Source organism: bacterium, assembly GCA_021372615.1.
Taxonomy (GTDB): domain Bacteria; phylum Armatimonadota; class Zipacnadia; order Zipacnadales; family UBA11051; genus JAJFUB01.
Genome location: JAJFUB010000067.1, coordinates 1 through 49,664, shown reverse-complemented (window position 1 = coordinate 49,664; position 49,664 = coordinate 1). Strand labels below are relative to the sequence as shown.

The window sequence follows — 49,664 nt, the reverse complement described above, 5'->3', positions numbered from 1 at the left end:
ACACGACGCGGCACCCACGCCTCAGCAGGTCGCCCGTTGGTCGTTAGCTGTTAGTCGCGACCCTCAACCCTCGCCTCAGTTCTCCTTGAGCAGCTTGTAGATCAGGAAGCCGTACTTGACCTCGTAGCTCTGGCGGTTGAGCACCTCCAGCTTCATGAGGGCCTCACGCATCTCCAGGATCCCCGCCTTGTCGGCCTCCCGGTTGATCGCCTCGAAGCGCTGCCAGTCGGCCAGCAGGGCCTGGGCCTGCGCGCCATACTTGGCGTCCTGCGCCGCCGCCACCAGACCCTCACGGTACTCGCCGAAGCTCTTGACGGCCTGCGCGACTTGCTTGAGCAGCGTGCCACGGTATTCCTGGTTGAGCTTCTCGGTGAGCGCCGTGGTCTGGGCGGAGGTCAGCGTGCCGCCCTCGAAGACGAGGGTGGCGAAGTTCTCGGGCTCGAAGAAGCGGGACTGTAGCGGGGCCCAGCAGGTGAACTTGTCGCCGCCTGACTTGGTGGTGAAGATGTTGCGGCAGATGTCCGCGGTCCACTTGTCGCCCGCCTTGGCGGTGGCGTTGACGATAGCCCACGGAATGAGCGTCTCGAGGCTGTAGGAGGAGTCGCCGATCTTGGCGGCGGCCTTCATCTTCGTGATGTCCGGGTGCCCCTCGAAGCCGCCCTTGGCCCCACCGGCGGTGATGGCGAACTGGTAGGTGTCGGCGTTGCGCTTGGGCTGAATGAAGATCTCGATGCTGTCTTCGGCCCAGGTGTCCCCGCCGTCAAAGGCCTGTGGCTTGAGCAGCTTCGCATCCGGCTCCTCACAGACCACGGCGATGAACAGGCCGGCGTCAGTCCAGCATAGCTGCGCGGCCGTCTGCTTGGCGTAGGTGTAGCCATTGCCCAGCACCGAGAAGCCGGTGACCGAGGGAATGGTCTGCCAGGCGGGATCCCCCGCGACGTCGCCGTCCACGACCGGGGCCGTGGCGGGGCGGTGGCAGGGGTAGGTGGGCGGCGCGGCCCAGAGGCACGCCGGGATGAGCAGACAGGCGATCAGTGCGAGGCGGGTGGTCATGATGTCCTCCATGTTCCGGGGGCGGCATGCGGGCCCACCCCCGGGCCTTCGGCCGACCCCTCCCCACAGGGGAGGGGTTACTCTCCTGACACACTAGTGGGTACCACGAGGCTCCGTGGTACCCGACCAGCTACTGCAGAGACCTCCCCTCCCCTGCGGGGAGGGGTGCCCGCGCAGCGGGCGGGGTGGGCGCAGCTACTTCGCCGCGACCTTGACCGTCCCACTCCCTGTCACCCCGGTTGCCACATCCCGCGCCACGATCTTCCACGCGCCGGGGGCGTCATCCAGTGCCAGCGTGAGGCGGCCCTGCGCGCCGGCGGCCTGGGTCATCAGGTTCCGCGCGTACCACGGGCGTTCCTTGCCGTCGGGGCCGAAAACCTGCATCCGCACGACATGGTCGCCCAGGCGGCCCTTGGCTTGCAGCGCCACCTGGCACGTCAGCGCCTGCCCGGCCGTGGCCTGCGCCGGGGCGGTCACCCGGAGGCCCTCCACCCGGTACGGCAGCAGCGCGTACAGGTGCGCCAGGCCCGGCGTGAGCTTCGTCCTGAGGTTCTGTACCTCACCCAGGTACTTCCCGGCGCGCACGTCGTACAGGTGCGCCTTGCGGCCGAAGTCCACCGTGACAGCACGCGGCTGCAGGGCCGGTGCGGTCTTGTTGGTGTACGCGAGCGTGTCGAAGGGCAGGGACTGGACGATGCCGATGTATTCGGCGCCGCCGCGGCGGAAGCGCGATACTTCGACATGCGGCGCGTCTGGCAGTACCCGCACGACCGGCTCGATGCCCGCGGTCTTCAGCACCCCGGCCAGGAAGGCCCGGTAGCCCGCGCCCTCGTTCCAGCCCGCGAACTCCTGCCCCTCGACCTTCGGCAGCTTGCTGTAGCCCTGCAGCGACAGGTTCAGCAGGAGGGCCTTGCCCTTCCCGCTGGCGTGGGCGACCAGGACCGGCGCGCTGCCGACTTGCGCGAGGGCTTTCCCGGCCGCGGCCTTCAGCGACCCGTCCACCAGCACATTGTCCGCCTTCAGTCCGGCGCCGGAGGTCTCCGGGGCGCCGGCGAAGTCCAGGCTGCCCGTGGCCTTGGCGAACGCGGCGGTCTGTGACACGCCGAACAACTCGTCCAGCGCGGGCGTCGCGTACGGCTTGCCATGCTCGTCAGTCACGCCCGGGCGCAGGTCGGCGATGACCGTGCCCCCGTTGGCGGCGAACTGCTTGATGGCGGCCACTTCGGCTGCCGACAGCGCTTGCGCCGAGGGCAGCAGCAGGACCTTGAACTGGTCGTTGGTGAGCTTGCCCTGACGTACCTCGGCATACGACAGCACCTTGGCCTCCAGGCCACAGTCGTGCAGCATCATGACCATGCTGCTCAGAGTGGTGTCTATGTCCGGGAAGCCCGCGGTGGCAGTGGCCAGGTGGACGCTGGAGTCCGACCACAGCAGGGCGATGCCATCATGCTGGCGCTCGGCGTTCATCAGCAGCTTGCCGGGCCCCTGCTTGATCTCGCCCACTTCCTCGCAGGCCGCCTTGAAGAAGGGGTACAACGACGTGTCCCAGGCCATCACCGACCCGGCGTTGCCATAGCCGCACCAGACCCAGAAGCTGTTGGCGCCCTTGAAGAGCGTGCGCCACGGGAACCAGCGCATGAACGGCTCGTTGCGGTTGCCCGCATAGCCGCCGAACCAGCCGGCGCCCAGCAGCGTGTCGGGGGTGGAGAAGTCGCGCACGGCCAGCGACAGGAAGTCCCGGTAGTAGATGTTGTTGAGGCTCATCGCCCGGGCCAGTTGCCAGTAGTCATCGGCCTGCCAACTGGTCGCGACGGTGTCGGAGCCCTCGTAGCCCACCCGGGCGTGGGGCACGGTCTGCTTGATGACCTCGCGCGAGAAGTCGTGGATGCCCGCCCAGACGCTCTCCATGTGCAGGCGATGGTCCACCCAGGGCACGAGGTTGCCGGTCTTCTGCGCCTCCTCGAGCGTCTGCGGCTTCACGTCGGACCAGTTCGCGAACCGACTGCCCCATGCGGCGTTGAGCTTGTCCAGGCTGCCGTACGTCTCGCGCGCCCAGCGCTGGAAGTCGGCCACGCAGGTATCCGAGAAGCACAGGTCCCACCGCCCGGCGACGAAGTGGTTCTCATCGCCCAGGGTGAAGTCGGAGGTCGAGTACTGCAGGCCCCGCACCGCGCACTTGGTCAGCGTCTCGGTCACTTTCTGGCGGTACTCGGGGTTGGTCAGACACGGGTCGCGCACCAGGTCCCCCGCCTGGCGGGTGGGCTTCTCCTGGTACCAGTCGGTCTTGGTGTCCACATAGCGGGTGGCGTAGGGCAGCCACCACTGGTTCGCATATGGCCCGTAGCCGACCGAGCCGCCGTCGTAGAACGCATCTATCCCGTTGGCGCTGAAGGACTCGGCGATCATGGGAGCCAGGAAGCTGTTGCCGTAGCCCTGCCACATGACGTACTGCACGTCGTCGCGGGGGGCGTACAGGTTGTTCATCGAGAAGTCGCGCTGCTCGCTCGCCACGGCCTTGCCCCCCTGCAGCAGGTCCGCCGTCAGCCAGCCGATGATCGTGGACGAGGGGATGACCGGGACGCTGAATTCGGTCTCCGCGCCGGCGACGGCCACCTTGGCGGTGCCCAGGAGCCGGCCGTTGCTGTCGCGTGCGGATAGGGCGACCGAGGCGCCGCTGACTGGGCCGTCCACCACCAGCTTGCCCTTGATCGGCTCGGCCAGCGAGAAGCTCGGCTGGGTCAGCTCCAGGCTCTTGATCGTGACCGGGGAGGCTACCTCGACACCGAGGCTGGCAAACCCGAGGGTCTTTCCGCCGGCCTGCACCCGGACATTCGCCCAGTGCTGGCCGGCCGGCAGGGCCGGGAGCGCCAGGGCGACCGCGTTGTCGCCGGCCTGCAGGTTCAGCGGCTGCGACGCACACACCGGCCAGCCCGGCCCGCCGAGCGCCAGGGCCACGGTGGCCCCGGGCACGGCCTGCGCTGCCCGCACATTCAGGGCCAGCTTACCGGTCTGCCCGACCGTGGCGGTGGTCATCTCTCCGCCGGCCGTCGTCACCTGCGCCGGCGGGGTCTTCTTGGCCCCCCACAGGATCAGGCGGACCGCAAGCTGCAGGTAGTAGTCATAGTCGTCGCGGCAGTACTGCACGGGGCCCGAGGGGCCGGGGGTCAGCATCTGCTGGCTCGGCACGGCGTAGCTGACCAGCCCGATGCGGCCCTGGCCGAAGCTCGCGCTCTGCACCGTGCCGCGCAGGAACGCAGTGGCGTCAGCGTACTTGCCGAACGCCGGCAGCAGCTTGTAGGCGAAGCCCGTGGCCAACTCGGCCGGGGCCGGGCCGGGGAACTCGAAGCTCGGGTTGGGCAGCAGGTTCTCGTCCGTGCCGGCCTGCACGAGCTTCACATCGTCATACCACACGGTCCCCGGCTGGTAGTTCAGCAGGTAGACGCCCATGGACGTGGCTGCGGCGTTGGTCCTGAAGCGGTGCTCGGTGAGCTTCCAGGTATCACTGGCGGGCACGGCGACGCCCCCGCCGACGGGATGCAGACTGACGCTGGCCTGCCCGTTCTGGAGGCCCTGAGTCCGCGTCCACATGGAGAAGACGTACTCGGTGCCGGGTTCGAGCTTGACGGGGGCCACGTAGTAGCCCGCGCGCGAGGCCTCGCGACTGCCCTTGGTGACCGACTTGCACTCGATCCGCAGCGCGGCCTGGCCGGTGTGGCCGCCGGAGTAGTCCACCGCGCCCTCGTAGACGCCGGTGCCGAAGTAGTCGGCGATGCCCTGGGCGGCGCCGGACCACGTGGCCCAGTTCCAGCCGAACTCCGCGCCCTTGAGGATGTCGGGCAGGTATTGGTCGCGCTTGCGGATGCACCCGACCAACCCCGTCCCCGTCTTGACCTGCTTGAGGATCTCATAGCGGCAGTCCAGGGGGATTTTGTCCCAGTCCACGCCGCCTGCGACGATGACGTCATGCGGCGTGGCGAGGCTCTTGCGGAGGCGCTCAGCCAGCTCCTCGTTCGAGTTGCCCCGGATCAGCGTCCACGAGGCGTCCACACCGATGCCGGTGGCGCCGAACATGCTGGGGGTCTCCATGGCGAAGACCTCGTAGTCCATGCTCAGGCGCTGGGCAATCTCGATGGCCTCACGCATGGCCCCGCGATGGGTGATGAACAGCACCTTCGGCGGGGTCACGTACGGCTTGGCCCACGGGATGTGCGGGCTGACGACTTCCTCGGTGGGGGCGAAGAAGCGGTCGTCGTACAGGGGGCGCTCCTTGGGGGCGGCCCAACAGGCGACGGCCCCCAGCAAGGCAACCAACGCGCAGAATCTGGACATGTCACACCTCGTGTGCGGACGCTGCGGGAGGTTTCGCCACCGGTGCGGCGGAACCTGTAAGGACTTTGCCGCAAAGGAGTGTGCCTTACTTGTCGAGACTCTCGTCCGTGGCCGTACTCTCACTCGTCGTGGCCCTGATGGTTCCCGCTCTCGCAGCCGCCCAGCAGCCCCCGACCAAGACTCTGCATGTCGTGATCTCCACCGAAGTCCAGGCGCCGATGGTCATCCCGGGGATGCCCGCCGTGCCCATGCAGATCCCCGGAATGGGCGGCGGGGGTGTGCAGCACACGATCTCCGCCCGGGCGCTCTATGACCAGACGCCGGTCGAGCCGGTCTTCCTCACCGTGCCGACAGACCTCCAGCTGGCGGACAACCGCCTGCCGCTGCACGTGCCCAAGAGCACCACTGCCGGCGGCCAGGGCGACCAGGGCGGCCAAGGCGGCGACGGTACGCCGCAGACCGTGGAGTTCGTGAACAAGCTCTACTGGCATCCTGACCAGGCCGAGGGCCCCATCACGGAGTCCCTGAAGGTGCAGACGGGCGGCCGGGGCCGCGCCGGCCGCGGCGGGCCCGCGATGCCGGACCTCAGCCGCCTCGTGGACGAGATGATGGGCAAGGAGGCCACCGGGGACGAGGGTAAGCTGCCGCCGACCGTCAAGGGCCTGGGCGACTACGTCTGCAACACCGGCGGCACGGCTACGCTCGACGGCTTCCTGCCGGAGATCAAGGTCACGGCGCCGGACATGGGCAAGCTGAAGCTGCAGGAGCCCACGACGGTGACCTGGGAGCCGGTCCCGGGCGCACGCGGCTATCTGCTCATCGCCACCGGGATGCAGGTGGAGGGCGGCGGCCAGAAGATGACTTCGACCTCGTGGTTCAGCACGCTGGTGCAGCCGCCGCTGCGCATCCGGGGCGGCTACCAGCAGGAGACCACGATCGCCGATGACCTCAATAATGGCATCCTGCTGCCCGGCGACACCACCCGTTGCGTGATTCCCGGCGGCATTTTCACCGACATCAACATGCTGACCCTGCGCGTGCAGGCCATCGGTAACGACTTCTATAGCCACGCAGGCGGCGTCACCGTCTTCGGCACGATCCGCTCCGAATGGCGTGGCATGGCCATGATCATGGACATGGGCGGGGACAACGAGTAGCCACGGAGGCGTGGGACATGACAGCCCTACCGGCAGTTGCGTTCGGCGAGTACTACCAGCACCAGGAGCTGACCGAGCACCTGCGCCAGGTCGCCGCGGCGGCGCCCGACCGCGTGCGGCTGCACAACATCTACACCACGCCCGAGGGCCGCGAGGAGTGGCTGGTGGAGGTCACGGACCTCGCGACCGGCGACCCCGCCGCCCGGCCCGGCTACCTGGTCCAGGCCAATGTCCACGCGGTCGAGGTGTCGGGGACGACCGCCTCGCTGGTGCTGATCGAGCAACTCCTGACTGACCCCGCCGCCACGGCGCTGCTGGGCGAGGTCGCCTTCTACATCATCCCGCGGGTCAATCCCGACGGCGCCGAGTATGCTCTCACCACCTCCGGCCAGATCCGCAGCAAGTATGAGTACCGCCCGCGCAAGAACGGCCTCGTGGCCCGGGACCTCAACGGCGACGGCATGATCCTGTCCATGCGCTGGCAGGACCCCTTCGGCCCGTACCGGGCCGACGAGGAGGACCCGCGCCTGCTGCTGCGCCGCCGCGCCGGCGATGCCGGGCCGTTCTACCAGATGATGCGCGAGGGCATGATCGAGGACTATGACGGCGGCCCCATCCAGGAGGCCGTCCGCGGTCTGGACTTCAACCGCAACTGGGCGGTGAACTGGCAGCCGGAGCACCTGCAGTATGGCGCCGGCGACCACGCCTTCTCCAACCCGGAGCTCAAGGCGCTCGCCGACTGGGTGCGCGACCATCCCAATGTCTTCGCCATGCTGGGCTTCCACAACGGCTGCAATGCCGTGCTGCGGCCCTCGGCCACGACGGCGGATGACGAGATGAATGCCGCCGATGTGCGCATGATGAAGGAGATCGGGGAGATCGGCGAGCGGCTCACGGGCTTCAAGCTGCGGGCCGTGCGCGACTACCGCTGCGACTGCGACAAGCCCATCTCGCTCAAGGGCCATTTCACCGACTGGGGCTACTTCGGGCTGGGGCTCTCGGTGTACGAGATCGAGCTGGGTAGCGTCTTCAACGCCGCCGGCATCACCACCGACCAGTACTTCGGCGCTGATGAGCAGACGCGCGAGGTGCTGTTCATGCGGCAGGTGCTCAAGTACGCCACCGAGCAGGCGGAGCCCGGCTTCGTGGACTGGCAGCCGTTCGATCATCCCCAGCTCGGGCCGGTGGAGATCGGCGGGCTCAAGTCGGTCTTCTGGGGCACCCCGCCCCCGCAGGCCCTGCAGACCATCGGCGCCAACTGCGCAGAGTTCATCCTCGAGCACGCCCGACGCCACCCGCAGCTTGCCATTCACAGCCTCACCGCCGAGGCCGTGGAGGGGCAGGTGTACCGTCTGCAGGCCACGGTGGCCAACACCGGCGGCCTGCCCACGCAGGTGACCGAGCATGGCAGCCGCGTCGCGGCCAATGGCCCGGTCACCATCCGCCTGGTCCTCGGCGAGGGCGTGACGCTGCTGTCGCGTTCGGGCGTGGTGGAGCAGCCCTCTCTGCCGGCCCTGAGCGGCCACCTGGACCTGGAGTGGTTCGTGCGCGGGCCGGCGGGGGCGACGGTGACGGTGGAGGCGAAGGCCCCGAAGGCAGGAGCGGCGCGGCAGTCGGTACAGCTTTGACGGCCCGGACCGGCGGCCCGGTTCTGCCCGGTAGCCTTGCCCTTCCGCCGGAGTATTGGTAGTATCACCAGACACGCCGGGGAGGAGACGCCGGCGTGTCGGTTTTTCCTGTCAGGGAGTGAAGCCATTTGTCCAAGCGAATCATGATGATCGGGCCGACCGGCAAGATCGGCAAGCACCTGGTGCGGAAGCTCGTGGAGATGGGGCACGACGTTTCGGGCGTCGCCCGCTTCGGCACGCCCGGCCAGGAAGAGGAGCTGCAAGCCCTCGGCGTGACCACCCACAAGCGCGATGTGGCGGCCTGGGACGCCCTGGCGGACCTCCCCGCCGACTTCGACATCGTCTTCCACATGGCCGGTCTGAAGTTCGGCTCCAGCCAGAACCCCCCGGCGGCGGTGAACATGAACGTGTTCGTGACCGGCCGGGTCATGGAGTACTTCCAGGACAGCGGCTGCGTCCTGTACTCCTCCAGCGGTAACGTCTACCCCGACTCGGTGGATGGCTGCAGCGAGTCCGATCCTGTGGGCGCCTCCAGCCTGTACGCTACCACGCGCATGGGCGCCGAGTGGATGGTGGACTACTTCTCGCGCCGCAACAACACGCCCGCCGTCAACCAGCGGATCTTCTACGGCTACAACACCGAGTTCGGGGTGCCGACGGACATCGCCCGGCAGGTGCGCGACGGCGAGGAGATTGACCTGACCACCTCCTACGTCAATGTCATCTGGCTGGATGACCTGATGGACGCCATGTACCGCTCGTGGGAAGTGGCCTCGGTGCCGGCCAAGTACCTGAACCTCACCGGCACGGAGAAGGTCAGCGTGCGTGCCATCGCCGAGAAGCTCGGGCAGCTCATGGGCAAGGAGCCGAAGTTCACGGGCACGCCCTCCGAGACGGCGCTGCTGGCCAAGACCGATGAGATGGTGCGTCTGTTCGGCGAGCCCAAGGTCTCGCTCGACGAGGGCCTCGCCCGCGTCGCCGAGTCGGTCATGAAGCACGAGCACCCCATTGACCACCCGACGATGTGGGAGAAGCGGACAGGGTTCTGACGGCGAGTGGCAGGTGACAAGTGGCAAGTGACGGCACAGGGCGTCCGACGATGGGTCGCCTGCGTTCCCCGTGGCGGCGGCAACCATGTCGCCGCCACGTTTGTTGCCAGGAGGAGAACATGAGACAGGCTCTGTCGGTGGTGCTGACACTGCTGGCCATCTCCTCGCTCGCCATGGCCGCTCCGCCCCTGCGCCATTCGCGCGCGTGGGTCAACCAGCGCCTGGCCGACATGGTGGCCTGCGACGAGGCGTACCTGTACAACGAGGTGCTGGGCGGGCGGGCGATCCACCAGAACAGCATGAGTAAGCCCGAGCCCACCGAGGCCTGGGAAGGCAACTTCCACACCCAGCAGCAGTCGTACTACGCGCTCGTGAAGATGGACCTATACGAGCTGGGCGGGAAGCAGGACGCGGCGCTGCTCGACCAGGCCCGCGACCTCCTCGACTGGGTCGTGCGCCACGGCTATGACCCCGCCGATCCCCACTTCTACCTCAAGTACTCCACCAAGACCGGCACGTGGGAGAAGGGGTTCTACCCCGAGTTCAACATGATCAACGTGGCCGGGCTGCTGTGCTACACGCACTACCGTCGCCACGGGAGTTGGCCGCAGATCGCCGAGGGCGTGCTGGCCCGCATCACCGCGACCAGCGCCTTCAGGGCCGACCAGACGCAGAACCTCTACGGGTCGGGCTACCTGGCCCTCAAGCTGCTGGACTGCTACGACTGCCGCCGCGAGGAGCGCTTCCTGACGCTGGCGAAGACCGTCGTGGCCCATGCTGATGCGGCGCTGTGGGACGGCGAGTACGGTGGGTGGTTCATTGATGGGAAGGCCGGCGGGCCGCTGCCGAAGTACACGACGAAGTTCACCCACATCAACTCCAACATGATCCAGGCCTGCCTGCGGCTGGACCTGCTGGGCGAGCACCAGTACCGCGCCCACGCGCTGGCGGCCCTGCAGTTCCTCGCCGACCGCAGCCGCACCCCCGATGGCGGCTGGGTACGGCACAACGTCCGCGACGGCTCGGACCCCAAGCAGCCCCCGGGCATCGGCGACGGCGGCACCACCGAGCCCGGCACGCCGGTCGTCTACGACCGCAACATGCAGATGATCGTGGCCTGCTGCCTGGCGTGGCAGGTGACAGGTGAGGCGAAGTACCTGCAGTGGGTGGACAACACCCTCGACCGCATGGAGAAGACCCACCTGACCAAGTACCCGGTCGGCGTCAACTACGGCTACACCGGGGCGAATGACTACGAGAACACCTGGTGCCACCTGTGGGGGCTGAAGGCGTTCATCGCGATGGCGAGGCTGTGGGGATAGGCGGTTGCGCTTATGTGGGAGCAGTCACGAGTGGGAGGGCTCGGCAGTGGGAGCGGTCCCCGACCGCGACCCGGCAGCCAGTCGCGGTCGGTGACCGCTCCCACGTGACCGCAACCACCGATGACCGCTCCCACTGCCAGCACGGAGGCAACTGATGCGTGAATCCAAGGCCAAGAGGCAAGCCCGCGCCCTGCAGATCGCCGAGTCACTCGACGCGGAATACCCCGGCGCGACCTGCGAGCTGAGCTACCGCACCCCGTTCGAACTTCTCGTCGCCACCATCCTGTCGGCCCAGGCCACGGACGTAAAGGTCAACGAGGTGACGGCCGACCTGTTCCGCACCCACAACAAGCCCGAGCACTTCGCCAAGGCCGACGCGGCATGGCTGGAGCCGGTCCTGCGCCCCACGGGCTTCTTCCGCAACAAGACCAAGAGCATCATCGGCGCCTCGCAGATGCTGCTGGAACGCTTCGGGGGCGAAGTGCCGCAGACAATGGCGGAGCTGATCCAGCTCCCCGGCGTGTCGCGCAAGACGGCGAGCGTCGTGTTGGGATGTGCCTACGGCCTGGCCGAGGGGATCGTCGTGGATACGCACGTGGCGCGGCTGTCGGTGCGCCTGGGGCTGACCCCGCCGCAGACCGAGACGGTGGCGATCAACACCGACAAGATCGAGCGGGACCTGATGGCGCTAATCCCCAAGGAGCGGTGGATCAGCTTCGCCCACTGCCTGATCTGGCACGGCCGGCGGGTGTGCAGCGCCCGCAAGCCCGCGCACGACCGCTGCTGCGTCGAGGGGCTGTGCCCACAGGTTGAGGTGGACTGAGGCCGTGTGTAGGGCGGGGGCTTGTACCCCGCCCATCCGTTCGGCTAGTGCCATTCGGGGCGGGGTACAAGCCCCCGCCCTGCAACGGCCCGGCCCGACACGCGCTACTCCAGCACGACTACGCTCCGCCCCCACTTCGCCAGGAACTCCTCCTTGCTGTAGTCCACCTCACCCAGCATCGGGTCGCCGATCTTCACCCCCTGCTCGTCCATGCCGATCAGCACCACGAAGTGCATGACCATGCCCCCCAGGTGCCACGTCACGAGGCTCGGATGCGGCAGGCGCGTGAGCTGCTCGTAGCTCAGACCCCGCTCCATGTGCCCCGGCACGCCGAGGCGATGCGCCGCGCGCAGGACGCCCCGGTCGGGTGTGCCGTGGAAGGGCGTCGTGGCGCTCAGGAAGGCCGCTCGCTTCTCACTCACCGCCATCCCCCGCAGTTGCAGCGCCCACGCCAGCGCCGCCGGCCCGCACGTCCAGCCGGTGGACTGCGTGACCTGCACGTCGAGCTGCGCGGGCGCCGAGAGGCACGTGGGTAACGGGACGCGCGTGGGCGGGCGTGTCCCCACGCCCGCAGGCGGCGTGAGGACACGCCGCCCCACGCGAACCGAGACGGTGTCATCCAGCCGGCTGCCGTACACCGGCATCAGCAGCGGGCCGCTGACCTCCAGGAGGCCGTAGCCCCCGGCGATGGCGAGGAGCGTGACGATGAGGCCGCGACGCACGCGCGAGGGGAGGTGCCAACACAGCGCCAGGATGAACAGGACGGACAGGTGGGCGGGGAGGCGCTCGAAAAAGACGAAGTCATCCCAGGGGACATGAGCGCCGGCATGGCTGAAGCCCGTGAGATAGAGCCACCCCAGCAGGAAGACGAAGGCCGCGATCCCTGCCCCCGCCGCCGTCTTCTGCCGCGCGCGGAGGCTCCCGGCGAGCCGCCAGAGCGCCACCGCGCCGCCCACGAACAGCATCACTGCGAGCCATGCCATGCGCCATGCCCCCTGGCGCAGCCGGATGGTGCATCATCCATATGGACAGCGGACGGGGCTCTCGGGGTCCCTCCATGAAGGACTTCTGTGGTCGCAGCGCCAACTACCGTCTACCCCAACCGGAGGTCTGGCCATGCTACGCCACTGCCTCTGCCTCATCGTCGTGCTGTGCGCGTCGTCCCTGTGGGCAGGCATCACCGTCCGCGTACAGAACACCCCCGGCGGACCGCAGATACACCTCAACGGCAAGCCGATCCCCCCGCGCTTCCTCTGGGGCTCGATGAACAGCGGTCCAGTGGCGATCAAGCCCGAGTGGCAGGAGATCTCCTTCGAGATCCGGCCGGGCCAGGTGGACGGCACCGGGACGCTGCACTTCCGCTTCAACCAGACGCCCGGCGAGGTGTGGATCGCCGAGGTCCGCATCCAGGACGCGCAGACCGGGGCGGACGTGCTGCCCCCCGGCAGCTTTGCCACGCCGGAGGGCCTGGCCGCCAACTGGAGCACCTGGCCGCTGGCCGAGGCGAACACCGTGGGCAAGTGGGAGATCGCCGACGGGGCGCTGCATGTGACCCTGAGCAACCCGCCCGGCGGCGCCAAGTGGCCCGACTTCCACTTTCACAGCCACAGGAGCCTGACGTTCGCGGAGGGGCGGACGTACCGGGTGAGCTTCCGCGCGAAGGCGACCCCGGCGACGACGATCCGGCCGCAACTGTACAACGTGCTCGGGGGCGTCTGGACATACATGGGCGGGCCGCCCGGGCCCTTCCTGCAGCAGGTGGCCCTGGCCCGCGACGCCGGTGTCAACCTCGTCTCCTTCTCGGCGCCAAGCTGCTGGGCCGAGCCGGAGAAGCCGCAGGACTGGCGGCCCCTGGATCAGTTGTGCCGCCAGATCATCGCCGTCAACCCCAAGGTGCTGCTTGTCCCACGGGTGGGCGCCGACGCGCCCGGCTGGTGGCTGGAGCGCCATCCCAACAGCCGCATGGTCTACGACGGGGACCAGGTCAAGCTGCACTCCTGCGTCTCGGACCGCGTCTACCGGGCCGAGGTGTGCGCCCACCTGGAGAAGCTCTCCCGCCACCTCACCGAGACCTTCCCGGATCACTTCGCGGGCATCCACCCCTGCGGGCAGAACACCGGGGAGTGGTTCTACCAAGACTCGTGGTCGCGTCCGCTGAGTGGCTATGATGCCGACACGCTGGTGGCCTTCCGGGCATGGCTGAAGGCCCGGGGCGTTCCCGATGCCGACGCAGCCACCGTGCCGACCGCGGACGAGCGCCGCGCGCACCCCAACGGCTTCCTGCGCGACCCGGCCAAGGAGCGCCGGCTGATTGACTTCGCCCGCTTCCAGCAGCAGGAGATGGCCGAGCATGTCCTCGCCATGGCCGCCGCCTGCCGCCGCGGCACCGGCGGGCAGAAGCTCGTGGTGTTCTTCTATGGCTACCTGTTCGAGTTCCCGCCGCTGCAGTGCGGGGCGCCGACGTGCGGCCACTACGCCCTGTCCACCGTCTTGCAGGGCCAGGACATAGACATCCTCTGTTCGCCGATCTCCTATACCGACCGCGACTGGCTCGGCACCGCCCCGTGCATGACTGCTGCCGAGAGCGTCATGCAGGCCGGCATCCTGTGGCTCAATGAGGACGACTCGCGCACCTTCCTGGACCCACGCCAGCAAGAGCACGTGCAGGAGGGCGGGCTGGTGGACCTGCTGCAGACCCAGCAGGTGATGCTGCGCAACACCGCCCAGGAGGCGCTGCGGGGCTTCGGGTCGTGGTGGATGGACCTGCCGGCCCAGGGCTGGTTCAACGATGCCCGCATCTGGGAGCAGATGGTGCGCCTGCACCCGGTGGATGAGGCGCTGGCGCAGCGGACGAAGCGGTTCACGCCCGACATCGCCGCGATCATAGACGAGGACAGCATGTGCCACCTGCCGGGCGGGTCAGCGGCGTTCGCCCGCCCGCTCATCTACGACGCGCGCGCGGCCCTCGGCCGCTCCGGCGCGCCGTACGGGCAGTACCTGCTGGATGACGTGCTGGCCGGCAAGGTCCCGGCGAAGCTGCAGTTCTTCCTGGCCGCCTACGCGCTGAGCCCCCAGGAGCGCGCGCAACTGGCGGCGAGCCGCCGGAGCGCCGGCTTCCAGCCGGCAAGGGTGTGGTGCTACGCGCCCGGCGTCATCACCCCCGACCGCCTCGACCTCGCCGGCATCCAGGAAGTCACCGGCTTCGCGGCCCGGGCGCTGCCCGCGGCCACCGTGGCCGTGACGCCCACCGAGGTAGGCAAGCGGGCCGGCCTGACCGAGGGCTGGGAAGCTGTGAACAAGTGGGGGCCGAAGGTCCCCATCGAGCCGCTCTTCACTGTGGCGGCCACACCCGAGGAGACCTGGGCGACCTATGCCGATGGCTCGCCGGCGGTGGTCGTGCGACGGGGGCAGGCGGGGACGGATGTGTTCCTGGGCATCCCCGCGCTGACGCCCGAGCTGGTGCGGGCGCTGGCGAAGCTGGCCGGGGTCCACGTCTTCACCGAGGACAACTCGGCGGTGTGGGCGACGGAGCGCTACCTTTCCATCCAGGCGCACCAGGCCGGGCCGGTGGCCATCAGCACCGGCAAGCCGGGCCCGGTCCGCGACGCCCTCGACGGCAAAGCCCTCGGGACGGGGCCGCAAGTGACCGTGCAGTTCGCCCAGGGGGAGACGAAGGTGCTGGAGTACTGAGCTGCAGGACGGGGAGCGGTGCGCCCGACACTCCTGTCGGGCGCGTCGCCGTTCTCAACAGGCACGCCCGACAGGAGTGTCGGGCGTACCACCGCCCTGCAGTCACCTAGCCCCGGCAAGCGCCGCTACCCCAACCCGCCGCCGCCCTCGCGGAAGCCGCGCTCGCTGTCTATCTTCTGCTGGTAGCCGCTCGCGCGGTAGGCCGCCAGCGGATCGGGCGCCAGGCCCATCTCCTCGCGGACCTGCCGCAGCAGCGGCTCAACATCGGTGTTGAACGCCGCGACCAGGATGTTCTCGCCGTCCACGATGTTGCCCTCGGCTTGCGCCTGCGTCAGGGCCGCGAAGTCCACCAGCAGGGCCTTGGCGTACGCCGTCTGGATGCTGCAGACCGACTGGATCATGGCCTCGATCTTGGGCTTCTCCCCGTGGGACTGGTCGATCATGTAGGCCACGTTCTGCGCCAGCTCGGCGGCCTTGACCAGCTCGCAGTAGATCAGGAAGACCTGGTACGGGTTCACTGAGCCGGTGGTCAGATCATCGTCGGCGTAGCGGGCGTCGTTGAAGTGGAAGCCACCCATGCAGCCCTCATCCAGCAGGAAGGCGACGATGTGCTCGATGTTGACGGCGCGAGCGTGGTGGCCCAGATCCACCAGCACCTGTGCCTGCGGCCCGCACTGCTGGCAGAAGACATAGGCCATGCCCCAGTCGGCGATGTCGGTGTGGTAGAAGCCGGGCTCGAAGAGCTTGTACTCGACCATCATGCGCATGGTCGGGGGCATGGCGGCGTAGACTTCCTGCAGGCACTCGCTGACCCAGTGCTTGCGCCGGACGAAGTCGCCCTGGCCGGGGTAGTTGGTGCCATCGGCGAACCACAGGCTGAGGACCTCGGAGCCGACCTGCCGGCCGATGTCCACCGAGTGCAGCATGTGGTCCACGACGTGCCGCCGCACCTTCGGGTCGGCGTTGGCGATGGCGCCGTTGAGGTAGAACTGCTCCTGGAACATGGTGGGGTTGATGGCGCCGACCTGGACCCCGCGGCTCTCGGCGTACTTCACGACCTCCTGCGGGTCCACGCCCTCCACGAAGTCCCACGCCACGTGGACGGCGACGGTCGGCGTGACGCCGGTGAACCTGTGCACCTGGGCGGCGTCGTCCAGCTTCTCCTGGATGGTGATGGCCGCGCCGGGCTGCTTGAAGACATTGAAGCGGGTGCCCGAGTCGGCGTAGCCCCAGGAGGGGGTCTCGATGTGCTGGGCCTTCAGCAGGCCCTTGACCTGCTCGACATCAACGCCGCGGTCGGCCAGACCGGCGGCGAGAAGTTCGTAGGCGGCTTTCCAGTTGCTCATGGCGCGTCTCCTCGGATGGTGGTAAGGTGTGTCTTCGCGCCCGGGGCCGCCGTTTCCTGCGGAGGCCGCGCCGGCCGGGCAGGTATTCGCCCCCGGCAGCGCGAAGTGCCCTCATGGGTGTCAGCGGAGACCAACTCAAGGGCGGGCCCGTGTGCCGCTCCTGTGGGAGGACGATCATGCGGATCGCGATGCTAGTGGTGTCATTCAGCCTGGTGGCCTCGGTGGCCCTCGCAGTTGACCCGTACGGCTGGGATCCGGCCAGCGTGGACATCGGCGGCCAGCACATCCTCAAGTTCCGCGTCGCGGCCGGCGGCATGACCCCCGCCCAGCGCCGCGCCATCTTCGAGTTCCGCCTCACCAAGGCGCTCACCCACACCGAGTACCTCAAGCCGGTCAACATGACCTATCGCAAGTGCCCCGCCGGCATCGCCGTGTACGCCAACGGCATCTACCTGCTGAGCGTGACCCCGGCGGATGCGAAGGCGAACAAGTCCACCCCGCGCTCGCTCGCCCAGAGCTGGGGCAAGCGCATCAAGCGCACCTTCGAGATTGTCGGCCCGGCCCGGCAACTGCCGCACGAGGCCGCCGCCCACCCGGAGGCGCCGATCTCGATGGACTGACGGCCCTCGGCCGACGGGTCCACTCCCCTGACCGCCACTCCGCGAATCTCTCGTCGGGTCCCACTACCGGTGGCCTGGCCGTGCCTGCCACCTCACCTGTGCGTCTGGATGTGATGCCATGTCGGAGTCCCGCCCCAACTGCCAGCGCTGGATGTGGATTGAGTTACTCGGGTTCGACAACACGGAGCCCGACTACCATGTCGGCGCCTTCCTCGACAACGCCGGCCTCGTCCCCGATGTCCTGACCTTCCACCTGTGCTGCACCGACTTCGTGAACGCCCACGAGGGCATGGACCGCGAGATCGTCCTCCCGCCCGATGTCTGCGCGTACGGCGCCCGCAGCTACAACGCCGAGCGGCGGCGGCAGGAGTGGACCAACTGGCAGTTCCGGGGGCTGGTGCAGGAGCTGCAGCGCCGGGGAATCCAGGTCTACTGCTCGGTGATGGACATCTTCGTCAGCAACGTGGACGGCCAGCCCCGGCGCAGCCCGTGGTCCGACAGCCACCCGGAGGTCTGGGCGGTGCGTCATACCGGCGAGGCGGGCGGCACTATCGGCCCGCTCAAGCGGCTGGCGGACGGGACGTACTATGAGGACTACTTCGTGGCGAAGCTGCGGGAGGTGCTCACCGACTACGGCTTCGACGGCTTCCACGGGGCGGACGGCATCGCCGGCCCGCGGCGCCCGGTCTCCCATGCCGACTACTCCGATGACATGGTGGGGCAGTTCGCAACCATGATGGACGCCGACGTAGACCTTCACTGCGACGGCGACGCCGAGCGCGCCGAGGCCCGCGCGCAGTTCATCTGGAGCAGCCTGCGCCGTGAGTGGTGCGAGTTCCACGCGATCCGCTGGGAGCAGATGTGGACCAAGATCTGCGGCGCCGTGCACGAGCTGGGCAAGCGCACTGCGTTCAATAATGTCTGGACCCAGGAGCCGTTCGGGGCCTACCTCCGCTTCGGGGTGGACTACCGGCGCATCGCGCGGGCCGGCGTGGACGCGCTGATTCTCGAGACCGTCGGGGCGGGTAACTCCATCGGCGCCGAGGGTGTGCCGGTGGAGCTGCGTGCGGACATGAACATGATGCTGGCGTTCATGAAGGCCGACCTGCCCGGCACGCCGCTGGTCTGCCTCAACTGCACCGGCGACACGACCGAGAACTGGGACGTGCTCAACCACCTGCCGCCGGTGTGCGAGCGCGAGCACTACCTGCTCGGCAGCATGTTCCTGCAGGACGCGCAGGGCTGCCACCATGCCTCGTCCGGGCCGGTGGTCTGCCTGGCGGATGGCATCGAGGCGCCCCAGTGGCGTTGGATGGACCACAACTGGCTGGTGGCGTACGACCAGGAGCCGTCGCGACTGCTGTCGCCGACGGTGCTCTGGTCGGAGGCGGCGCTGGAGACGGAGTTCGGCGACTATGTCGAGCACCGCACACTCACGCGCCACAAGCTGTGCACGAAGCTCATGTTCCACGGGGCGCCGCTGCACTGTGTCGTGCGGCCCGAGCACCTGGGCGCTGTGACCGGCGCGCTGTTCGTGCCTCGGCCAGAGCTGCTGCCCGAGGCGGAGCTGCAAGCGGTGCTGGCGCATCCCGGCATGGTGGTCACCATGGGACGCAATGATGCGCCGCTGCCGCCGGCCGACTTGACGCTGGCCGAGGGCGACGGCCCGGAGCAGCTCTGCCTGCGGGTGTACCGACCCGCGACGGACGCCGCCCTCCCCGAAGTGCCGCCCGTCCCGCAGGCGGAGTTGGCCGACGAGCGGCCCGACCCGCCCAGCTACATCTACGACCTGTACTTCCGCCCCACGAGCGAGGACTTCCTGCGGGCTTGCGCGCAGGCGCTGACGGCCCTGTCGGACGTGCCACAGGTGGTCAACGGCGTGGCCGAGGCGCGGGTGCTGGCGTACGAGACGGCGCCGGGGTGGGTGCGGGTGCTCATCGGCAACGAGGCCTACTGGTACATGCAGCCACAGCTCGACTTCGGCCGGGAGATCCTCGAGGTGCGGATCGCGAGTCACTTCCCGGGCAAGCCGATCATCCCCAGCGGCACGACCCTCGCCACGCGCGTCCCCCCGCGCGGCATGGTGGTGCTGGACGTGAAGCTGGGATAGGTGGGGGAGGGCCGTGACCGGTGGAGGGGCCGGATATCATCCGGCCCGCCGTGCGGTTCGCCCATTGCTCTGCGCCATCCGTCGCCAACGACGGGCCGGGTATCATCCGGCCCGCCGTGCGGTTCCTCCACTGCTCTCCGCCAGCCGTCGCCAACGACGGGCCGGCTAGTAGCCGGCCCCTCCCACGGCCTGCTCCGCGAGCACCTTCCGGTGGGGGGCGGGCAGTGTGAGGCGATCCAGCTCCTCGGCACTGACCCACCGGGCGCAGGTGTGCTCGCGACAGCGCAGCCTTCCCCCGAGGACGGAGCACTCCAGGACCGTCAAGCTGACCTGGCGGTTCGTGATGGCGTGGCGATGGGTGACGATCGCGTCGCCGACCTGCACCCGCAGGCCCAGCGCCCGGTGCAGATACTCGGCCAGCGCGGCGGCGGGGTCCGCGTCGCCCTCGACCGTCACGTTCGGCAACTCCCACAACCCGCCCCATACGCCCTCGGGCGGCCGTTGCGCCAGCAGGAGCTTGTCGCCCTTGCGGACCAGGCCCGCCACAGCACGCACCGCCCGTATGGCGCTGCGACGCCGCTTCGGGATGGCCTCGGCCTGCCGCTTCGCCCGCGCGCGGCAGAGGTCGCCGAACGGGCACGCCTCGCACGACGGCGCGCGCGGGGTGCAGACGACGGCCCCCAGGTCCATCAGCGCCTGGTTGTAGTCACCCGGCCGGTCGAGCGGGACGGCCGCCTGTGCCAGCACCTCGGCCCGCTGCTTTTCCCTCCCCTCGCGCCCGCCACCGGGCAGCCAGAACACTCGCGACAGAATGCGCAGCACGTTGCCATCAATCGCCGCGACCGACTCCTCGAAGGCGATGCTGCGCACGGCGGCGGCGGTGTATGCGCCCACCCCGGGCAAGGCCCGCAACTCCCGCTCCGTGCGCGGCACGCGCCCGGCGTACTCGGCCACGATGAGCTGCGCCGCGCGGTGCAGGTTCCGTGCGCGGGAGTAGTACCCCAGCCCCTCCCACAGCTTCAGCACGTCCTCCACCGGCGCCGCCGCCAACGCCTTGACCGACGGGAAGGCCTGCAGGAACCGCCGGTGGTAGGGGATGACGGTGGCGACCTGCGTCTGCTGCAGCATGATGACCGCGACGAGCAGGCGGTAGGGATGGTGGTCCAGCCGCCAGGGCATGTCGCGTCCGTGGGCGTCAAACCACGGCAGCAGGCGCGGGGCCAGGTCGGCGGGGTGAGGGGCAGGGGTGGTCGAGGGCGGCACGGTCAGTCTCGCGTCGCCTCCCCGAAGTACACGACGCCCTTGTAGGCGGTCGTGGCGGCGCCGGACTGCTTCTGCCACTTGGCGTGGCCGTCGAGGAAGGCGAAGTTAGCGCCGTCGTTGTGCGGCGCGGCGCCGTAGTAGCTCGGCGGGCCGTCGTACAGGTGCGCGCGCTCGGTCGGGTCGGGCATGCCGCAGTCGCAGAAGATGAAGATGCTGGCGGGGTTGGCCCCGGGGCTGAGCGAATGGTCCTCCATCCGCAGGCTCAGCCAGCCGTTGTAGCCGTAGTCCACGACCTTGGGCGCCCAGGCGCCGTCAGTGTAGTTGATCCGGTTCTGGTTGCTGGGGCAGACCATGATCTGGTCGTTGGCGATATACGGCTGCACCGCCCGGACCCACAGGCCGTACGTGACCGGCGCGGTCTGCTCCATGACCCCGGGCACGCCCCCGCCGTCGCAGTCCTGGGAGTACTCGAAGAAGGCCATGGCGATCTGGCGCATGTTGCTGACGCAGGCGGTCTGGCGGGCCTTCTCGCGCGCCCGGGCGAACACGGGGAAGAGAATGGCGGCCAGGATCGCGATGACGACGAGAAGCTCAATGAGGGTGAAGCCGTGGCGGTGCATGATGGACCTCCGGAAGCCCCTCGACTAGCATTGGCCTTGCCGGGCAGGTGCACCTGCCTGCCGGGCCCAATACAGCGCCATGGACATCGGGCACACCTGGCATGAGGCCCGCGACTACGCCGACCCTCTCACCGGCCGCACCGTCCGCCGCCTCACCTCCGCCGGCCTCATGAACATGACGCCGACCTACCACACTAACTCCGGCTTCACCGCCGATGGCGAAACCCTCGTGCTGATCTCGGTGCGCGAGGGCGCGACGGTCGTCCTCAAGGCCCATGTCGCCAGCGGCGAACTGACGGCGCTGTGGCGCGCGCCGGGCGTCGGCGACCGCAGCTACATCCACCGCAGCATGGAGCGCCCCGGCCCGGGCTGGGACGGGCGCGGCATCTGCGGCAACCGCCTGTGCCTCGCCCCGCGTGCGGGGCAGGCGGTCTTTGCGTGCGAGCGGACGCTGCGCGCCGTGGACTTGCAGACGCTGGCGGAGCGGGTGCTGCTCCCGGACTGTGGTGCAGAGTGGATCTTCGGCGCGCCCGCGGTGGACCCGCAGGAGCAGTGGGTGGCTATCGCCCTGAGTTCGGCCCATCCACAGCGCCTGGCCGGGGAGCCCGTCACGCGCGACTACCGCAGCTACGCCGACCACCGGCTGCGACTGGTGCGGGTGGCGCTGGATGACAGCGGGCGAGTCGAGACGCTGTTCGAGCACGACCGCGCCGGCTCAGCCCACTGCGCCTTCTGCCCCACGGACCCGAACCTGCTGTACTTCGACCTCGACATGGCCCCCCGCTACTGGTGCGGCGGCGATGGCGTGACGCCGCGCGTGTGGCTGCTGCACCTGGACACCGGCCAGGCCCACCCGCTGCGGCCCGAGCCGCTCTTCCAGGTCCACACCGCGTGGCTGTGGGATGGCTCGGCGCTGGCCTATCACGGCGGCCTGCCGGGGGGCGGCGTCTACATCGGCGTGACGCGCCCGGACGGCGAGACCATCTGGGAGGGGCACTACCCGCAAGCGCGGGCGTACGGTCATCTCACTCCCGATCGCACACGCCCGGCGTTGGTGCTCGACGGCGACTTCTCCCCCGACACGCTGCAGTGGCTATACACCGACGAGCCGCCGGAAGCAGGGCCGCACCTGGAGCCCATCTGCCGCCACAACACGGAGTGGGGCAGCATCCAGCCGGGCTCGCAGTACACCCATCCCCACCCCCTGGCCGACCCGACCGGCCGCTGGCTGGCCTTCAACGCGGCGCACGAGGGCCGGCAGGATGTCACCGTGGCGGCCATTGCCCCCTGAAAGAAAAGGGGCCGGAGCCTGTGGTTGGCTCCGGCCCTCCTGCCCCCTCGCGCCAGGTACGGCGGGGCTGTGCAGCGGTGGTCCGATGGTGCCTCGGTGGTTGCCTAGTTGATCGCGCCGTTGCTCGCGATGGAGTAGAAGCGCGTGCCGAACTCGTGGTTGCTCAGGGCGGTGCCGAACTTCTGCCACTTGGCGTGGCCGTCGCAGAAGCAGTAGTTGGCGCCGCCGTTGTGGCGATTGGGGCTCAGGTAGATGGCGTGGGTCGGGCCCTCGGCGAGCATCCCGGTCAGCGACGCGGCCTGCTCGAAGGCGGCCTGGCACTCGCCCATCGTTGCCTGGGCGTAGGGCGGGCCGGTCTCGGCGCTGTCGTTGTTGGTGTTCGCGGCGCACAGCACGTTGGCGGGGCGATGGCTCTTGTACGCCACGCCCGAGGCGCCCGACGAGCCGCCGATGGCGTACGGGTAGTCGGTGATCTCGGCCAGACAGATCAGGGAGGCCGGCTCCTCGATGGCGGACAGGCTGACGGCCCGGTAGTGCGCGCGCGGGCGGCCCATCACGACCTCATTGGAGATGTAGCTGATCCGCGGCGCCTGGATGTCGAAGCTGTTCGTGGGCTCCAGGCCCTTGTTCTTGTCGCCCGGGCAGACGTAGATCTGGTTGCTCTTCACGTACGGGCCGATGGCCCCGCTCCAGTGGTTGTAGCCGCCCGTGCCGCCGACGCCGTTGAGGTAGGTGTACGACAGCGGGAGCGTGTCGTCGTAGTCGGACGTGTAGCTGAGCAGCCCGAGCCCGAGCTGCTTCATGTTCGACAGACAGCTCGCCTGCCGGGCCTTGCCCCGGGCCTGTGCGAAGACGGGAAACAGGATGGCGGCGAGGATGGCGATGATGGCGATCACCACCAGGAGTTCGATGAGGGTGAAGCCCTGCGACCGTGATGTGTTCATGCTCTCTCCTCCGTGGGTTGTCATGCGCTGGCGGGGTCTGTCCTCGCCGGCGTCATCGAGGGAGAGCATAGCCGCCCGCCGTTAAGCGGCGGTTGGCCGGGCGTTATGGCGCAGCTAAGGGTGCGTTAAGCGGGGGGCTCGGTGTCGTGGGCCCGGGGGTGGGTGGCGTCGTACACGGCGCGCTTGCGGCCCGAGGAGACGTGGGTGTAGATCTGTGTGGTGCCCAGGCTGGAGTGCCCCAGCATCTCCTGGATGCTGCGCAGGTCGGCCCCGCCCTCCAGTAGATGCGTGGCGAAGGAGTGCCGCAGCGTGTGGGGGGACGTGTCCTGGGGGATGTCCGCCAGGCGGCAGTAGTCCTTGAGGTGGTTGAAGAACGTCTGGCGCGTCATGCCCCGGCCCCGCGGCGACAGGAAGATGGCGTCATCGCTATGGCCCTGGTCGAGCGCCGGGCGGGCCTCCTGCAGGTAGAGCTGCAGCAGGTCCAGGGCGAGCGGCGCTACCGGTATCACCCGCTCCTTGCCCCCCTTGCCCCGCACGCGCAGGCTCCGCCCCTCCAGGTCCACGTTGTGCATCCGCAGGCCCACCAACTCCGATACGCGCAGCCCGGTGGCGTAGAGCAACGTGAGCATCGCCGCATCGCGCAGCCCGCCGGGGGTCGTGGCGTCGGGGGCGTCGAGCAGGGCAAGGCACTGCTTGACCGTCAGCACCTTTGGCAGTCGCACCGGCCGGGGGACGGCGGGAATGGTGGCGGTCGGGTCGTGCCGCGTGAGACCCTCGCGCACCAGGTACTTGTGCAACTGGCGCAACGCCGACAGCTTGCGTTGCACGGTAGCCCGCCCCATCCCCCGTCCCCGCAACTCGCCCAGGTAGGCCGTGACGGTGTCCTCGTCGGCGTTCAGGAAGTTGCGCTGGCGGTCGTGCAGGAAGAGGCCGTACTGCTCCAGGTCGCGGCGGTAAGCCGCGATGGTGTTAGCGGACAGGCCCACCTCGGCGACGAGGTAAGCGATGAAGGCCTCGATGTCTTCCTGCATGGTTGTTGCCGTTGTCGTTCCCCCTCCCTTCAGGGAGGGGGCAGCAACTGTATTGCGAGTCAAGCTTGTTGTGCGTGCTCTTTGGTAGTTTGTCGCGGCCGCCGCCTCTCGGCTAGCTCCGCGTCCCGCCCGCCTTCTGTCCGCGATGGAGGGGCCTGCAGGCGGGCGGGGCGCTGGGTTGAGGCCTAACCCGGCACAGCCCGTGGCGCCCAGTACTGCCGCTGCTTGAGCATCGCGTTCAGGATGATCAGCAGCTTGTGCATGCACGCCACCAGCGCCACTTTGCTCGTCTTGCCTGCCCGCTTCAGACGCTGGTAGAAAGTGCGGATGACCGGGTTATGGCGGACCGCCGACACCACCGCCATGTACAGCATCGAGCGCACCTGAGAGCGGCCGCCCCAGATCGACCGGTGTCCGCGGAACTTGCCGCTATCGCGGTTCAACGGTGCCACCCCCACCAGGGCGGAGATCTGCTTGGCCTTCAGTTGCCCCAACTCCGGCAACTCGACCAACAGGGTGTGCGAGACCGCCGGGCCAATCCCGGGCGCGGACCGCAGAATCTGGTCGCGCTCGTGCCACAGCGGACTCTGACGGATCCGGTCATCCAGATCGCGATCCAGTTGCTTGAGCCGCTTATTCAGCCACTGGATATGCTGCGTGATGTCACGGGCGAGGGCCGGTGGGGCCTGCTGCAAGCGGTTCTTCTCGACTGCGAGCATCTGCACCAACTGCCGGCGCCGGTCCATCAGCGCCCCCAGCAAGCGAGCTTGCGCGTCGGGCAACGGCCGTACCGGCGGCTGTTTCTCGCGAGCAAAGTCGGCGATGACCGCCGCGTCCAACCGGTCGGTTTTGGCCAGCACGTTGTTCGACCGCGCGTGGTCGCGGATCGGGCGCGGGTTCATCACGACCACGGCGAAGCCGGCCTCCTGCAGCGCCAGGGCGGCGGCATTTTGATAGCCGCCGGTGGCCTCGAGCACCACCAGCGTGTCCGCTGGCGCGCCCAGCCACGCGATCAACTCGCGCCAGCCGGACTCGTCATTGCCCACGCGCGTGCGCCGTGAACCCGGCAGGACCGCGACATCCAAAGAAGCTTTGCTGACATCGATACCGACGAACACCTGATAGGACATAGGATGGCTCCGGGTTGGCCTGGCCTTGTGAGATACGAGGTGCCGCGACGGCCCTCAGGCAACTGTACAGGCTCAACGGAAATGGCTCGGGCGGTGCGCGGCGACCCAGCTGCCCCACGAGGTCGAGCCTCCAGGGGTCAAAGACGGCCTACCGCGCACCACTCCCGTCGGAGCGCCGCCCGAGCAAGATGTCTGACTCTGTCAAAGTGCCCCGGTTCCAATATACAAGGGGGTAGGAAGCCGTGCGCCCGTCCCCGTACCTCCTCAACCATCCGCAACCCCAGACGGCGGCCTACCCCCGCGCCTCCGGCGCGACCCCTCCCTACAGGGAGGGGGTAGGGGGTAGGAAGCCGTGCCGCCGTCCCCGTACCTTCTCAACCACCCGCCGCCCCAACGGCAGCCTACCCCCGCGCCTGCGGCGCGACCCCTCCCTTCAGGGAGGGGGGAGGGGGTAGGAGGCCGTCCCTCCTCCTCCCTACCACCTCAACCACCCGCCACCCAAACGGCGGCCTACCCCCGCGCCTCCGGCGCGACCCCTCCCTACAGGGAGGGGGCAGGGGGTAGGAAGCCGTGCGCCCGTCCCCGTACCTCCTCAACCACCCGCCACCCAAACGGCGGCCTACCCCCGCGCCTCCGGCGCGACCCCTCCCTGAAGGGAGGGGTTACTCATTCGCCCGCTCTTGCTCTTCGAGGCGGCGATCGGCGATGCCCAAAATCTGATCCAGTATGTAGCGGAGATCGCCGGCGAGGTCGCGGTTTGTGTAGCGCAGCACCTGCAACCCCCGACGCTCCAGGACCTGCTGCCGTACTGTGTCCTCCTCGCGCTGGAAGCCGTGCACATCGCCGTCCACCTCGATCACCAGTCCGGCGGCGTGGCAGTAGAAGTCCACGATGTAGCCGTCAATGATCTGCTGACGACGGAAGTGGTGGCCGCCGAGACGGCTGGCTCGCAGGCTCTGCCAGAGCCCGCTCTCCGCCGGCGTCATGTTCTGACGCAGGTGCCGCGCCTGCACCCGCTTGCGCGCGGCATGGTCACCCGTGACGATGCCGTCGCGGTTGGTCATCTGGCTCTCCCCCTGGTAACGGCGGCCTACCCCCTACCCCCTCCCTGAAGGGAGGGGGAACACAAACGGCAACACAGACGGCAACGCCAACGGCTACTTCACCCGCAGCACCCGGTACCGCCAGCTCTCCACCGGCAGCGTCAGCCTCCCCTGCTGGTGCCGTAGCGTCTCGCCGCTGAGCGCGTCCCATACTCTCGCCGTCTTCGGGGCGCCCAGCTTCGCCAGGTTGATCGTCACCTGCGCCTGGGCGTCGGCGTCGGTCAGGTTGCTCACCACGATCAGCGCCCCCTGCCCCGGCAGCGTCCAGACGCTGGCGTAGACGTTCTCCTGACCCAACTCGGGCGCCAGGGCGCCGCTGGGGGAGCCGGCGATCTTGATGACGTCTCCGTTGCACCAGTACCCCAGCATCGTGCCGTGGCTGAAGGGGAACTTGTCGTGGGCCTTCCACAGGGCCGAGGTGCGGTCCATCGAGTCCGGGCTGCCCGGGCGGATCAGCACCCCGTGCAGCAGCGTGTACGCCAGCACGTCCCTGGCGTAGTACGGCTGGCCGTCATAGACCAGGAACTCCGCCGGGACGCCCCACTGGCGGCCCATGAACTCGGTGCGGAAGGAGTCCATCGGGACGGCGGTGAGCGTCTTGACCGGCGGCTTGATGGCGTCAATCTGCTCGCCGCCCCAACTGCTCGTGCCAAAGCCCAGAGTCGGGATGACCATGACCGTGGAGTTGTGGATGTTCAGTTGCCCCTGCGGCTTGCGTTGGCGGGTGAGGACATACAGGCGCTGCATGAAGTCGCGCGTGGCGAAGATGTCCCAGGTCTGCCGCCAGGAGCCGTCCGGCGCCTGGTAGCCGCAACCGTGGGCGCGGTTGGCGCAGGGCATGGGCCACTCGGGCCCGTCCAGATACCAGCCGTCGTTGCCGAACTCGTCTATCGTCCGGCCCAGGTAGTGGAGGCAGAAGTCCTTGAAGGGGCTGTTCCAGCAGCCGATGTAGGCGCGCTGCGGGGGTTGGCGAGTGTAGGCGCCGGGCCGGGGCTCCTGGCAGAAGTCGGCGTTGTGCAGCTCCCACTCCGGGCAGTTGTCCGCGAACTGGCGGGACATGTACAGCAGCAGGTTGAGCTTGCTCTGGTGGAGGCCGTCCACGAGGCTGCGCAGGCGCGGTCGGTCAGCATCCGTGACATGGGGGTACGACTGGTACGGCACCCAGTGCTCATGGAAGCAGACGGTGCGCACGCCCTGCTCGGCCATCTCGTCCAGGCGTGTCCGGCCCTGCCCGGGCTCCCAGGTCGGGGCCTGGCCGAACTTGCCGGGCGCAAAGCGCACCCAGGCATCGGGCTTCCCCACTGCTCCCTCACCTTTGGCGCCGTAGTTGTCGAAGTGGTCCAGCAGCAGCGTCTGCGCGTCCGCCTCGAAGGGCTTGTCGGTGACGACGGGCGGGCGGGCGACGGAGAGGATGCGCACCTCGTCAACCGTCGCCAGGGCGCCGTCGCCGCCGATCCGGATCTCGGCGGCGTCCAGCGGCGCGCGCAGGAACCCCTTGTTCGGCGTCTCGGACACCATCTTGCCGTCGAGGTAGATGCGCAGCTTCTGGGCGTCCCAGGTCATGCCGACGAGGTGCCACTCCCCGGCCTTCCAGTCGAAGCTATAGCCGGGGTTGTCGGTGACCACGCCGTCGGTGCGGGCCCAACCGACGAGGCCCTGCACGGTGCCATTCCAGTACAGCCCGTAGTTGCTGCCGTTCATGCCGGGGCTGAGCTGGACAGTGAAGAGGTCACGGTTGCCCTGGTAGGTGCGGTCGGCGAAGGCCTTGTCGCGCTCGCTGTCCACGGCAGGCCGCACCCAGCACTCGAAGGTCCCCTCTTCCCGGCGGAGGCGCCCCGCCGCCGGGTAGCCGACCTTACCGCCGCTGGTGGCCCGCTGCTTCTCCAGGCCGTAGTTCCCCTGGTGCACGATGCGGTAGTCCCACACGGTCTTGTCCGGCTGCTTGCAGGGGGTGGCCTCGAAGCCGAAGGTGTAGGTCAGGGGCTTGTCCACGACGGTCTCGGCGGCGATCAGGTGGCACTTGAGGGTCGTGGCCTGCGGGGTGCGCTCGATCGTCAGGGCGGTCTTGTTGTCCAGCGGGAACCAATTGCGGTCGCTCTCGCAGAACCACGCGAAACCCCGGTCCTCGTCGCCCAGCCAGACGAACGGCTTGAACGGGTTCTGCCAGCCCTCCGCGGGCAGGTAGGCGCTGTTGGCGCAACTGCCCCAGCGTCCGGGGAAGCTGTACAGGTAGCGGGCGTACGCGGGCTTGAGGGGGACCTCGAGCGTCAGCTCGCGCACCGTGCTCTGGCCGCGCGACGGCGCGAGCGTCAGGTCGCAGCGGATCATGCCGTCGTAGTCCACGGCGGCGGTGCCGGTGAGCTTGAGCGCGCCCGAGGTGGCCTGGCCGCTCAGCTTCGCCTGTGTTGGCCTCTGGACCATGCAGACGCTCTTGCCGCCGGTCCAGATGAGGGCGGCGCCATCGGCCTCGCCAATGAGGCGGACCGGGCCGGCGAGCACACTCGACCCGCGGGTGGTGACGCTGGTGGGCAGCGGCCCGCCCTGGAAGCCATACGTGCGCCCCGAGCACCCAACCGTGCTGCCCTTGACCGTTACCGGCGTCCAGGGGGCGGGGACCTTGTCCGTCAGGCCCTCCCGCGTGCCGAGCCACACCGGCTGCAGCGGGCTGTCGAGGGTGCGCTCGACGGTGTACTGCTGGCCCGTCTTCAGGTGGGTGACGGTCGCTTTGAGAGTGAGCTTACCGGGCGGAACCTGGCGGCGCTGGAGGGTGAGGACCGGCGTTTCGGCGGCAGCGGGCAGGCGCCCGTGCTCGATCTGCTTGATGACGCCGCGCGCCCCGGAGACAGTGAGCGCGTATTCCGTGTCGGCGGCGGGGAAGATGGAGGGCTCGGTCTGCAGGCGGACCTCCAGCGTGCCGCCGACCTCATAGGCCTGGCAGGTGACGCGCAGGGCGTCGCGGACGGTGAAGTCGGCGTCGCGCACCAGCAGCGTCCCGCCGGGGCCCGTGGCCGTGAGGCGGATCGTGTACTCGCCGGGCTTGGGCAGCCCCTGCTCGCGCGGGATCTGCACCGAGACGCTGCCGGGAGCCCCGTTGCCCGCCAGCGTCAGCGCCTGATCGGCCAGGTCAGCGGCGTCGCCGGCGCGGGAGAGGCGGTAGCGCACGGATGCCGGCGCGGCGCCGTAGGCCCGCAGGACGACTTCCCGCAGGTCAGCCGCGTCGAGCCGCTCGACGCTCACCGCGGCGTCCCGGCCATAGCCGACGTGGGCATAGCTGGCTGTCTCGTGCGCCGACCGCTTGAGCGGGCTGAAGGTCAGTGTGCCCCCCAGGTACGACGAGTTGACGATGACGTTGAAGCCGTCCATGTCTCCGGCCTTGGGGGCCCCGCCCATGGCCGTCCAGGGGATCGCCAGCTCCGCCGTCCACTGGCCGGGGTTGTTCTGGGCCGCGGCCGTCCACTCGGCGTTGAAGTTCTTGTCTCCGGCCAACGAGTCGAACTTCGTGGCCAGAGCGTTGACGATGAACTGGTAGTTCTGCTTGTGCTGGTGGCCGCGATCCACATGGACTTCCAGCGAGTCGTCCGCCCAGACGGTGCCGTCAAAGTCAGTCGCGCGCGCCCGGGCCTTCTGCCCCGGCGGCGAAGGCACTTGCGCCGCGATCAGCAGCGCGTCCGGGGTCCAGGCCAGGTGCACAAGGGGCTGGTGGGCGACGAGTTCGGCATGGCCCAGGGGCGCGAAGCCGGTCACGACGACGGTCCGGTCCCACTCGCCCGGCGACAGGACGCCGTCAATGACCGGCGCGGCCGGCGGCGGCAGGATCGTCAGGCGCGGCCAGGCCGCGTCCCCCGGGTTGCCGGCGAAGGCGGCAGTGGCCACGAGCAGGATGAGTGTGACGAGCAGTAGCTGACGCATGGGAGGCCTCCGGCAGGTAAGTGTGCGGCGAGTCAGGAATTCGGGTGGGGGCATCACTCACGGGAGCGATCCGCCACATGATGACACGCCGGCTTTGTCTGCTGCTGATGCTGGTCCCGCCGGGGTGTGGTCTGCTCCACGCCCAGACGCTCTCGCTTCCTGCCCAGACGGGCCAGGCGCTCTCGCTGGCGCCGGATGACTGGCGGCTGGAGCTGCAGCAGGTGCGCAGTTGGCAGTTCGGGGCCCCCGCGCAGGCGGGCCGACGGCAGGTAGTGGTCAACTTCCGCGTCCGCATTGACAACCCCTCCACCATCGGCTCGACGAACATGCTGCAGGTCGAGCTGAACGGGCAGACGGTGGGCCTCAAGACGGCGCGGCGGCAGATGCGGCTACTGAACAAGCCCAACCGCTTCGCCTGGAGCGATCCGCCCTTCCTGACCTGGTATATCCCCGGCGGGCAGTGGCGCCTGGCCTACGCCCCGGATTTTGAGGTGCTGACGCGGACGACATACTACGGCCCGGAAGCCTACCGCTTCACGCTCGACGTCAGTGACCTCATCCGGCCGGGCGGCAACGCCCTGACCTTCACCCACACCGGCAACAAGGACATCGCACGGAACGCCAGGAGCGATCTGGCGCTGGTGTTCCGCGACCTGGAGCTGCAGGTGCGGGAAGGGCCCGGGGTGCTGCCGGGGGAGCCGCCGCGGCCCCCGCGGTCGCGGCCCTTCGTGTGTGGTCAGACCCGTTCGCGCCCGTTCCAGGCAAAGGCACGCCAGAGCGAACTCATCGTGCAGGACACGGCGGGGCACCAGTACACCGTGACCTCGTACCTGGGCGAAGGCCCGCCCGGCTATGAGGGCCCGTGTCGGTGGCGGCATCGGCGGGAGGTGCGCCCCGAGCCGGACCGGGGACGGCTACTCGTCACCGACCACTTCAGCAACACCAGCGATCAGGCCATACCGTTGCGTCTGCGGCACGAACTGCGTCTGGGCCGCAGTCGTTGCGAGCGCGTCAACTTCGGCGGGCGCGAGGACCCCAGCCTCGAGGAGCTGAACCGCCCCGAGTGCCCCTATCTCTTTCTGCCCCATGACGGCGTCGGTGTGGGCCTGGTCGCCTATGATGACGTGCTGCGCATGCACGGGACGCTGTACTTCGACGATGACCGCCAGGCTGGCGGCGTCCGCGATGACTGGTTCGGCTTGCCGCCCCACGGCGAGTACACGATGACCTGGGCGGTGTACTGCACCGCCACGGACAATGTCTTCGACCTGGTCAACCTGGTCCGGCGCGACTGGGGTGTCGCGTTCCGCCTGGACGGCGGCTACAACTTCTTTGAGCCCGACGCCATCCTGGCCTATGATGACGTCAAGCTCAAGCAGCACCTGGACATGCTCAACATCAGTGTGACCATGTCGCAGGGCGGGTGGTATGACCGCAAGCTGGTGGAGGCGGGGCAGAAGAACGTAGGGCACGGGCCCATCGTGGCCGGACCGATCTACGCCGACTACCGCCAGCGCCTCAAGGCGGCCTGTGAGAAGCTGCGGCGGCTGCGGCCGGGGATCAAGTGCTTGATCTACTACGACTGCTGGCTCGTGAGCGGCGCGGACATCGCCACGCAGTACGCCGATAGCCTCTACACCCGCGCCGATGGCAAGCCCCGCAACTATCAGCCCCGGACCGAGTTCGGCTTCCCGATCGCCAACGTCGTGCCGACCCTGGCCAACACCATGGGGCGGGAGACCCTACAGAAGATCCCGGGGATGATCCTGGATGAGATCGGGGCCGATGGGCTGTACTGGGACGAGATCGCCCACAGCTTCCAGGGCAACGCCGACTACGCCCATCCCGACCCCTACACCTATCTCATTGACGCCAAGACGGGGGCGATCCTCCGCCCGGCCGGTGCGCCGGACCTGGCCGCCCAGCCCTTCAAGCTGGCGATGATGAGAGCGTTCCTCGACCGCGGCGCGGCCATCGTGGGCAACAGCCCGCCCACGAACATGACCGAGCAGCAGATCCACTTCCCGCGCTTCACCGAGACGGACATCCCGCACCACCCGGGTCTGGCCAGCAAGACCTGGCTCTACGCGCCCATCTCCTATGCCGGCTGGAGTACCTATCATCTCCCCAATGTGACCGAGGCGGACTTCCTGGCCGACATCCGGGAGAAGCTCTGGAACGCTAACCTGTACCTGTACTCGGCGCCGATGTTCTACCACCTCTTCACCCACGAGAACCTCGCGACGTACGAGTACCCCATCACGGTGATTGGCCTGGACGAGGGCGTCATTGTCGGGCAAGAGCGCATCATCACCCTCCGGCCGGGGCGGTTTGGCTGGCCCGGACGGTCCTGGACGGGGGAACTCTTGCTGTTTGACCGGGGTCAGAGAATGGTGGCGCGCAAGCCCGTCACGCCTGGGCGGGATGGCTGTGTGGCGGTGGAATTACCGCCGGATGGCGCAGCCATAGTGGTATGCAAGCGCTGAATTGGGTATAATGACCGCGACCCCGGCTGTCCTGAGGCGGGCAGTTGGGACGGGCAGTTCTTCGTCCTCTTGCCTGCAGGCTCAAGGAAGTTGAGGGGGCAGCGCAAGAAAAGAAGGAGAATGTGTCCTGACAGAGAAGGTGTTTGAGGAGCGTTGCAGAATAGGCCCGTCCGCTTTTGGAGCGGACCATCTGTCGTCGGGAGGCACGCACATGAGAAGGCACGGTTTCACGCTCATTGAGTTGCTGGTCGTCATCGCCATCATCGCCATCCTCGCAGCCATCCTGTTCCCTGTTTTCGCCAAAGCACGCGAGAAGGCGAGGCAGTCCAGTTGCAGCAGCAACATCAAGCAGATCTCCCTGGGCATCCTGTCGTATGCCCAGGACTATGACGAGAAGTTCCCGCTGGCGCTCGCGGGGTCGCTGACCGGATCGTTCTACCTGTTCAACGAGTTGATTGATCCCTACATCAAGAACGCGCAGATCTGGCAGTGCCCCAGCAAGAAGGATGCCCTCGTGCTCAGCGCCATCGGCAAGGCCAACCTCGGCTACTCCGTGGACATCGCTAGGCCGATGCCCTCCGGCGTCTACCGCATGTTCGGCATTCCGTACGCGATAGTCGGCACCTACTCCTGCTCGCTGGGCCAGATAGACCAGCCGGCGCAGACGGCCATGATGTGCGATGTTCGGGGCTCGATTGATACCACCCCGAACATCGCGATCTCCGAGGACCCGCGCCACAATGACGGCTGCAACTACGGGTATGCAGATGGTCACGTCAAGTGGGAGCGCCCCAACCCCACCACCCCGCGCATCTATGTAGACCTGTAGGAGAGTCTTCCTCCCGAGCTGCGATGCATCAGGGCCGCCGGGTTTCCGGCGGCCCTTTCCTCATCTCCCGTCGCTGCCTGCCTGACCAGGGCCCCTACCGCAACTCCCACACCAGCGCCGCGTACTGCGCCAGTTCCGACAGGCGCACCGTCGCCCCGTCGCCCGACGCCTGGCACTGCACGGTCGGCTGCCCCTCGGGGCTCATCAGGCGCGCCTGCGGAGACTTGAGCTTCAGCCCCGGCACGTTCAGCGTGAGGCTCAGGTTCCGGGCCGGAAGACTATGCTCGCGCTGCTGCTGCTCCAGCTCGGGCAGCTCCGGGTGCAGCTCGGCGGCGTAGTTGACCAGGTGCAGCGTCAGGTGGGTGTCGGTGCGGGTGAGGTTGGCGCCCACCAACTCGGCGCCCTGTCCACGAATCTCCAGGTACCGTGCGCCATCGAGCAGAGGCTTGAGCGCCGCCAGCACCGGCGCCTCATTGGCCGCGTCGGCCACGTGCATCGGGCCGACATCGAGACCGCGCTCGGCGGCGGTCTTCACCCACCAGCCCTGCTCCAGCATGTTCTCCACGGTGTAGCCGTCGCCATAGGGCGCCCACGTCCCGGCGCCGCCGTCAGCCGCGCCCATGGTCTTGCCATCGGCGGTCTGGAAGCGACTGCCCAGCAGGTTCTGCACGATCTGTCTGCGCTCCGGATCCCACACGCCGAAGCGCACGTCTTTGAACCACGCGGTGCCGCCGTGACCACGGAAGAGCAGGTGCACGTTCGCCCCCTGGAAGGGGCGCTCGGCGGTGATGAGCGTGCGGGAGAACTGCCAGTCGTGGGTGCCGGTGTCGAAGGTCGCCACCTGTCCCCACAGGTTCCCGCCACCGGTATGGGTCATGTCCACGTACAGCGCGTAGTTGCTGTCCCGGTTGCCGCTGACGTTCTCGGCCTTGCTCCAGCCCTCAATCGCCAGCGTGCGGCTCTCGGGCTGGGCGAAGGTCACGTACTGCGCCGCGCCCAGACTCTTGCGCTCGAAGGCCTTCTGCAGCCAGTAGTGGACCTGCCCGTTGCCGAGGGCCTGCTGCGCCATGCCGCCGCTGGCCCCCGCCGGGACGACGGCAAAGGCGGGACGGTCGGCCCGTGGCTGCCAGTCGGCGCCCAGCGTCGCGGCCTGGTCGCCGCTGACCAGCAGTCTGCCCCCGCCCTGAACATAGCCCGTCACGGCGGCACAGGCCTCGTCCGACAGTGCCCGCCCGTCGAGCAGCACCAGCCCGCGCAGCCCCGACAGATCGCCGGGCTGGAGGCCGACATCCGACAGCAGCCGGTAGGGCACGTGGGCCCTGGTGAGCGCCTGGCAGAAGGCGTAGAGCTGCATCCGCGACGCCCCGTTGACCAGGTACGAGCGTGGCGAGAACAGCAGCCCGATCTCGGCTACCTCGCGTGCATTGGTCAGCTCGGGCGCGAGGTCGCGCGCCGTGCGGAAGTAGGCCTGCACCAGGTCCTGATGCTCCTTGAGCAGGTTGCCCGTCCCGGGCCCGCCCAGGCCCAGCCACGACACCGCGCCCTCACTGATGATCTCCGCCAGCGTCACCCGGACGCGGTCGGCGGCCATGCGCCCGTGGTGCAGCTTGCCCTGCGCGTCGGTCAGCAGGTGGTAGGTCACCGACATCGCCACCGGCTGGCGGTCCGGGCGGCGGCTGAGCACGTGGGCCAGCTTCAGCCAGGGCACTTGCGTGCTGGCGGGCGGGAAGGGCCCCCACGTCGTGCCCTCGATGCACATCAGGTCGAAGTGGTCGCCATAGGCCCACTGGTATGTGCTGCCGTTGTCATGGTGCCAGGTGCCGTCGGTGGCGAAGTCGGGCTTGATCGCGCGGGCCGCAGTGCGCACGCCACCCAGGAAGTCCATCACGCACTGGATGCGGAACTCCCGCAGCTTCATCTGCGTGGGCAGGTCGGTGGCATGGGCGGCGTCCTGGAGGGCCATCGCGCCGAGGCCATGCCGCGGGGCCCACTCGCCGAAGCGCTTCACACAATGGGGGCAGAAGCAGCTCTCGTAGTGGGAGGCGAAGTCTATGTGGCAGCCGTCGTAGCCGTCCTGCGCCATCGTGCGGAAGCGCGCCTGTGATTGCTCGATCCACAGCGGGTTGTTGATGCAGGCGGTCCAGCCATACTGCCCGACGGTCGGGAAGAGCGGATCATTGGGGCGCGCATAGCTCCCGTCCTCATGCACCGCCGCCATCGCGTTGAGGCGCTCCTCGGGAGTGTTGCGGCTGTCCATGTAGTTCATCGTGAACCAGGTCCGGGTGCGGAGACCGTGGGCGTGGGCCAGCTCGGGCCTGACGCCGGTGACGCAGTTGACGCCATTGTCGGCCCACATCTGCAGGCCCGCGTCATCGGCTGGCAAGCCCCCGATGAACAGCTCGCGGACATTGCCCGGCTGCCAGAATGCGCCTTCGGCGGCGAAGGCCGTCGCGGCCAGCCCCAGGGATAGCGCGATCAGAAGTGAATGGTGGTTCATGGCTCTCCTTGTGTGCAGACGATGCGGGTTCGGGGCCGAACCCGCCTACGCGGATCACACCGTGAACCGCGCCAGGAAAATGTCATCCGGCGTGGGCTGGCCGGTGGGGAGCGGCAGGCGCTCGTGCTGAGAGTAGTAGCTCATCAGCACCTCGCCCGCCGGGCCGTGGGCCAGACCGCAGTACGAGCAGTCGCCGGCGCTGGGGACGGTCAGCAGGTGCGCGATGCCGTCGCCCTGCAGCTCCCACACGGAGGTGTGGTGGCTGCCGGTCGGGTCCGCGGCGCCCACGGGCAAGTCCTGCTCCTGCGAGCGGCCGGCCACGATCCACCTCTCCCCCACCTGCAGCACCACCGGCGCGTGGATCATCACCCCCAGGTCGCTCCACTCCCACTGCGTGTACGGCGCCACGCTGCGCCCCAGCCAGGAGTGGTTGTCCGGCTCGACGGCCCGCAGCACGCAGTGCAGTGTGTCAGGCGCGGGCTGGAATAGGGCCGGTTCGCCGCCGTCAATGCCGGCCCGCATGACCGTTACGAACTGCCAGTCGAGCAGGTCGGTGCTGCGCAGCAGATGTATCGTGCGCGAGGCGCGGGCGCCCCCGCGCTTGGGGAAGTGGTACGCGGGACACAGGACGCCGTCGGCGTCGCGGAAGAGGCGCCACAGCCAGTAGTTGGGGCCCCACATCTGCCGCGGGGCCGACCAACTCGTCCCGTCATGCGAGCAGCACACATGGCTGATGAGGTCGAAGGGCTCGTTGGCGAGGCTGCCGGCGGACCAGCGCGGGTACCAGGTGCCGAAGGTGACCGCCAGGCGCTCGCCCATGTCCAGCAGCTTGGGGTCGCGGTCGTCGCCCGCCGTGCTCATCCGGCCGCATGTCTCCCAGGCCTTCAGGTCAGCAGACCGCAGCACGCGAATGTCGCCCGGCGGCTCAATGCCATGGGTCTCCGAGGTGCGGAAGCACAGGTAGTAGTGGTCGCGCCACCGCAGCAGATCGGTGAAGGCATTGTGGCGGCCATCGCCGTAGACCCGTTGCACGCCCAGCAGTTGCGCCATGGTTTTCGGCCTCCCGGGACCTTCGTGGCTGGCTCAGTTGTCTCAGATTCGGCGGCGCGGGCCCCGAACCTGCCCGACGGGCCTGAAGGAAGACACCGCGGCGGGGGGAACTACTACCGCGTCCCAGGAGAGACCGCTCCTTCCGCGTAGGGGAGGCGGCCTCGCCTGCCCGCCCCGGTCGTGCGCGGGCGAGGCCGCCCGCGCTACGGGACCACAAGGCGCGCTTCTGGGACACGACATTGGTACGGCAACGTGACGCCATCACGATCGGAGGGTGTGCCATGCGCAACATCAAGCCGGCTCTCGCGATACTGATCGTCTGCTTCGCTCTGGCCACGGCCGCGACGGCCCAAGACTGGCCCCAGTGGCGCGGTCCGGGCCGCGACGGCAAAGTCGCCGCCTTCACCGCGCCGGACACGTGGCCGGCCGCGCTTGCGCAGCAGTGGCGCGTGGTGGTCGGCGCCGGGGATGCCGGCCCCGCCCTCGTCGGCGACCGGCTGTACGTCTTCTCGCGCCAGGGCGAGGAGGAAGTCACGACCTGCCTGAACGTCGCGGATGGCACCCAGGTGTGGCAGGACAAGGTGGCCGCCGCACCCGTGACCGGCCCCGCGGCCCGCCACCCCGGCCCCCGCAGCTCAGTGGCCGTGGCGGAAGGCAAAGTGGTGACACTGGGCGCCACCGGCGTGCTTTCCTGCCTCGACGCCGCTAGCGGCAAGGTCGTATGGCGCAAGGACCCCTTCCCCGGTGTCGCGCCCAAGTTCTTCACCGCCTCCTCGCCGCTGATCGTCAACGGCATGGCCGTGGCACACCTGGGCGGCGCGGGCAATGGCGCGATGATCGGCTTCGACCTGGGCACCGGCGCGGAGATGGGCCGTTGGGCCGGCGAGGGCCCCGACTACGCCTCGCCGGTGGTCATGACCGTCGCCGACACCCCGCAGGCGGTGACGCTGACCGAAAAGAGCATCGTGGGCGTGAGCCTGCTGGACGGCAGCCTGCTGTGGCAGCGCCCCTTCGCCCAGCAGGAGCGCTCGTACAACTCCGTGACGCCCGTCGTGGATGGCCAGACGGTCATCTACACCGGCGCGCGACGGGGCATGTTCGCAGTGAAGATCGAGGGGGTGGGCGGAGCGTTCACAGCCACCGAACTGTGGACCAACCCCACCCTCGGCTGCGGGTACTGCACGCCGGTGCTGCGCGACGGCTTCCTGTACGGGGTGTCGGACAAGGGCAACCTGCTGTGTGTGAACGCGCAGACGGGGCAGCCGGCCTGGGTGGATACGGCGATGACGGACAAGGGCAGCTACGCGCCCATGGTGGATGCCGGCGGGGTGCTCATGGCCTTCCCGTCCACAGGCGAGATGATCGTCTTCAAGCCCGACAGCGCGGCCTTCACCCAGGTGGCACGGCTCAAGGTGGCTGACACGCCCGTGTATGCGTACCCGGTCGTGTCAGGCAAGCGCATCATCGTGAAGGACCAGGACGCGGTGACGTGCTGGGTGGTACCGTAGGGCCAACCGTCCGAGAGGGATTACCCGTGGCGGCCCTGCAGGGCCGCCACGTTGCTTGTGGGACAGGCCGAGGTCAGTCCACCAGCACGACTCCGTAGTAGTTCTGCTCACACGTCCGGTCCGTGACGACCTCGATCGGGAACCCGTTGCCGCGGGCCGTGGCGAACACGTCAATGCCACACGCCTCCATGGCCGGCCGTGTCTCTGCTGCATGCACACACTGGTCGAGTGTACACTCCTTGCACAACGAGCACGGCCCGGCCCCGAGGGCGAAGGCCTGGTAGTGGCCGGCCAGGAACAGCTCGCGCTCCAGTGTTACCACCAGGGCCTTCACATTCTGGCCGGGCTGGCAGTGGACCAGGAGAGCGCGCCGGTAGCAGTCCACCAAAGCGCGGGTCCGCTCGGGGGTGGGGCTATGCGGGGGGCAGCACAGGTTGCTGCCATAGCACCCACAGCCGTACTGGCACTTCCAGCGCACCCAGGCGGCCGTGACGATGCTGGCCGGATCGATGACCTTCGCCTCGACAGCTCCGAGTGCCACGGCCCGGTTCACGAACTGCTTGAGGTCCTCACCGTGCGGGGCCATCTGCAGTACCACCTTCTGGCGCTACTTCACCGTCAAGGCCACTGTCGTCACCAGGCTGCCCCGGGCGTACACCGACACCTTGTACGGCCCTGGCGTCATCGTGGGCATGCCCGTCAGTCCATGGTAGGCCCAGCCCGTGCCGCTGACCGTCTTCTTGTGCTCAGCGATCTGCGCCCCGTTGCGTATCCAGACCCACCGCAACTCACTGTTGTCGGGCAGGTTGCTGTGCTTGACAAGGCATACCAATGACTTGGGCCGGTAGAAGACCGACCCGGGGTTCTGTGCCACCCCGCCCGGGGCGCTCTCGCACACCGTGACCTCCAGGCCGGGCGGCGTGGATGAGGGCGTGGTCGTCGTCGTGGTCGTGGTTGTCGTCGTGATGGAACCGCCGGGGGCGCGCACGGTGACCGTGCGCCGGGCCACGACCTGCCCGTTGAGCGAGACCGTGAGTTGGTACGCGCCGGGCACGATGGCCGTCTCCGACCGCAGGCCGTGCATGTGCCAGCCTGTGCCCCCCACCACCTTGGAGAACTTCGCCTCCTGCCGCCCGCCCAGCATCCACAGCCACTCCAGGGTGCTGTTGGCGGGCAGGCTGCTGAACCGCACGACCGCGGCAATGCTCTTGGGCGCGGTGAACTGCTCGCCGACGTTCTGCGGCTGGCCGTCCACGACACTCTCGCAGGTCGTCACCTGCACGTTCGGCGTGCCGACGGGTGTGTTGTTCGTGGTCGTGGTGGTGGTTGTCGTCGTCGTGGTGCTGCTGGTCGTGTTCGTGGGCCCGGAGTCGTCCTGGCCGATGAGTACCGGCACCTGGCCGTTCACGGCGCGATGCAGGGCGAAGCTGGTCGGCGTCGTCTCTTCAGTCCAGCGGTAGCCGGTGAGCAGGCTGTCGCGGGCGGCGAGCTTCAGATACGTCTGGAAGCGCACGATGTCGGGGCCGACGGCGCGGCTCCAGGTGGCCGTGAAGGCCTGCCCGCCGGACTGTAGCTGGCCTGTGATCTGCCCGGCCGGCGCTTGCGGGGTGTCGGCCGGGGTGAAGGTGCCGGTGATGGTCGTGCCCGAGACGGCAAGCTGCGCCCGGTACAGGGGCGACCCCCACAGGCCAGCCAACGCCTGAGCCTCGGCCCCCGCTGCCGCCAACAGCAGCGCGAGAACGATCCCGCAGTGCCTCATTGCTATTGCCCTCCTGGGACGGGGTCCTTCGTCGGGTCGTGGTTGTACAGGGTGCACCACATGCAGCCCGGGGTCGTGCCGGCCGGCTTGCCGCAGTGAGGACAGATCTGGCCCTGGCCACCCACGACGATCTCGACCAGCGCCGGCACCTCGCGCTGCAGCATGACCCGCGGCTCGGTCTTCGGGAAGCTCGCGAAGGGCGATATGGACAGCCGGACCTTGACCGGGTACTTGCCTTTGGCGGCGAAGGTGAAGCCGCGCTGCCAATCGCGGTCGCTCACCGAGGTGCCGGCCGGCGTCCAGTAGTAGCTGGTCGAGATGCCGGCACCCTTGCCGTACAGGATCTTGATGATCTGCGACATGCGCTCGAGGCGGTCTCCGAGCTTGCCATCGAGGCTGCGGGCTTCGCAGGTGACCTTCTGGCCGACCTGCGGCGACGTGGGCGAGTAGTAGATGATGAGCGGCATGTGGACAACTTCACTGCCCAGCTTCAGGTACTCGGTCGTCAGGTTGTCGCGCTCCCAGAGCCAGGCGTTGCGGATCGTGGGCCAGCACTTGGCGAAGATGGCGGCGGCCACGCCCTCGTCGTGCATGGCGTTCGCCGCGCCCAGGTTGCGGGTGGAGGCGCGCAGGCAGTGCTGGTAGACCCGAGCCTCCAGCTTGCTCTCCAGTTGGTAGTTGGCCACCATGTCGGCGAGCGTCAGCCTCATGCGCGGGTCCGGGTCCACATCGCAGCGCCCCCAGGCGGAGTAGATGCCCTCCATCAAGTCCCAGGCGCCCTGGAAGCCCGCCGCCATGTCGTAGCCGCCGAGCCGCGCCTGGGTGATGACCTCCGCCATGACCTCCGCCAGCAGCACCGGCCCGATCATCTTGAACGGGTTCATGGCCCCGCAGACATTGCTCATGGTCTGGAAGGCGTCGTCGCCGCGGCCGAAGGACTCTGACGCGGCCTTGGTGCCGATGCAGAAGACGATGAAGTTCATCGCGTTCTCGGCATTGACCGCGTTTGGCATCTTCTCCATGACCTTGGCGATGAGGTCGCCGACCTTGTTCTTGAGCGCGATGCCGTCGAACATGACCCGCAGGTAGGCCTGGCGCACAGGGCCGGCATTGGCCATGTTGCCCAGGAGGGCGGCCTCGGCGCGACTGCGGGCCACCAGCCGGCCCACGTCATCGGCCACGTCCGAGAGCTTCCAGGGCTGCTCCTTCAGCAGCTTGCGCATGTTGGACAGCTCGTTGCGGAAGTCCGTGTCCATGGGGAGGCCGCTGAGGGAGCGGGACTTGAACAGGTCGCGTTCCAGGCGTTCGAGGTACTTGGCCACCTTGTCGCCCCGGCCGGCCTTGAGCTCGCTCACGGCGTGGTCCGCCCACTGGCCGGCCGTATTGGCCGTGCCCGCGGCGGTGTAGGTGGGGGCCCCCTCGCCCATGTGCGCCACTTCCGACAGCCCTGTCACGCACTTGCCGTTGTTGTTGTAGAAGAGCCGCCCAGCGCCCTTTTCGTAGCCTTGTACGTACGTCTGCGAGCCGGTGCCGTAGAGACCCTCGCCGTACTTGGCGGTGGTCTCAGCGGTGACCGGCCCAGTGTGGGCCAAGTTCGGCACCGTCTTGAGGGACTGGAAGCGCTCCATGGCGTCGGCGGCGTTCTCGACGCCCTTCATGAGCTGGTTGGGGGCGTACAGGTTGGTGCGGTTGAGGATGTTGCCGGCCTGATCGCCGAATTCTTCCCTGATCAGGTTGATCATCTGGCCACGGGCCTTCTGCCAGTGCGCCAGTTGCTGAGCCTCAGTGCCGCCGCCGGGCCACACCAGCCGCATGTCGAAATCGGAGGTGGTCGGGTTGAAGTTCGTCCCACTGATCCACGAGCCGACGCCCATGACGGGATAGCCGGTGGCTTCGACGAACTTCCCCAGCACCTTCTGCATGCGAGCATTGAGCGGACTCTGGGCGAAGAGCGGTGGGGCGAGAGCCAGCCCGCCGAGGCAAAGGACGATAGCGAGGCCGGCGAGAGGAGACAACCTCCGCATGTAACCTACCTCTCAGTCACAGGTAATGTTCCGCGGTATCATTTCCCCACCACGACGCGCAGTTCCTGCTGGCACGCCGCTACTCGACGCGCCCGGCTCGGTCAATGCCCTTCACCTCGCCCCCCTCGTACGCCACGGCCCGCAGCCACGTGCTCCGGATCTCGCCCGGCTGCATCACCATCTGGTTCCCCCACTTGATGACTTCGGATAGCGTACCGGGGTAGCTGCTGAAGGGCTCCAGCGCCGCCACGTAGTTGCGCCCCCAGCTCGGCCCGCCCATCGTCCCCCCGAGCGACAGCCAGTACCAGATGTGCGGGAAGGTCTGCAGGTTCCACGACATGCCGAAGCCCACGCCGCGCCCGTGGTTGGTGATGCCATACCAGCCCTCGCGCAGGTCGGTCAGGAAGAGCATGTCGGACACACCGGCCTCGGGCGGGGTGATAAGGCTGGCGTCCACCGGCTGGCCGCTGACCCCGGGGCCGACGGGCCAGGGGAAGGTCGTGCCGGGCTCAAAGCGCGCGTCGTCGCCGCGGTTGGCGTCGGCGTAGACGCGCTCGGCGGCGGCGTAGACACGGCAGGTTTCATCCAGGAAGGGCGGGCCGAAGGCCGGGTGATGGCCCCACATCAGGTCCATCGGGACGCGGCCCTCGTTCGTGGCCGTCTCCTCGATCTCCAGCACGGCGGCACCGCGTCGCATCGTGAGCGTCTTTTCCAGCAGGAACGGCGTGCGGATCGTCCGCACCCACAGCTTCACGCTGATGACCTGGGGGCTGTCCTCGAGCACCGTGTGCTTCCACGGTAGGCCCCAGACCTCGCCATGCTGCCCCAGCTCGGCGCCGTTGTACTCGCACCGGCCGCCACCCTGGGGGAACAGCTCCTGCCAGCCGCCCTCGTAGTACTCGGAGAAGGCGCCGCCAGTCAGGTAGCTGCTGGGGGCGAAGGCGCCGGGCCGGCGCACGCCACAGGGACTGCGCCACATGAAGTCGGTGTCGCTGGGCTTGTGCAGAAACTCGAAGATGTCGGTGCCCTGGTCGAGCAGGATCGAGACACGCAACAGCTCGTTTTCGAGCACGAGCACGCGCAGCCCGCGATAGGTCAGCTCGTCGTTGAGCCGGCAGCCGAAGTTGCGTTCGTGGGTGTAGAACATCCGGGGGCCTCCGCCATGGGAATGGCGGAGGACTTCGTCAGAGCATGGCGACTTCCCTGCGGCGCGGGCCGGACGCCCCGGACGGCGCCAGACAGATGGCGCGCCGGCTAGTCCATGCCAAACCAGTCCGGGCGATGCCACATGTCGCTTTGGAGCAGCCTGAGCGCCCGTGTCGCGCGCCCATGCTCCTCCCTGCGCTGCTGGGGAGTACGCCTGGCTGCCCGCATCGCGCGCTCGTACTCCGCGTGGTCTTGCCAGGGAGTACGCGCCGGCATTATCGGTTGCTGAACCGGCGGCGCGGTGACTCCAGGCCCGCGGAGGTTTGGCGTAGCGTCTAACCCTCTCTCTCCATACAGGTCAACTCGGCCCATGAGATGCGTGCAGGCCGCGCAATAGTGCTCGTGCGATGGATGAAGGTCGAACAGCGACACTGTGACGGTCTCGGTGACCTCGTGCCTACAACCCCTGCAGACAAATGTCCTGGGTTCACGGCGCTGTTCGCGTCCAGACCGCGCCACCCGCGCTGCCTCCATCCGGGCCAAGAACGCTTCCCGCTCAGTTCTCTTCGCCTCCTCCGCGGCCCGTCGCTCCGCGTTCGCCTCCTTGACCGCAAGGGTGCCGCGCGGACATATCCCCTCCAGGTGTAGCTCCAGTGTCCGGAACACGAACAGCCCCACCGCGAGCCCGCCTGCAGCAGCGATGGTCCAGTGCATGCCTGTGAACCGGGCCGTCAAGGTCGTAGTGATCACGGCCGTCGCGCCGGCGGCCAGGGCCAGGTTGAACGTGTGCCAGTTGCTTCGGTATAGCCAGGACCCGCTCCTGAGACACGGAATCCCGAAATCGGCGCCGAACCGCACGCACCACGCCAGCCACGGCGTGAGGAGCCAGTTCCTGCCGGTCAGGAGCCACATGACGGGCAGAGAGGCGACACCGGCCATGATGCTCAGGAGCCCACTGTAACCCTCCGCCGCGTCGCTGCACTTCGCCGCCCGTGCCATGCGCTCCAGGTCCTCGCGCAGGGGCGTCGCTTCTGCTCTCACTTCGTCGCCCGCAGAGAGATCGTCCAGCTGGTCGAGATGGCGTTCGGCCTGCCGGTACTGCCCGGCGGCGTGAAGTCGCTGGGCCTCCTGAAGTAGGGAGGTCGCCCGCGCCGGATCTGGCTCGTTAGCTTCCATGCGGTCCCCATCTCCCAGGTTCGAGGGCGAAGTTGCGGAGGACTTCGCCATGGGAAGGCGCATTCCTGCGGGTGGGGTGCCGCGTTTGGCGGAGGTGCCGCACAACCGTGGCGGAAATGTGTCGCATGCAGACCATCAGCAGGGAAGTCTTCATCCCGGGCCGCGACGGCCGACCGGTGTTCCCCGGCTTCGTCAGCTATGTCAGCGCGACCGAGCCGCTGCTGATCCACCGCTCCGGCTGGGTGGACGCCTCGGACACCTACGACGACTTCGCCGACCGCTTCAGCACCGACAACGGTGCGACCTGGAGCGAGCCGGTGGTGAAGCTGCAGTCGCACCTCGTCCCCGAGGGGCGCGTCCGCTACGCCGAGAACGCCTGCTTCTTCGACCGCGACACCGGGAAGCTGCTGACGTTCTGCAGCCGCGGCCTGTACCCGGGCGACCATCTGGATGTGGACGGCGGCTTCCACCTGACGTGGGATGTGTACGACCCGGCCACGGGCGCGTGGCGCGGGGAGGAAGTCATTCCTCACGACCTTCCTGGCGGGCTGCAGATCAGCTTCTGCTTCCCGCTCAAGACGCGCAGCGGCAAGCTGCTCGTGCCGGCCATGACGATCCTCCGCGACGCGGAGGGGAACGCGCGCCACTACCCCGGCCACTGGGCGCCGCTGGAGACGAGCTTCACGCTCATCGGCGAGCCGGAGTCTGGGGGCGGCGTGCGGTGGATCGTTGGGCGGCCGGTGGAGGTTGACCCGGAGCAGTCATCGCGGGGCTTCTCGGAGAACGCCCTGGCGGAGCTGGCCGGCGGCCGGATCGCCATGGTCATGCGTGGGGACAACCTCGCTTACCCCGAGCGCCTGGGGCACAAGTGGCTGGCGTTCTCGGAGGATGAGGGCCTCACTTGGTCAGCCCCGGAGCCGTTGGGCTGTGCAGACGGCGAGCCGATCGAGTCGGGCTCCAACGGCTGCGCACTCGTGCGCTCGTTCACCGACGGGCAGCTCTACTTCATCGGCAACCTGGCGGCGGATGGCGAGCGGGCGAAGGGCAACTGGCCGCGCAGCCCGCTGGTCATCGTGCAGGTGCAGGAGGAGCCGTTCGCCCTGCGGCGCGAGACGATCACCGAGATAGACCGCCGCCAGCCCGGCGAGCCGCCACTGACGCAGATGTCCAACTTCCGGTTCTACCAGGACCGGCTGACAGGCGATATGGTGGTGTTCCTCTCGCGCTTTGGCGAGAAGGACCCGGACAACTTCAAGCTGGCGGACTACTACCGCTACCGGGTGGCGCTGGACTGAGGCAACGCCCGGACTGGGGGCTCGGCCATGACGACACGACGCATGGTGTTCATCGTGGTGGGGGTGCTGGTGACGTTCCTACTGGTGAGCATCACGGGGGGCATCTTCATCGTCCGCAACCTGGGGCGGCTGACGCACCCCCTCCTGGGGGTCGGCAAGACCTATGCCGGCAAGCCGATCCCGTGCGGACCGGAGGCCATGACGGGCCGGAAGATGACGGACTACCAGGTCGGCTACTACCGCAAGCAACTGGTCGTGGCCTACCAGCAGGTCGGCAAGCACGACTCCCGGTGGGATGCGACGGCCGAGAAGTACCTGCAAGGCCTGGCCCTGCGCTACGCCGGCCATCCTGACATGCCCGATGACCAGTGGGAGGGGCCTGTGGTCAAGGCCCTCGAGCGGCTGCAGTGCGATGACCCGCTGGTGCTCAGCCGGATCGCGCAGTACTACCGCCACCAGCACGACTATCGCAAGGCCGAGGCGTACGCCCGGCGCGCGCTACCCGGGCTCAAGCAGTTGCAGTATCCGGCCACCGTGCTGGCCTGGACCTACCACATCATGGCCTGCGTGAAGGGCGAGGTGGGCCACTCCCTGGAGCGGGCAGACTTCCAGTGGCGGCCGCTGGCCATCAACGCCTACGCCGACGCCGCCGACAAGAAGTACTTCGGCCCGTACGAGCAGTCGGCCCTGTGGGCGGACCTCACTGACATCATGGAGAGCGACTTCCGCCGCTCGCAGGCGGTGGTCGTCAAGGCGCTCAAGGACCGCCCCAACACCGACCCGTGGCTGCTCAACATGGCCTGGGGCCAGCACTGCAAGGACTACGCCTGGGTCAACCGGGGCACCGGCTGGGCGCAGGACGTCAAGCCGCAGCAGTGGGAGCAGTTCGGCAAGTACTCGCAACTGGCGCGCGGCTACTACGAGAAGGCCTATGCCGTGCACCCGGAGTACCCCGAGCCGGCCTCGGCGATGATCTGCATCGTCAACTCCGCCGGTGGACGGGGAACCGAGACCGAGCGCCAGTGGTTTGATCGCTGTGTCGCCGCCCAGTTGGACTACAGCGGCGCGTACTACGGGATGCTCAACTCCCTGCTGCCTCGCTGGGGCGGCAGTCACGAGGCGATGCTGGCCTTCGGCCAGGAGTGCCTGGCCACCGGGCGCTTCGACACCGACGTGCCGTTCATGTATTCCGAGGCCGTGGACTACATCGCCAACCGCGACCGCGACGATACGGTGTGGCGGCAGCCGGAGGTCTTTGACGGTCTCCGGCAGTGCTTCGAGGGCTACATCGCGGTGAGCGAGAAGAGCCCCTACCCGGTGGACCGGGACAAGGTCAAGGACTTCCGCACGCGCCTGGCGGTGAAGGCCTACCAGACGGGAAACATGGACGTGGCGCGCCAGCAGCTCGACGCCCTGCACGGCCAACTGGATCGTGCGGCCATGGATCGCAACTGGGGCGAGCGGCTGGAGTTGGTCGCGGGCGAGATCTACGCTGTGACCGGATCCAACAAGGAGAAGGTGACCCAGGCCGAGAATCTGTTCCAGACTCAGAAGACGGCCGAGGCGCTCGGGGCGTTCCAGCAGCTCCTCAAGCAGGAGCAGGAGCCTCATGCGCGCTTCTACCTGCGCGACCGCCTGCAGACGCTGCAGTGGGAGAAGCAGCTCCAGGCCAACCAGTGGGTCGCTCTGAACCCGACACCGGACCTGGTTGGCTGGTCGCCGTGGCAGGGGGAGATCAGGCCGCTGCCGACGGGCAACGGCTTCGTGATGCGCCCGGGCGAGACGTACGCCCTGATGATCTGCAGCATCCGCCCCGGCCGCTGGTATGAGATGCAGTGCGACGTTGAGTTCCCGCCCCGGGAAGTGCAGGGCATCGAGGCCGGCTTCCTGGTGGATGTGGCCACGGCCACCAGCGATCCGTACTATGACACCTTCCGCATCATCCGGTCACCCACCACGGGATACTGCGGCTCGGGGTGGGGCGAGGACCAGGAGCACGCTCTGACGGCGGTGCCGCAGGAGCTCAGGATGCGGATTGTGCAGTGCGACGACCGCGTCACCTTCTACATGAACGAGCAGACGGTCTTCCAGGACCGCCGGCTGACGCATGACGATTTCCGTCTTGAGGGGCCGCACACAGTGGGGATCGGCGGCGAGACCTATCCTGATCCCCGCCAGCCGGTCATCTATCGCAACATCCGCATCCACAAGATGAAGTAGTACAAGGACTGAGGAGGCGCTCGATGGGCAAGTTGGCGATCACCGGGGGCGAGGCTGTTCACACGACGGGGTGGCCCAGCTGGCCGCCGAAGGACCCCGGCTATCTTGAGAAGCTCAAGGCCGTGCTGGATAGTGGCGTCTGGGGCGTGGGCGGACCGATGAATGCCGCCCTCAGTGAGGAGTTCAAGCGCCTCAGCGACGCGGAGTACGTCGTCCCCAACACCAGTGGCACCATCGCCCTGGAGCTGGCCCTGCGCGCCCTCGAGGTCGGCGCCGGCGATGAAGTCATCGTCCCGCCCTACACCTTCATCGCCACCGCCTCCGCGGTCATCGCGGTGAATGCCATCCCGATCTTTGCCGACATCAAGCCCGATACGCTGTGCCTCGATGCCGACGCGGTCGCCGCGGCCGTGACACCGCAGACCACGGCCGTCATCGGCGTCCACATCGGCGGGATGCCCGCCGACCTGCAGGCCCTGCAGGCGGTTTGCGACCGGCACGGCCTGGCGCTGATCGAGGACTGCGCCCAGGCGCACGGGGCCGAGTACCGCGGCCGAAAGGTCGGCGCCATCGGCAACGCCGGCGCCTTCTCCTTCCAGTCCTCCAAGAACATCACCGCCGGCGAGGGTGGCATCACCACCACCAACGACCGGGCGCTGTATGGCAAGGCCTGGTCGTACATGAACGTGGGCCGCGTGCCCGATGGCGGCTGGTACGACCATCGCGTGATGGGCATGAACCTGCGCCTCACCGAGTTCCAGGCTGCGCTGATCCTGCGCGGGATGGAGACCTGGCCGGAGCAAGCCGCCCTGCGCGACGCCAACGCCGCCCACCTGCGCGCGCGACTGGACGAGATTGAGGGTCTCGACGCCCAGGCCTTCAGCCCCGGCGGCGAGCGCTGTGCCTACCACCTGTTCATCTTCCGCTACGACCGGAACGGCTTTGGCGGCGTGTCGCGCGACAAGTTCGTCGAGGCCCTGGCGGCCGAGGGCATTCCCGTCGGGCGCGGGTACAACCCGCTGTACCGCGAGGGCATGTTCACCCAAGGCTGGGACCCGACCCGTTGCCCCTTCTCCTGTCCGAACTACAAGGGCAGCGTGGATTACACCCAGGTGGACTGCCCCGTCACCGAGCACATCTGCACCGACGGCTCGTTCTGGATGGGGCAGAGCACGCTGCTGGGCACGACGCGCGACATGGACGACGTGGCCGACGCGGTCCTCAAGGTTCGCGGTAACATTGGTGAGCTTACGGAC

33 protein-coding genes are annotated in these 49,664 nt (G+C 68.4%); 15 read left to right on the top strand and 18 right to left on the bottom strand.

From position 1 onward, the window contains the following. Positions 1-75: 75 nt before the first annotated feature. Entirely contained in the window at positions 76-1,053 is a 978-nt protein-coding gene (locus LLH23_09960; protein MCE5238802.1) for a carbohydrate-binding family 9-like protein, read from the bottom strand. Between the two features lie 195 nt (positions 1,054-1,248). Beyond that, complete coding sequence (locus LLH23_09955; GenBank protein MCE5238801.1) at positions 1,249-5,382, bottom strand: beta-galactosidase; 4,134 nt, start codon at positions 5,380-5,382, stop codon at positions 1,249-1,251. 107 nt (positions 5,383-5,489) lie between these two features. Here LLH23_09955 and LLH23_09950 point away from each other — a divergent pair, with 107 nt between their 5' ends. From LLH23_09950 to nth, 5 genes are all read left to right on the top strand, one after another. Further along, the gene (locus tag LLH23_09950) at positions 5,490-6,539 is read left to right on the top strand and encodes a hypothetical protein (protein MCE5238800.1); all 1,050 of its coding nucleotides are present in this window, start codon (positions 5,490-5,492) and stop codon (positions 6,537-6,539) included. A 17-nt stretch (positions 6,540-6,556) separates the two neighbouring features. Next, the gene (locus tag LLH23_09945; GenBank protein MCE5238799.1) at positions 6,557-8,167 is read left to right on the top strand and encodes a M14 family metallopeptidase; all 1,611 of its coding nucleotides are present in this window, start codon (positions 6,557-6,559) and stop codon (positions 8,165-8,167) included. A gap of 128 nt (positions 8,168-8,295) precedes the next feature. Next, positions 8,296-9,216: an NAD(P)-dependent oxidoreductase gene (locus LLH23_09940; protein ID MCE5238798.1), complete on the top strand. Its 921-nt coding sequence runs from the start codon at positions 8,296-8,298 to the stop codon at positions 9,214-9,216. A 119-nt stretch (positions 9,217-9,335) separates the two neighbouring features. Continuing rightward, a complete protein-coding gene (locus tag LLH23_09935) occupies positions 9,336-10,538 on the top strand; it encodes an AGE family epimerase/isomerase (GenBank protein ID MCE5238797.1) in 1,203 nt (400 codons plus the stop codon). 154 nt (positions 10,539-10,692) lie between these two features. Continuing rightward, the gene (gene nth / locus LLH23_09930) at positions 10,693-11,361 is read left to right on the top strand and encodes an endonuclease III (protein ID MCE5238796.1); all 669 of its coding nucleotides are present in this window, start codon (positions 10,693-10,695) and stop codon (positions 11,359-11,361) included. Positions 11,362-11,465: 104 nt separating this feature from the next. Here the strand turns inward: nth and LLH23_09925 are convergent, their stop codons facing one another. Next, on the bottom strand, positions 11,466-12,344 hold the full coding sequence (locus LLH23_09925) for a hypothetical protein (GenBank protein ID MCE5238795.1): 879 nt from the start codon (positions 12,342-12,344) through the stop codon (positions 11,466-11,468). 133 nt (positions 12,345-12,477) lie between these two features. Between LLH23_09925 and LLH23_09920 the strand changes: the two genes are divergently transcribed. Continuing rightward, positions 12,478-15,051, top strand: a complete 2,574-nt coding sequence (locus LLH23_09920) for a beta-galactosidase (GenBank protein MCE5238794.1) — start codon at positions 12,478-12,480, stop codon at positions 15,049-15,051. Between the two features lie 125 nt (positions 15,052-15,176). Here LLH23_09920 and rhaI read toward each other — a convergent pair whose 3' ends face one another. After that, on the bottom strand, positions 15,177-16,397 hold the full coding sequence (gene rhaI, locus LLH23_09915) for an L-rhamnose isomerase (protein ID MCE5238793.1): 1,221 nt from the start codon (positions 16,395-16,397) through the stop codon (positions 15,177-15,179). 176 nt (positions 16,398-16,573) lie between these two features. On the opposite strand from rhaI, the gene LLH23_09910 reads away from it, so the two are divergent. After that, on the top strand, positions 16,574-17,017 hold the full coding sequence (locus tag LLH23_09910) for a hypothetical protein (protein MCE5238792.1): 444 nt from the start codon (positions 16,574-16,576) through the stop codon (positions 17,015-17,017). Between the two features lie 118 nt (positions 17,018-17,135). Next, complete coding sequence (locus LLH23_09905) at positions 17,136-19,127, top strand: hypothetical protein (protein ID MCE5238791.1); 1,992 nt, start codon at positions 17,136-17,138, stop codon at positions 19,125-19,127. A gap of 165 nt (positions 19,128-19,292) precedes the next feature. On the opposite strand, the gene mutY is transcribed toward LLH23_09905, so the two are convergent. Together mutY and LLH23_09895 are read right to left on the bottom strand one after the other, a co-directional pair. Then, positions 19,293-20,390 (bottom strand): A/G-specific adenine glycosylase, encoded by a 1,098-nt coding sequence (gene mutY / locus LLH23_09900; GenBank protein MCE5238790.1) that lies wholly within the window; start codon positions 20,388-20,390, stop codon positions 19,293-19,295. 2 nt (positions 20,391-20,392) lie between these two features. Beyond that, positions 20,393-21,010, bottom strand: a complete 618-nt coding sequence (locus LLH23_09895) for a prepilin-type N-terminal cleavage/methylation domain-containing protein (GenBank protein MCE5238789.1) — start codon at positions 21,008-21,010, stop codon at positions 20,393-20,395. A gap of 79 nt (positions 21,011-21,089) precedes the next feature. On the opposite strand from LLH23_09895, the gene LLH23_09890 reads away from it, so the two are divergent. Next, the gene (locus LLH23_09890) at positions 21,090-22,301 is read left to right on the top strand and encodes an oligogalacturonate lyase family protein (protein MCE5238788.1); all 1,212 of its coding nucleotides are present in this window, start codon (positions 21,090-21,092) and stop codon (positions 22,299-22,301) included. A gap of 104 nt (positions 22,302-22,405) precedes the next feature. On the opposite strand, the gene LLH23_09885 is transcribed toward LLH23_09890, so the two are convergent. The 5 genes from LLH23_09885 to LLH23_09865 form a co-directional block, all read right to left on the bottom strand. Next, positions 22,406-23,245, bottom strand: a complete 840-nt coding sequence (locus tag LLH23_09885; GenBank protein MCE5238787.1) for a DUF1559 domain-containing protein — start codon at positions 23,243-23,245, stop codon at positions 22,406-22,408. A gap of 125 nt (positions 23,246-23,370) precedes the next feature. After that, a complete protein-coding gene (gene xerD, locus LLH23_09880) occupies positions 23,371-24,276 on the bottom strand; it encodes a site-specific tyrosine recombinase XerD (GenBank protein MCE5238786.1) in 906 nt (301 codons plus the stop codon). 185 nt (positions 24,277-24,461) lie between these two features. Next, positions 24,462-25,406, bottom strand: coding sequence for an IS110 family transposase (locus LLH23_09875; protein MCE5238785.1), 945 nt, complete (start codon positions 25,404-25,406; stop codon positions 24,462-24,464). Between the two features lie 662 nt (positions 25,407-26,068). Then, a complete protein-coding gene (locus LLH23_09870; GenBank protein ID MCE5238784.1) occupies positions 26,069-26,470 on the bottom strand; it encodes a DUF559 domain-containing protein in 402 nt (133 codons plus the stop codon). Positions 26,471-26,563: 93 nt separating this feature from the next. Next, the gene (locus LLH23_09865; GenBank protein MCE5238783.1) at positions 26,564-30,418 is read right to left on the bottom strand and encodes a DUF6067 family protein; all 3,855 of its coding nucleotides are present in this window, start codon (positions 30,416-30,418) and stop codon (positions 26,564-26,566) included. A 77-nt stretch (positions 30,419-30,495) separates the two neighbouring features. On the opposite strand from LLH23_09865, the gene LLH23_09860 reads away from it, so the two are divergent. Both LLH23_09860 and LLH23_09855 read left to right on the top strand, forming a co-directional pair. Then, a complete protein-coding gene (locus LLH23_09860; GenBank protein MCE5238782.1) occupies positions 30,496-32,904 on the top strand; it encodes an LEA type 2 family protein in 2,409 nt (802 codons plus the stop codon). A gap of 211 nt (positions 32,905-33,115) precedes the next feature. Beyond that, positions 33,116-33,733 (top strand): DUF1559 domain-containing protein, encoded by a 618-nt coding sequence (locus LLH23_09855; GenBank protein ID MCE5238781.1) that lies wholly within the window; start codon positions 33,116-33,118, stop codon positions 33,731-33,733. A 94-nt stretch (positions 33,734-33,827) separates the two neighbouring features. Here the strand turns inward: LLH23_09855 and LLH23_09850 are convergent, their stop codons facing one another. Further along, positions 33,828-36,230, bottom strand: coding sequence for a hypothetical protein (locus tag LLH23_09850; GenBank protein MCE5238780.1), 2,403 nt, complete (start codon positions 36,228-36,230; stop codon positions 33,828-33,830). Positions 36,231-36,284: 54 nt separating this feature from the next. Continuing rightward, complete coding sequence (locus LLH23_09845; protein MCE5238779.1) at positions 36,285-37,280, bottom strand: hypothetical protein; 996 nt, start codon at positions 37,278-37,280, stop codon at positions 36,285-36,287. Between the two features lie 281 nt (positions 37,281-37,561). Between LLH23_09845 and LLH23_09840 the strand changes: the two genes are divergently transcribed. Continuing rightward, complete coding sequence (locus LLH23_09840; protein ID MCE5238778.1) at positions 37,562-38,788, top strand: PQQ-like beta-propeller repeat protein; 1,227 nt, start codon at positions 37,562-37,564, stop codon at positions 38,786-38,788. A 73-nt stretch (positions 38,789-38,861) separates the two neighbouring features. Here the strand turns inward: LLH23_09840 and LLH23_09835 are convergent, their stop codons facing one another. The 5 genes from LLH23_09835 to LLH23_09815 form a co-directional block, all read right to left on the bottom strand. Further along, positions 38,862-39,374 carry a DUF2284 domain-containing protein gene (locus tag LLH23_09835; GenBank protein ID MCE5238777.1) on the bottom strand — a complete coding sequence of 171 codons (513 nt, stop codon included), beginning with the start codon at positions 39,372-39,374 and terminating at the stop codon, positions 38,862-38,864. A gap of 21 nt (positions 39,375-39,395) precedes the next feature. Next, positions 39,396-40,547 carry a hypothetical protein gene (locus LLH23_09830; GenBank protein ID MCE5238776.1) on the bottom strand — a complete coding sequence of 384 codons (1,152 nt, stop codon included), beginning with the start codon at positions 40,545-40,547 and terminating at the stop codon, positions 39,396-39,398. Between the two features lie 2 nt (positions 40,548-40,549). Then, a complete protein-coding gene (locus LLH23_09825) occupies positions 40,550-42,571 on the bottom strand; it encodes a hypothetical protein (protein MCE5238775.1) in 2,022 nt (673 codons plus the stop codon). 79 nt (positions 42,572-42,650) lie between these two features. After that, entirely contained in the window at positions 42,651-43,718 is a 1,068-nt protein-coding gene (locus LLH23_09820; protein ID MCE5238774.1) for an aldose 1-epimerase family protein, read from the bottom strand. Positions 43,719-43,825: 107 nt separating this feature from the next. After that, a complete protein-coding gene (locus tag LLH23_09815; protein MCE5238773.1) occupies positions 43,826-44,893 on the bottom strand; it encodes a hypothetical protein in 1,068 nt (355 codons plus the stop codon). 125 nt (positions 44,894-45,018) lie between these two features. Here LLH23_09815 and LLH23_09810 point away from each other — a divergent pair, with 125 nt between their 5' ends. The 3 genes from LLH23_09810 to LLH23_09800 form a co-directional block, all read left to right on the top strand. Then, a complete protein-coding gene (locus LLH23_09810; protein MCE5238772.1) occupies positions 45,019-46,188 on the top strand; it encodes a glycoside hydrolase in 1,170 nt (389 codons plus the stop codon). Between the two features lie 27 nt (positions 46,189-46,215). After that, positions 46,216-48,408, top strand: coding sequence for a hypothetical protein (locus LLH23_09805; GenBank protein ID MCE5238771.1), 2,193 nt, complete (start codon positions 46,216-46,218; stop codon positions 48,406-48,408). A gap of 23 nt (positions 48,409-48,431) precedes the next feature. Further along, the coding region (locus LLH23_09800; protein ID MCE5238770.1) for a DegT/DnrJ/EryC1/StrS family aminotransferase at positions 48,432-49,664 on the top strand (1,233 nt) is incomplete at its 3' end.

Excerpts from the sequence above, each read along its gene's own strand:
- LLH23_09830 (MCE5238776.1), bottom strand. The coding sequence starts at position 40,547 with ATGAGGCACTGCGGGATCGTTCTCGCGCTGCTGTTGGCGGCAGCGGGG.
- LLH23_09835 (MCE5238777.1), bottom strand. The coding sequence starts at position 39,374 with ATGGCCCCGCACGGTGAGGACCTCAAGCAGTTCGTGAACCGGGCCGTG.
- LLH23_09810 (MCE5238772.1), top strand. The coding sequence starts at position 45,019 with ATGCAGACCATCAGCAGGGAAGTCTTCATCCCGGGCCGCGACGGCCGA.
- LLH23_09860 (MCE5238782.1), top strand. The coding sequence starts at position 30,496 with ATGATGACACGCCGGCTTTGTCTGCTGCTGATGCTGGTCCCGCCGGGG.
- LLH23_09895 (MCE5238789.1), bottom strand. The coding sequence starts at position 21,010 with ATGCACCGCCACGGCTTCACCCTCATTGAGCTTCTCGTCGTCATCGCG.
- LLH23_09815 (MCE5238773.1), bottom strand. The coding sequence starts at position 44,893 with ATGGAAGCTAACGAGCCAGATCCGGCGCGGGCGACCTCCCTACTTCAG.
- LLH23_09920 (MCE5238794.1), top strand. The coding sequence starts at position 12,478 with ATGCTACGCCACTGCCTCTGCCTCATCGTCGTGCTGTGCGCGTCGTCC.
- LLH23_09935 (MCE5238797.1), top strand. The coding sequence starts at position 9,336 with ATGAGACAGGCTCTGTCGGTGGTGCTGACACTGCTGGCCATCTCCTCG.
- LLH23_09885 (MCE5238787.1), bottom strand. The coding sequence starts at position 23,245 with ATGAACACATCACGGTCGCAGGGCTTCACCCTCATCGAACTCCTGGTG.
- LLH23_09890 (MCE5238788.1), top strand. The coding sequence starts at position 21,090 with ATGGACATCGGGCACACCTGGCATGAGGCCCGCGACTACGCCGACCCT.
- LLH23_09840 (MCE5238778.1), top strand. The coding sequence starts at position 37,562 with ATGCGCAACATCAAGCCGGCTCTCGCGATACTGATCGTCTGCTTCGCT.
- LLH23_09945 (MCE5238799.1), top strand. The coding sequence starts at position 6,557 with ATGACAGCCCTACCGGCAGTTGCGTTCGGCGAGTACTACCAGCACCAG.
- LLH23_09955 (MCE5238801.1), bottom strand. The coding sequence starts at position 5,382 with ATGTCCAGATTCTGCGCGTTGGTTGCCTTGCTGGGGGCCGTCGCCTGT.
- LLH23_09905 (MCE5238791.1), top strand. The coding sequence starts at position 17,136 with ATGTCGGAGTCCCGCCCCAACTGCCAGCGCTGGATGTGGATTGAGTTA.
- LLH23_09870 (MCE5238784.1), bottom strand. The coding sequence starts at position 26,470 with ATGACCAACCGCGACGGCATCGTCACGGGTGACCATGCCGCGCGCAAG.
- LLH23_09960 (MCE5238802.1), bottom strand. The coding sequence starts at position 1,053 with ATGACCACCCGCCTCGCACTGATCGCCTGTCTGCTCATCCCGGCGTGC.
- LLH23_09855 (MCE5238781.1), top strand. The coding sequence starts at position 33,116 with ATGAGAAGGCACGGTTTCACGCTCATTGAGTTGCTGGTCGTCATCGCC.
- LLH23_09925 (MCE5238795.1), bottom strand. The coding sequence starts at position 12,344 with ATGGCATGGCTCGCAGTGATGCTGTTCGTGGGCGGCGCGGTGGCGCTC.
- LLH23_09875 (MCE5238785.1), bottom strand. The coding sequence starts at position 25,406 with ATGTCCTATCAGGTGTTCGTCGGTATCGATGTCAGCAAAGCTTCTTTG.
- LLH23_09820 (MCE5238774.1), bottom strand. The coding sequence starts at position 43,718 with ATGTTCTACACCCACGAACGCAACTTCGGCTGCCGGCTCAACGACGAG.
- LLH23_09825 (MCE5238775.1), bottom strand. The coding sequence starts at position 42,571 with ATGCGGAGGTTGTCTCCTCTCGCCGGCCTCGCTATCGTCCTTTGCCTC.
- LLH23_09850 (MCE5238780.1), bottom strand. The coding sequence starts at position 36,230 with ATGAACCACCATTCACTTCTGATCGCGCTATCCCTGGGGCTGGCCGCG.
- nth (MCE5238796.1), top strand. The coding sequence starts at position 10,693 with ATGCGTGAATCCAAGGCCAAGAGGCAAGCCCGCGCCCTGCAGATCGCC.
- LLH23_09910 (MCE5238792.1), top strand. The coding sequence starts at position 16,574 with ATGCGGATCGCGATGCTAGTGGTGTCATTCAGCCTGGTGGCCTCGGTG.
- LLH23_09845 (MCE5238779.1), bottom strand. The coding sequence starts at position 37,280 with ATGGCGCAACTGCTGGGCGTGCAACGGGTCTACGGCGATGGCCGCCAC.
- LLH23_09805 (MCE5238771.1), top strand. The coding sequence starts at position 46,216 with ATGACGACACGACGCATGGTGTTCATCGTGGTGGGGGTGCTGGTGACG.
- rhaI (MCE5238793.1), bottom strand. The coding sequence starts at position 16,397 with ATGAGCAACTGGAAAGCCGCCTACGAACTTCTCGCCGCCGGTCTGGCC.
- xerD (MCE5238786.1), bottom strand. The coding sequence starts at position 24,276 with ATGCAGGAAGACATCGAGGCCTTCATCGCTTACCTCGTCGCCGAGGTG.
- LLH23_09865 (MCE5238783.1), bottom strand. The coding sequence starts at position 30,418 with ATGCGTCAGCTACTGCTCGTCACACTCATCCTGCTCGTGGCCACTGCC.